Origin of the sequence: Pseudodesulfovibrio karagichevae (assembly GCF_041414475.1) — a bacterium.
In the GTDB taxonomy this organism is placed as follows: domain Bacteria; phylum Desulfobacterota; class Desulfovibrionia; order Desulfovibrionales; family Desulfovibrionaceae; genus Pseudodesulfovibrio; species Pseudodesulfovibrio karagichevae.
Genome location: NZ_JBGLYH010000031.1, coordinates 1 through 45,306 on the forward strand (window position 1 = coordinate 1; position 45,306 = coordinate 45,306).

The window sequence follows — 45,306 nt, forward strand, 5'->3', positions numbered from 1 at the left end:
AGCTCCCTGGCGGTCACAGAAATTTATACGCATGTGAGCTTGTCGGCTCAGAGGGAAGCGCTAGGCCGGAAGCATCCGAGGGGAGGGCTGAAGATGGAGGGACGTCATCGATAACTAAGAATTATGAAGGACTTTTGCGAATTGATACCTGGGGCAGTCTGGTTATCGAATTTAGAACCAATAGTAGAAATCCAAAACAGCTTACAAAAAATTCAGTATTTTCGCTCTGATGATTTCGGGAGGGTTCTTGTAATTAACGGTGAAGTACAACATGTTGAATATTGGTCACCGTTTTACCATGAAACTATTACCCATCTGCCATGCAGCTTCATAGAAAGGCCAAGAAATGCGCTAATTATTGGTGGTGGTAGCCTTTTTGCAGCTGAGGAGTTATTAAAATACAATTCAATAACGGCGATAGATTTAGTTGATCACGATATGAATGTCATTGAGACAACCATGTCTGTGTATCCTGAGCGACAATTCATTGTTGAAGACAAGAGATTGAATATAGTCGAGAAAAAATATGAAGAGTATTTACCTTATTGCGATCGCGAGTATGACCTTATAGTAAACGACTGTTTTGATCTGTTCTCCGTATCAGAATCAACAGGAATAGATTATTATAATATATTCGAGAATTTGCTTTCACCAGTGGGAATATGCTCAGATTTGATTTATAGAAATATATATGATGATTATGTTATTAATGGTGCAATCAAGCGAATCCCTGGACATCTAACAAAAGCGGCCTCTATGGTCACAGTTCCAGAGTATCCTGGCGCATTTCATATATTAACAATGTGGGGCAAAAACAAAGAGCTATCTCAATGTCATGATAAGATTTGTAATCTTGATCAATTCACTATGAGTAGCAATGGTGAATTCAAAATATACAATCCAAATTTCATTAATTTCTATTTGTATTTGCCGCCATACTTGAAAAAATTTATCAAATGAATATTTTGGAAAAGGCGACCTCAGCCGAGTCTGCGGTCATTTCATCAAAATACACTTTCGTCCTATTCCATTGTGGTCTTGATCTAAGTCTATCGGTGCAAAACCTTAGTTCGCTTTGGTCATTAAAGTGACCATACTCAAGTAGATATTGTTCTTCCTGGCTATCGGTTAATGACCACTGCGAGTCAAGGAGGCTACAGGTTGCTTCATGGGGCTTTCTACGTAGCGCAATCGAATTTACCTGCAAGTAGAAAAGATCCCTATATTTGGTGGTGTCGATCTTAACGCCAGCCTGTGCTGCAATGCCTTGTAAAATATAACCATGTTGAGTTGGACAGCGCGATATCCTGCCACCAACCCGAGCAACTCGCCCAAAAAAATCTCGGTGGAAGAAGTCCGGGAGTACCTTTCTTAAGTACGTTGTTGAAACCACTCCAAGTAATCCCTCGCCAATATATCCGTATCTAGCAAAGAGACCGACAAGACTCTCTCCATTTAGACTTTTCAGTCTTAATGAAGAGTCACTCCCGTTCAAGAATTCCATTGCTTGGTATTTTTCGTTATCAATCTTACCTTCGAACTCATAAACGTTTCTCCACTTCTTAGCGTTTCCGAAAGGATTCCCTGGAAACAATTGGATATATGGGGACAAGAGTCCATCAATATAGACTTGGTCTCCTTCTGCGGCTCCTCCTTGCTGAATGCCTCGCATCCAAAAATCTAGAGGTCCTTGGTATAAATTTTTACGCAGAGCTGCCTCCAAAGCTTTTGAAAAGGCATACCCTCCGATAGCACCGACAATTGTTTGTGCGGATGCTTCCAACAATGGTTTCCAGAGAAGTGTGTCGAAGCTCATAATTCTTAGTTATCGATGACGTCCCTCCATCTTCAGCCCTCCCCTCGGATGCTTCCGGCCTAGCGCTTCCCTCTGAGCCGACAAGCTCACATGCGTATAAATTTCTGTGACCGCCAGGGAGCTGTGACCCAGCAACGTCTGGATGTTTCTGATGTCCACTCCGTTCTCCAACAAAAGAGTGGCTATGGTGTGCCGGAACATGTGCGGGGTCGCGTTCTCGGGGATGCATGCCTTCTTCTGATATTTCTTGATGATCAGCCGTACGGACTGGTCAGAAAGCGGCCGCATGCCCCTGTTCAGGAAAAATGCCGACTCCGGCATCACATGCATGGCGTAACAGTCCCGATAGCATTTTAACGCCTGCAAGATCGCCTGATTGCATATGGGGATGATCCGCTCCCGCTTCCCCTTTCCCATCACGAGAATATGGCGGTGTATGAGATCCACGTCGGCCCCTCGCAACTTGCAGAGTTCCGATACCCGGACACCGGTCGAAAAGAGTGTTTCCAGGACCGCGATATCTCTGGTGGCCTCCAGAAAGGCCCCGGAGTCGCGTGGTGCCCGGTCTCGCTCCGTGTACGCACTTTGAAGAAGCTTGGAGACAGAGGATGCGGATAACGTGCGCGGCAGGCTTTTAGCGCGCTCAAGCCTGAGGCGAAGCTTTCGGAACGGAGACGCCTCAATGAACTCCTCTTGCTCAAGAAACGTGAAAAAGGATTTCAGCGTTGCGAGCTTCCGCTTTATACTGCGAGGTTTATAATTTTCATCCAGCCAGCTTAAATATTCACGGATGGACTGCTTATCTATGTCCTCAACCCCCTCCGCCTTCCCCTGCTGCTCTTCCTGAAACTGTTTCAAATCGAGTTGGTAGGCTGTCATGGTCAACGCAGACAACCCTCTTTCAAGACGGCAATGACGCAAAAAAACATGGATAGCATCAGACAGAATCATGAAGTCCTCACACCTTGGGTTATAAAAATCCGAAGGATGCAAGAAAAACTCTTTGATGTCACATAGATACAACAACAAAACATAACATGGGCTATATCACAGAGCAAATGGCGATTGAAGCAGATTCAAACAATCTATTCAGTAGAATGCCGTTTCAATGACTCCGGCACGTCCAAAGCCACGGCAAACTCCTTCTCCGATAGCTCTGTGAGAATAGGCGGGGCTTTCGTTAGAGTTCAAATCTCTTCGTCTCCACCAAGAAAACGAAAAGTCCCGCCGTGTAGTGCACGGCGGGGCTTCTTTTTTGTTCTTCGGCCTTCACGTCTATGGCGTGAAATTTCGTTCCATGATCTTCTGGTAGACGCCGTTTTCCTTGAGGGAGTCGAGGGCGTGCTGCCATTTTTGGATGGTTTCGTCCGGGACGTCCAGGGAGAAGGCGAGCCAGGCGGCGGAGTCGCCGAACTTGCAGTCCGTGCGCTCGAACTCCGCGGGGTCGAGGCCGGCCTTCTTGACCATATAGTAATAGGTGCGCTCGCCCATGAGCACGAGGTCCACGCGGTCCTCGACCAGCTTACGGTAGCTGGACTCGTAGGTCGGCCCCACGTCGAGGTTGGTGAACCCCCGGGCGGCCAGGGCCTGGTGGGTGTAGCCGTCCTTGCGCACGGCGATGCGCTCCACCCGGCGCGCTTCGTCCAGGTTTTCGACCCGCAGGGGCGATCCCCGGTGTTTGAAGAAATAGTCCCCTTCGCCGAAGATCGGGCCAACCCATTTGAAGAGCCTTTCCCGCTCCGGAATGCGGACAATGGCGAACAGGGCCTGCCGGGGCTGCTTCTGTGCCTGCTCGTAGCCGCGCAGCCAGGGCGTCTCCCTCAACGGGCTGCCGTCGCCCACGATTTTCTGGATCTCGAGGACCATCTCGGGAGCCACACCCCACAGCCTGCCCTGATCGGCATAGACCAAAGGGGGGTAGACAATGGCTTGCATGTTGAAATCGCCGCCAAAGGCCACCACCGGCAGAAACAGCGTCAGACACACGCCCAGTACGAGGATTCTCTGCACGAACTCTCCCAAGTTGTTGCTGAATAGGCGCTCACCATATACGAGGCGTTAGGCAGTGTCCATTATTGACTGGGCTGTCCCAATTTCCCCAAGCCCCCCTCGCCCCCCTGTCCGGAGCGGCCGCAAAGGACGTCGGCGAATCGGGTCCAATCCCTCAACTTTTTTATTAAAATCAAACATATCAAGCGCAAGCGACCGTGACTTTTTGATGACTTCCCACAGGGAATGCGCTAAACCCGAAAATAAGATTCATTGTTGCATCAAAACCGGCAGGAGAGCGGCGTGCCCGAGACCAACCCCGTGGATATCCCCTTTCATTCCATCCTGAACCGACTGGACGTCGCGGCCCTGGCCGCCGACACGTCCGGGCTCATCGCCTACGCCACGCCCTGCGCGGAGCAGACCTTCGGATTCGGGCCGGGACGCATGCACGGCCTGCCCGTGGTCCAGGTGCTGCCCGGCGAGTTCGTCAGCGGCGATGCGCAGCCGGAAGAGGCGGACACGCGCGTTGAGCTACCCGACGGCACCGTGAACACGGTGTCTCGCAGCCCCATCGTCATAAACGGCGAGAACGTGGGCAGCCTGCTCACCCTCCATCCCGAACCGGGCCCGGACCAGGTGGTCCGGACCGCCACCTACCGCACCCTGGCCGAACACATGGAGGCGGTCTTCAACGCGTCCAGCGACGGCATCTGGCTGACCGACGGCAACGGCGTGGTCCTGAACATCAACACCGCCTCGGAGAGCCTCAACTCCATCTCGGCGGACGAGGTCATCGGCAAGCCCGTGGCCGCCCTGGTGGACAACGGGACCATCGACCAGTCCGCCACCCTGGAAGTGCTGCGCAAGAAACGCCGCGTTTCGGTCCTGCAGAAGGTCACGCGCACCGGGCGGCAGCTCATCGTCACCGGCACGCCGACCTTCGACGACGACGGCCGCATCCGGCTGGTGGTCCTGAACGAGCGGGACATCACCGACCTGAACGAACTGCGCACCACCCTGGCCCAGACCCGCAAGGCCAAGGAAAAGGCCGAGGCAGAGTTGACCGGCATGTCCCTCATGGAGCTCAAGAAGAGCCGCGTGGTGGCCGAGAGCCCGGCCATGCGCAAAGCCATGGCCACGGCCCAGAAGCTGGCCCAGTTCGAGACCTCGGAGATCCTGCTCATGGGCGACTCCGGCACGGGCAAGGGGCTGCTGGCCAAGTTCATCCACGACACCAGCCCCCGGCGCGGCAAGCCGTTCATCCAGGTGAACTGCGCCACCCTGCCCGAGACCCTGTTCGAGGCCGAGCTGTTCGGCTACGAGAAAGGGGCCTTCACCGGCGCGTCCGAACAGGGCAAGTCCGGCCTGTTCGAGCTGGCCTCGGGCGGCACCTTCTTCCTGGACGAGGTCGGCGAAATCCCGCTGGACATGCAGGCCAAACTGCTCAACTGCCTGGACGACCACATGTACTACCCGCTGGGGGCGAGCAAGCCCAAGCGCATGGACTGCATCATCGTGGCCGCCACCAACCGCGACCTGGAGGCCCAGGTGAACAAGCAGGCCTTCCGCCGCGACCTGCTCTACCGGCTGAACACCTTCACCGTGCGCATCCCGCCGCTCAAGAAGCGGCCCGAGGACGTGTTCGAGCTGATCAACCACTATCTCAAGCAATTCAACGCAGCCTTCCGGACAAACAAGCGCATCGGCCCGGCGGGCATGAAGCGGCTCCAGTCGTATCCCTTCCCCGGCAACGTCCGCGAGCTCATCGGTATCATCAAGAAGGCCGTGGTCATCTGCGAGGACGACCTGCTCGACGACTACCTGCGGGACCTCTTCGATCACACGGAAGACGCCGTGATGGAAAACGGCACCCTGCCCGAGGAAGTGGCCCGGCTGGAGCGCCGCATGCTCCGCCAGGCCATGGAAGCCTGCGCCAACACCCGCGAGATGGCCGGATTCCTCGGCGTCAGCCAGCCCACCGTGGTGCGCAAGATGCAACGGTACAAGCTGAACAATTCTTGATTCATATTTGAATCGGCCTTTCTCTCAATATAACAATTTTACCAATATTGTCATTTTACCCGCTGATTATCGGGAGGTGAAGACGGTGTCTGACTTTTTTGCAACGAGAAGGTCATTTTTCGTCCGGTTGAGTCCTAAGTGCAAAAATCCAGTGACATTATTGTTAAAATTTCATTTGATTTAATTTTGAATCAAACTTTTATTTTATATTTTCAACATGTTGTCGGTTTTGAGTGATGCAATTTTGAATCATCGGAAAACCGAGCATTCGCCGCAACTTATGCATAACACATCGTAATCATTAATTTACCACAACACGGATCGGCCTTTGCTTTAAGAGATTCGGTTTTCGACTTCAACTCTTACAATATATTTGGTGGATACATCATGACCAACAAGGAACTGCAACAGAGAAGAGAGGCGGCCGTCCCCAGAGGGGTTTCCAATGCCGGTCCCATTTTCGCCGCGAGCGCCAAAGGCGCGACCGTCACCGACGTGGAAGGCAGGGAATTCATCGATTTCGCGGGCGGCATCGGCGTGAACAACGTGGGCCACTGCCATCCCAAAGTGGTCGAGGCCGTGCGCGAGCAGGCGGGCAAACTCCTGCACTCCTGCTACCACGTCTTCCAGTACGAAGGGTACGTGGCCCTGGCCGAGAAGCTCAACGCCCTGACCCCCGGCGACCACGCCAAGAAGACCGTGCTGGTCAACTCCGGGGCCGAAGCCGTGGAGAACGCGGTCAAGGTCGCCCGCCGGGCCACCGGCCGCCAGGCCATCGTGGCCTCCGCCTCCGGCTTCCACGGCCGCACCCTGCTGGCCTCCACCCTGACCGCCAAGGTCATGCCCTACAAGGCCGGGTTCGGGCCTTACGCCCCGGAGGTCTACCACATCCCCTACGCCTACTGTTACCGCTGCCCCGTGGGCCGCTCCTACCCCGGCTGCAAGATGGAATGCGCCGAGCTGCTGAAGAAGAGCTTCGTGGACATGGTCAACCCCGAGGGCGTGGCCGCCGTGATCCTGGAGCCCGTGGCCGGCGAAGGCGGCTTCGTGGTCCCGCCCAAGGAATATTTCCCGCGCATCAAGGAGATCTGCGACGAGTTCGGCATCCTGCTGATCATCGACGAGGTCCAGTCCGGCATCTGCCGCACCGGCAGCCTGTTCGCCATCGAGCAGTGGGACGTCATCCCGGACCTGCTGACCTCGGCCAAGTCCCTGGGCGGCGGCACGGTCATCTCGGCCTGCACCGGCCGCGCCGAGCTCATGGACGCGCCCCAGGTGGGCGGCCTGGGCGGCACCTACGGCGGCAACCCGGTGAGCTGCGCCGCGGCCCTGGCCGTGCTCGACGTGGTCGAGAGCGAGAACCTGGTCGCCAAGTCGCAGGCCCTGGGCGCCAAGGTCCGCGCCGCCTTCGAGGATCTGGCCAGGCAGTACGACTGCATCGGCGACGTGCGCGGCCTGGGCTCCATGCTGGCCATGGAGCTGGTCCACGACAAGGCGGCCAAGACCCCGGCCCCGGACATCGCCAAGGCGCTGGTAGCCAAGTGCCGCGAAAACGGGTTGATCATCCTGTCCTGCGGCCACTCCGGCAACGTCATCCGCACGCTCATGCCGCTGGTCATCAGCGACGCCGAGCTGGAAAAGGGCTTGTCCGTCCTGGAAGCGGCCTTCGCCGAAGTGACCAAGGGGTAGCAGACGGTGCACGGCATTCACGGACGCATACTCTTCATCGACGTCTCCGAACGGACCTTTTCCATAGAGCCGCTCGGAGACGCCGGCCTGCCCCTGCCCGGGGGCAAGGCGTTGGGTACGCGCCTGCTCCTTCAACACAACCCGGCCGGGGTGGACCCGCTCGCCCCGGACAACCGGTTCGTCATCGCCACGGGCCCGTGCTGCGGCACGTCGGCCTGGGGCGCCAGCCGCTACGGCGTCTTCTCCAAGTCGCCGCAGACCGGCTTCTACGCGGAATCCTACTCCGGGGGCAAAACCCCGGAGGCCATCGACCGGGCCGGTTTCGACGCCATCGTCGTGACCGGCGCGGCCGACGCGCTGACCGTCCTGGCCATCCACCCGGACGGTTGCGATTTTCACGAGACCCCGCACCTCAGGGGGCTGGAGACCTACGCCGCCGAGGACGCCCTGATCCAGGACTACGCCCCCAGGGGCGCGGGGTACGGCCGCCCGGGCGCCATGGTCATCGGTCCGGCGGGCGAGAACCTGGTGGCCTTCTCGGTCATCGAGAACGACTACTGGCGCAGCGCCGGACGATGCGGCCTGGGCGCGGTGCTCGGCGCGAAGAGAATCAAGGGACTGGTCTTCGCCGGGGACCGCAAGCGCGAGGTGGCCGACCCCGAGGGGTTGAAGGCCTTTGCCAGGGAATTCCGGGAGGCCCACGGCGACTCCCCGGCGGTCAAGGCGTACCGGGCGCGGGGCACCACCCAGATGGTCGCCCTGATGAACACCGTGGGCGCGTTCCCCAGCCGCTACTGGTCGGCCGGGACCTGCGACCACTGGGAGCGCATCAGCGGCGACGTCTTCCACGAGCAGCACGAGGTCACGCCCCACGCCTGCCTCAAGTGCTTCATGGCCTGCGGCCGCAAGGCGCGCATCAAGAGCGGCCCGCACAAGGGGCTGACCATAGAGGGCCCGGAGTACGAGACCATCTACGCCTTCGGCGGGCTGTGCATGGTCCGCAACATCGACGAGATCGCCCACCTCAACGACCTGTGCGACCGCCTCGGCCTGGACACCATCTCGGCGGGCAACCTCTGCGCCATGGTCGCGGAGGCCTCCAGCCAAGGCCGCCTGGACGCGCCCCTGACCTACGGGGACGCGGACTCCATCTCCGCCCTGCTGGAACAGATAGCGGGCCGCGAGGGGCTGGGCGACATCCTGGCCGACGGCATCGTCAAGGGCGCGGCCCGGCTCGGCTTGTCCGACATGGCCGTGCACGTCAAGGGACTGGAGCCCGCCGGGTACGACCCCCGCGTGCTCAAGGGCATGGGGCTGACCTACGGGACCTCCCCGCGCGGGGCCTGCCACCTGCGGACCACCTTCTACAAGGCCGAGCTGTCCGGGATGATTTCCTCTGACGCCGTGGAGGGCAAGGCCGACCTGCTCATAGATTTCGAGGACCGGCTGGTCGTGTTCGACTGCCTGATCCTGTGCCGCTTCTACCGCGACATGTACGACTGGGCCACTCTGGTCCGGTTGCTGACCCTGGTCACCGGGACTTCCTGGGACGAACCCTCCCTGCGCCGGGCCGCGGCCCGCGTGGTGGACGACACCCGCCGGTTCAACATCCGCGAGGGGCTGACCCCCGACGACGATCAACTTCCCAGGAAGCTCCACGAGGCCCTGCCCACCGGGCAGGTCATAACCCGGGAGGAGTACGCGCTCCTCCTCAATGAATACTATCGCCTGCGCGGCTGGGATGAATCGGGCGTACCGCCCGTCCCGGCCGCCCAATAGGAGGAAAGATATGACCCTTGAAGCGTATGCCGTCCACAAGAGCTACGGGGATGTACAAGCCCTGAGGAACGTCGACCTGACCGTCCAGAAGGGTGAGCTGTTCACCCTGCTCGGCCCGTCCGGCTGCGGCAAGACCACCCTGCTGCGGATCATCGCCGGACTGGAACAGGCGGACTCGGGTTCGGTCTTCCTCAACGGCCTGCCCATCACCCAGAAGCCCGCCAACGAACGTCCGGTGAACACGGTCTTCCAGAGCTACGCCCTGTTCCCGCACATGAACAACGCGGACAACGTGGCCTTCGGCCTGCGCTCCCAGAAGGTTCCGGAGGGCGAAATCCGGACCCGGGTGAACAACATCCTCGAAATGCTCGAACTGACCAACTTCAAGGACCGCTACCCGGACCAGCTGTCCGGCGGCCAGCGGCAGCGCGTGGCCATGGCCCGCGCCCTGGTCTGCGAGCCCGAGTTGCTCCTGCTGGACGAGCCCATGTCCGCCCTGGACGCCAAGCTGCGCACCCAGTTGCAGATCCAGCTTCGGCGGTTGCAGCAGCAGTTGAACAAGACCTTCATCCTGGTCACCCACGACCAGGACGAGGCCCTGACCGTGTCCGACCGCATCGCGGTCATGAAGGACGGCGAGGTGCTGCAGCACGGCTCGCCCCAACAGATCTACGACCGCCCCAACTGCCGCTTCGTGGCCGAGTTCATCGGCACGGCCAACATCCTCGAGGCCGAGCGGCGCAACGACCTGATCGTCACCCACGCGGGCAGGCTGACCGTACCCTCCCCGCCCCAGTGGAAACGCGGCGCCCTGGTCATCCGGCCCGAGGGCATCATACTGCGCGACCAGGAGCCCGAGACCAACGGCGTCCTGGCCACGGTCACCGAGACCTTCTACCGGGGCAACTTCCTGGACATCACCCTGGACCCGGCCGGGCTGCGCATGCGCTGCGCCCCGCACAAGAAGCTCCAGGTGGGCGACAAAGTCTGGGTCGAACTGCTCAAGGACGCGCTGGTGGCCATCGATGACTAGCGACCAGCAACAACACGACACCCAAATCTGGTACGGCGAGCTGACCACCCGCTCGGCGCTGCGGCGGCGCGGCCTGCTCCAGGTCACGCCCGGCCTGTTCTGGATCCTCATCTTCCTGACCGTGCCCGCGCTCGCGCTCATCGCGCTGTCCTTCGCCACGCGCGGCGGCTACGGCGAGATCGAGTGGGTCTTCACCTTCGAGAATTTCTCCCGGCTGGCCGGGTACGGCATGTTCGGCTGGAGCCCGGACTACCTGATCATCCTGGCCCGCTCCCTGTGGGTGGCCTTCGTGACCACCACCATCTGCACGGCGCTGGCCTTCCCACTGGCCTTCTACATCGCACGCAAGCCCAAGACCTCCCGGTACGTCTGGCTGACCCTGGTGATCATCCCGTTCTGGACCAACCTGGTCATCCGCACCTACGCCTGGCAGCTGGTTCTCTCCCCGGACCTGCCCGTGGCCAAGCTCGCGGCCGCCCTCGGGCTGATCCCGGCGGGCAACCCGCTCTACCCGTCCGAGTTCGCCGTGTACCTGGGCATGATCTCTGCCTTCCTGCCCTTCGTGGTCCTGCCGCTCTATTCCAGCGTGGAAAAGCTCGACTGGTCCCTGGTGGAGGCGGCCTACGACCTCTACTCCAACCGGCGCCGCGTGTTCATGCAGGCCATCCTGCCCCAGACCCTGCCCGGCCTGTCCGTGGGGGCCATCCTGACCTTCGTCCCGGCCATGGGCATGTTCCTCATCCCGGACTTCCTGGGCGGGGCCAAGTACATGCTGGTCGGCAACCTGATCCAGCAGCAGTTCGGCAAGAGCCGCGACTGGCCCTTCGGCGCGGCGGTTTCCCTGGCCCTGATGCTTCTGACCCTCGTCGGCCTGTTCGTCTTCCGCCGCAAGGGCGAAAAAATGGAGGTGGTCTAGGATGCAGCACCAACGCAAGCCGATCCTGATCCCGGCCGTGGCCCTGGGCACCCTGGCCTTCCTGTACATCCCGCTCATGGCCGTGGCCTCGTTCTCGGTGAACAACTCCCGCTTCGGCCTGACCTGGCACGGATTCACCTGGAAATGGTACCTGGAGCTCTTCCAGAACGAGCAGATTCTCGAGGCCGTGGGCAACACCCTGTTCCTGGGGCTGGTCTCCACGGTCATCGCCACTGTGGTGGGCACGGCCCTGGCCATCGGCATGAGCCGGTTCCCGTGGTCCAAGAAGACCTCGGCCTTCTTCGAATTCAACCTGTACATGCCGGTCATCACCCCGGAGATCGTGTTCGCGGGCGCGCTGGTCATCGCGTTTGCCTCCCTGCGCTACGTCTCCTCGGCCTTCGAGCCCGGCATGCTGAACATGATCATCGGCCACGTGACCTTCCAGGTGGCCTTCGTGGCCCTGGTGGTCCGCTCCCGCCTGGCGGCCTTCAACAACGAGATCGAGGAGGCCTCCCACGACCTCTACGCGTCCAACTGGTACACCCTGCGCAAGGTCATCCTGCCCATGCTCACGCCGGGCATCGTGTCCGGGGCCATGCTCGCCTTCACCCTGTCGCTCGACGACTTCATCATCAGCTTCTTCACGGCCGGGCCCACCTCGGTGACCCTGCCGCTCTACATATATGCGGAAGTGCATCGCGGCATCACGCCGAAGATCCACGCCCTGTCCACGGTCGGTTTGCTGGTGACCATCATACTGGTGATCGCTTCGCAAAAAATTTCCAACAGTTTCAATGAAAAGGAGAGAGATGATGCGTAAACTGCTGCTGGCCATCCTGATGGTCATGGTCATGGTGCCGTCCGCCTTCGCGGCGGAGGAAATGCGCCTGCTCATCTGGAGCGAGTACATGCCCGAAGATTTTCTGACGGATTTCGAACACGACACGGGCATCAAGGTGCGCGTGGAATACTACGAATCCATGGAAGAGATGGTCGCCAAGCTCCAGGCGGGCGGCAAGAACCAGTATGACGTGGTCGTCCCGTCCGACTACATCATCCCGGCCATGATCAAGCTGGACCTCCTCAAGGAGCTCGACCACTCCAAGCTGCCCAACCTGAAGAACCTCGAAGCGACCTTCATCAACCCCGCCTGGGACGACGGCAACAAGTACACCGTGGCCTACCAGTGGGGCACGCTCGGCATGATGTACCGCAAGGACAAGCTCAAGGACTTCGACGGCTCCTGGTCGGTCATGTTCGACCCGGCCAAGCGCCAGGGCCCGTTCATTTTCGTCGACTCCATCCGCGAGATGCTCGGCTGCGCCCAGTGCGCCATGGGCATGGATGTGAACACCACCAACAAGGCGGACCTCAAGAAGCTCCTCGACAAGATGCTTGAGGCCAAGAAATCCGACTACTTCGCCGGGTTCGACGTGGGCACCGGCGGCCGCTCCAAGGTCGTGGCCGGCACCGCCGTGGCCGCCATCGTCTACAACGGCGACGCCCTGCGCGCCGTGGCCGACAACCCGGACACCTGCGCCTTCGTGAACCCCAAGGAAGGGACCATCGGCTGGGTGGACAACATGTCCATCCCCATCGGCGCCCCGCACCCCGACCTGGCCTACAAGTTCATCAACTGGGTGCTCGAGCCCAAGGTCGGCGCCAAGCTGTCCAACTGGACCCAGTACGCCACCCCGAACGAGGCGGCCTACCCGTACATCACCCCCGAGGACTTCAAGAACCCGGCCATCTACCCGGAGAAGTCCTATATGCCCAAGATCCAGTTCATCAAGGACCTGGGCACCGACAACAAGATGTACGACCAGATCTGGACCATGGTAAAGACCCGTTAATCATCCAACCCGGCGGCCGGGGGACCGTACCCCGGCCGCCCTACTCATCATGCTAGATCATTATTTGCTGACAAACGGAAACGTCATCACCATGGACGGCCGGGAATCCCGGGCCCAAGCCATGGCCGTGGAAAACGGCCGCATCCTTCGGGTCGGCGCAAACAGCGACATGGCCGACCTCGTCGAGGCGGGCTGGCCCGTCACCGACCTCGAAGGCCGGACCGTGCTGCCCGGCTTCATCGACACCCACCAGCACCTCGGCCTGACCGGCCAGGTCCTGAACGGCATCGACTTCCAGGGAACAAAGACCCTCAAAACCGTGCTCGACAAGGTCGGGGAGGCGGCGAAAACCGCCAAGCCCGGCGCCTGGGTCCTCGGCTACACCCTCAACGACTTCTCCCTGAAGGAAAAGCGGATGCCGCTCAAGGAGGAACTGGACGCGACCTGCGCCGACCATCCGGTCATGATCGTGCATTCCTCCTGGCACATGTGCTCACTGAATTCCCTGGCGCTCGAGATCTTGTCCCCCCCCGCCGACCTGCCGGGCATGGACCTCAAGCCGAACGGCGAGCCCACCGGCGTGGTCCGCGACCCCGGCGCGCCCGATTTCATCTTCCCGGCCGTGTCCTCGCGCACCCCGGTGGAGGTCAAGCTCGAAAGCTTCCGCAAGGCGTGCGAGGCGGCGTTGAAACAGGGCATCACCACCCTGCACTGCCTGGAGGGCGGCGGCTTCGGCCCCGGCGACACCCGCATCGTCCTCGACAACCTCGACAAGCTCCCGGTCAACGTGGTCCTCTGGAACCAAGTCATGGACGTGGACGAGACCGTGGGCATGGGGCTTACCCGCATCGGCGGCTGCATCTGCGCGGACGGGGCCATCGACGCCTACACCGCCGCCCTGTTCGAGCCCTACTGCGACCGGCCCGGCAACTGCGGCACCCTGAACTACACCCAGGAGGAGATGGACGCCTTCGTCCTCGCCTCCCACAAGGCCGGGCTCCAGGTGGCCGTGCACTGCGAGACCGACAAGGCCATCGAACAGGTCCTGTCCGCCATGGAAAAGGCCATCGCGGCCTTCCCGCGCGGCGACCACCGCCACCGCATCGAGCACTGCGAGATTCCGACCGTGGACCAGGTGGAGCGCATGGGGCGTGCGGGCATCCTGGCGGGCATGCAGCCCGCGTTCATCCACTACTTGGTGGACATGGAAGACTACGAGAAACGTTTCGGCTGGGACAGGCTGCGCTGGATGCACCCCTACCGGACCATGCTCGACAACGGCGTGATCATGACCGGCGGCTCGGACTGCCCGGTCACCCCGCACGGCCCGCTCGTCGGCATCCAGACCGCCGTGCTCCATCCCATTGAGGAGGAGCGCCTGACCCCCATGGAAGCCATCCGCATGTTTACCACCGACGCCGCCTTCAGCTCCTTTGACGAGGCCGAACGCGGCAGCATCGAACCGGGCAAGATCGCCGACCTGGTGATTCTGAGCGCCGACCCGACTGAAGTTCCCCCCGAGTCCATCCGCGAGATCAAGATCGTCAAGACCGTCGTGGAGGGCCAACTCCTGGAGGATCCCCGGGACGGTCCCGCGGCCTAGCCGCCCCTCACCCCCTGACCGAAATCCCGAAGCATCACCAGAAACCGGAGAGGAATCATGACCCGTAACATCGACGAAGCGTTTAAAGAAGCAACCGAATTCATTGATATTATTATGAAGCCCGTAGGCACAGTCTCCCTGGAGGAGCGGCGCCAGATCGCCACCGAGACCGTGGAGAACTTCCGCGACTACATCAACAAGGGATTTTTGGAGTACCGCAAGTCCGTGACCGAGGCGGGCGAGTTCGCCGTGACCGAATGGATGGGCCAGGGGTCCATCCTCAAGGACGCCCTGGACCGCGAGTTCATCGACATCCTCGGCGGGTTCGGCCTGTACAGCTACGGCATCCGCCATCCCAAGATCGTGGAGGCGGTCAAGGCCCAGCTCGACCGTTCGCCCCAGTACTCCCAGGAGATGCTCGACCCCCTGCGCGCCAAGCTCGCCCGGGTCATCGCCAAGCTGACCCCCGGCGACATCCAGTACGGCTTCTTCGCCAACTCCGGCACCGAGGCCGTGGAAGGGGCCATGAAGCTGGCCAAGTTCTACACCGGCAAGAAGGGGTTCATCTCCATGCTCAAGGGGTTCCACGGCAAGACCCTGGGCTCCCTGTCCCTGATGGGCAAGAACGACTACCGCGCCCCGCTGCTGCCCCTGCTCGAGGGCATGCGCCACGTGCCCTTCGGCGACGTCGAGGCCGTGGAGCACGAACTGAAGTATGCGGCCGCCGTGGGCGACGACATCGCCGCCGTGGTGGCCGAGCCCATCCAGGGCGAGGCCGGGGCCATCGTGCCGCCGGACGACTTCTGGCCCGGCCTGCGCGAGGTCTGCGACAAGTACGAGGTGCTGCTCATCGCGGACGAGGTCCAGACCGGCTTCGGCCGCACGGGCAAGATCTTCGGCGTGGACCACTGGGACGTGCAGCCCGACATCATGTGTTTCGGCAAGGCGCTGGGCGGCGGCGTAGTGCCCATGTCCGGCTTCTTCTCCACCCCCAAGATATGGGAGGTCATGGAGCCCAACCCGTTCATGCACACGACCACCACGGGCGGCAACCCCATCGCCTGCGCCTCGGCCCTGGCCGCCATCACGGTCATGCACGAGGAGAACCTGCCCGCCCAGGCCGCCCAGAAGGGCGAATACGTGAAAAAACGTCTGCAGGAGCTGTCCGAACGGCACCCCGGCATCCTGGACAAGGTCACCGGCATGGGGTTGCTCATCGGCATGCACTTCGTGGACGACGAGATCGGCTACCATGTGGCGTCGGGCCTGTTCGCGCGCGGCGTGATCACCGCCGGAACCCTGACCAACGCCCGGTGCATCCGCTTCGAGCCCGCCCTGAACATCCCCATGGATCTGCTTGACGAGGCCCTGAACAAAATGGAAGACGTCTTTAAATCGCTGACTGTCAGCTAAGGAGGATTCCCATGAACGCGACAGAGATGAAGCTTTGGATCAACGGCCAGTGGACCGACGCTGCCGACGGCGCTCGGGTGGAAGTGGAGAATCCGGCGACCGGCGAAACCATCGCCACCGTGGCCAAGGCCGGGGAAAAGGACGTGCTCAAGGCCGTGGCCGCGGCCAAAACCGCCTTTGACGACGGCCGCTGGTCCGGCCTGACCCCGTCCCAACGGGCCAAATGCCTCTGGACGCTGGCCGACCTTCTGGAGAGCCGCAAGGAGGAATTCGCCCGCATCGAGTCCGAGGACACGGGCAAGCCCTACGAGTTCCTCAGCCTCGGCGCCGACCTGCCGTTCTGCATCGACAACCTGCGCTTCTTCGCCGCCGCCGCCCGCGACACGGGCGGCCACCACGCGGGCGAGTTCGCCCCGGGCTACACCTCCATCTACCGCCGTGACCCGGTGGGCCCGGTGGGCCAGATCGCCCCCTGGAACTACCCCCTGCTCATGGGCGTGTGGAAGCTCGGCCCGTCCCTGGCCGCGGGCTGCACCGCCGTGCTCAAGCCCGCCAGCCTGACCCCGCGCACCTCGCTCATGCTCGGCGAGATGACCGCCGAGGCGGGCATCCCCGACGGCGTGGTCAACGTAGTCGCGGGCTCGGTCGGGCACATCCTGACCAGCCACCCGGACATCCGCATGGTCTCCCTGACCGGCGCCACCGAGACCGGCAAGTCGGTCATGAAGAGCTGCGCCGACACGGTCAAGCGTGTGCACCTGGAGCTGGGCGGCAAGGCCCCGTGCCTGGTCTTCAGCGACGCGGACATCGACCTGGTGGCCGAGAAACTGTCCGTGGCCGCCTTCTGCAACTCCGGCCAGGACTGCACCGCCGCGACCCGCATCATCTGCCACAAATCCATCGAGAAGCAGGTCTGCAACGTCATGGCCGAGGCCATGAAGAAGGTCGTGGTCGGCGATCCCTTCGATTCCAGGACCATGATGGGCTCCATGATCTCCGCCCGCCACCTGGAGATGGTCTCCGGCTTCGTGGATCACGCCAGGGCCGACGGGGCCACCGTGCTCTGCGGCGGCCAGAAGATCGACCGGCCCGGCCACTTCTACACGCCCACGGTCATCACCGACGTGCGCCAGGATTCCGAGATCGTCCAGCAGGAGGTCTTCGGCCCGGTCATCACCATCCAGACCTTCGACGACGAGGCCCAGGCCATAGCCATGGGCAACGACGTGGTCTTCGGCCTGGCGTCGTCCGTGTTCACCAAGGACGTGGCCCGGACCATGCGCGTGTCCAAGGCGCTGGAATTCGGCACCGTGTGGGTCAACGACCACCTGCCCCTGGCCTCCGAGACCCCGCACGGCGGGTTCAAACAGTCCGGTTTCGGCAAGGACCTGTCCGCCGAGGCCGTGGGCGACTACCTGGTGACCAAACACGTTATGATCAACACCGGTGCCTAGCGTCGGCAACCGAACCTTCAACCGCCTGCCTTTCGGCAGACTGAGAGAGAAATGGCGAACACTCCCGTTACCCCCATCCGCGTCCCGGTCCGCGCACCGGCCTGCGACGGGCTGTTCATGCCCGGAGAATGGGCCGAGCACGAGGCCTCCTGGATGATCTGGCCGTGCAAGCCGTCGGCCTGGCCCTTCGGCATGGACAAGCCCCGGCAGGCCTATGCCGAGGTCGCCAAGGCCATCAGCCGGTTCGAGCCGGTCTACATGATGTGCCGTCCCGAGCTCATGGATCAGGCGAAAGCCCTGTGCGGCGACGCCGTGACCCTGGTGCCCATGGACACCCGCGATTCCTGGTCGCGCGACTCGGCCCCGACCTTCGTCGTCGACGGCAAGGGCGGCGTGGCCGGTGTGGACTGGGTCTTCAATGACTGGGGCCACATCGCCCGCTACGAGGGCAAATACGACGAGCCCATGGCCCAGGCCGTGCTCGAGCACCTGTCCATGCGCCGCTATGCCGCGCCCTGCATCATAGAGGGCGGCGGCATCCACTCGGACGGCGAGGGAACCCTGCTGACCACCGAACAGGTCCAGTTCGACCCCCGGCGCAACGCGGGCTTCTCGAAAAAGGACTTCGAGGACCTCTTCGCCGCCTACCTGGGCACCGAGAAGGTCATCTGGCTCGGCGACGGGCTGGAGGACGACGAGACCAACGGCCACGTGGACATCCTGGCCTGCTTCGCCAGGCCCGGCGTGGTCATGGTCCACGACTGCACCGATCCGGAAGACGGCAATTACAAGGTCTCGCAGGACGCCATCAAGCGGCTCGAAGCCGCCACGGACGCGCGCGGCCGGTCCTTCGAGATCATCCGCATGCCCCAGCCCGCGCCGCGCTACAACGGCGACTGGCGCATGGACCTCTCCTACATCAACTTCTACATCGCCAACCGGGGCATCGTCATGTCCTCCTTCGACGACCCCATGGACGCGGTGGCCTACAAGCTGATGTGCGAGGCCTTCCCCGCTCACGAGGTGATCCAGCTTCCGTGCCTGGACATCTTCGCCGGGGGCGGCGGCATCCACTGCATCACCCAGCAGCAGCCCAAGGGTGCTCCGCTGCCGGTTTTTTAGGAGCAAGCCATGACCAAGACCACCCTGGCCGTCACCCAGATGGCCTGTACCGACGACCTCGCCGCCAACGTGGACCGGGCCGAATCCCTGGTCCGCGAGGCCGCCGGACTCGGCGCGAACATCATCCTCTTGCAGGAGCTGTTCGAGGGGCCGTACTTCTGCAAGAAGCAGAAGTTCGAGTACTTCTCCCTGGCCCACGAGGCGCGCCTCGACGACCCGCTGCTGGCCCGGTTCTCCGGCCTGGCCAAAGAGCTCGGCGTGGTCCTGCCCGTGTCCTTCTTCGAGCGCGCGGGCAAGGCGTTCTACAACTCCATGGCCATGATGGACGCGGACGGAAAGACGCTCGGCCTGTACCGCAAGACCCACATCCCGCAGGGGCCGGGCTACGAGGAGAAGTACTACTTCAACCCCGGCGACACCGGCTTCAAGGTCTGGGAAACGGCCTTCGGCAAGGTCGGCGTGGGCATCTGCTGGGACCAGTGGTATCCCGAGACGGCCCGGTCCATGGCCCTCATGGACGCCGACGTGCTCATGTTTCCCACGGCCATCGGCTCTGAGCCGACCATGCCGGACTGGGACTCCATGCCGCATTGGCGGCGCACCCAGCAGGGCCACGCGGCCGCCAACATCCTGCCGGTCTGCGCGTCCAACCGCATCGGCACCGAAACCGACGAGGACGTGACCATGACCTTCTACGGCTCGTCGTTCATCACCGACCCCATGGGCGAACTCCTTGCCGACGCCGACCGGACCACTCAGGGCGTGTTCACCGCCGAAGTGGACTTCGACGAGATCCGCAACTTCCGCACCGGCTGGGGCTTCTACCGCGACCGGCGGCCCAAACACTACCACACCCTCCTGACCCTCGACGGCCACACCCCCGCCGACTAGGGGAGAAAATTCCGTAAACAAAAAGGGCGCCCGGTTTGACCGGGCGCCCTTTTTGTCGAAAATCAGTTTTTGAAAGCCGCTTCGCGGCGATAGTCGGGTGACTTCGCCTCCGGCGGGCAGGGGTTCGCACCCCTGCACCCCATACGTTGGGTTGAATCGTCCCCGTTATTGCCTGCTCAGCTTTCTCACAGCAAACACTGCAACCCGCCCATGCACCACAGGCAGTGGCCGCAGGGGATGGTCGCGCCCAGGCAGTCGCAGTCGAAGGGAAACGGCGCGCCCTTGATGTCGTCGCACGGCACGAACGGGCAGTTGGAGCAATAGGGGTATTCGTATTCCAGCACCTGGCGGCGAAAATCCGTGTAGGCGGCGCTCTGCCAGATGTCCACAAGGTCGTGCTCGCGGACGTTGCCGAAGAGCCACGGACGGACCATCTTCCGGCCGCCGTCCAGGTGGCAGGCGTACTGGTGCCACAGGAACTGGCACGGGCTGACGTCGCCCTTGGAGGTAACGAAGGCCGTGCCGTCCTCCACGAAATGGCAGCGCCGCTCGTCGCAGGCCTGGAGCGGGGGAAGGCGCAGCTCCATCCCGGTGCGCCCGGCGACATCCCCGGCCTGCCGGAACAGGTGGGCCAGGTTCCGCTCGGCCCCTTCCCGGTTGCGCAGGTCCCACTCGAGCAGGTGAGGCAGGTGGACCCACACGCCCGATTCCTCGGCCTCGCCGAGCAGCCCCTTGACCAATTCGTGCAGCCGCTTCTCCCGGTCGGACTTGACAAACTTCCAGGCCACGCCGTGCTGGTCGTGCAGGTCCAGGCCTTCGCGGAGCGCCCGGGCCTGCCACTTCTCGAACAGGGCCGTGGCTGCGGGAGTATTGGGGTTGAAGAGGGACTGGGCCTGCATGGCCGGATCGTACGGCAGGACGTGGGAGACGATGGCGAACCCCAGGCCGAGCTCCCCGGCCCAGCGAACCACCAGGGGCAGTTGCGCGGCGGTGTCGCGCATGAGCACGAACTCCACGCCGAGCCGCAGCCTGCGGCCGTGCCGCTCCCCGGCCTCGTGCAGCAGGTGGAAGGCGCGCTCCAGACGGGCCGCGCCGGTCCCGCCGTGCAGCTCGCCGTCGCCGCAGGGTTGCCCGTGGCCACCCATCTCCAGGGTGTCCACCGAGACGCAGAAGGTGTCCACGCCCGCTTCGACCAGCCGGTCGGCCAGGGGTTCGGTGACAAGCAGCCCGTTGGTCTGGAAGCCGATCCAGCCGGATTCGGGCATGGTCTTGCGGGCCAGGGCGGCCATGTCCGCCAGGTCCGGATTGAGCAGCGGCTCGCCGATGCCGTTCAGGACCAGCGCCTCGCAACGGGCCAGGGCCGGGGTGAGCCGCCGGAAGGCCTCGAGGTCGAGGTCGGTCTCGGGGATATCGCTGTCCGGGGCGGACTTGACGCACATGGCGCAACGCATGTTGCAGCGCGTGGTCACCTCCACCTGGAGCCTGGCCGGAAACGACGGCTCCGGCCCTGGGGCGGCGGGAGTCGGATGCGGATGAAGGCGGTTCATGGTCGGCGGTTCCATCGGGTTGGGTCGGGGGAACCGCCTGTATACGGCAAACCGGCGGTGCCGTCGAGGTCCGGTTTGCGGGGGAAGCGGCCGGGCTAGGACCGGACGGAGTCCGACAGCCCCGTCACTGCGGCGTCGATGAACTCGTCCAGGGTCGCGCCGTCCGACTCGCCGATGAGCCGGTTGACCTCGCGGCCGTCGTGGAACAGCAGGAAGGTGGGCGTTCCCTTGACCGCGAAACGGTCGGTGGCCGTGTCCAGATAATCCGCGTTGTACAGGAAGCAGCGGACGGACTCGCCGTGCGTCCTGCACGCCGCCTCCAACACCGCCACCTGGCCGGAATATTTCTCGTTCCGTTTGAGGAAGGCGACCAGAAGAGGCCCTTCCCCGCTCTGCAATTCTATATCTATGGCTTGTGGCTCGATGGTCTTGATCGTGCGCATGCTTTCGCTCCTCGCCGGACCACCGACGCGAGGGTCCGCAGTCCGGGCTTGCCTTGGAACATAGCAGGGAGCGGGCCGTGTTGCATCACATCAACACGTTAGTATGGTTATAAATTCACCTTGGCGGCGGGCGGCTGCGGCCAGGCAGGGAAGTCGGGATCAGCCGTCCAGGCCCCAGGCCTTGAGCTTGCGGTACAGGGTGGCCCGGTGGATGCCCAGCCTGCGGGCGGCCTGGACCTTGTTGCCCGCGCACTCGCGGAGCACGGCCAGGATGTCCTCCCTGCCGGGCCGGTGCGGCATGACGAACGACGCCGGGACGCCCGGCTCCGGGGTCGACGCCGGTTCCGGGATGCCGCTCCGGATCTGGTCCACCAGGTCCTTGCGGATATGCTTGAGCTCGATGATCTTGCCCGGCGACAGGATGCAGGCGTGCTCCAGGGCGTGCTTGAGTTCGCGCACGTTGCCCGGCCAGGAATAGGTCAGGAGCAGGTCCATGACCTCCTCGGACACCCCATCGAAATGCTTGCCGAAATTCTCCGCGAACATGGCCAGGAAGTGGTCCGTGAGCATGGGGATGTCCGACTGCCGGTCCCTGAGCGGCGGCAGAGTCACGGGCATGACGTTGAGCCGGTAGTACAGGTCCTCGCGGAAGGAGCCCCGGCGCACGGCCTCGCGCAGGTCCGCGTTGGTGGCGGCGATGATGCGCACGTCCGCTGTGCAGGTCTTGGACTCGCCCACCCGCTCGTACTCCCTGCTCTCCAGAAAGCGCAGGAGCTTGAGCTGGAGCATGGGGGAGATGTCGCCGATCTCGTCCAGGAACAGGGAGCCGCCCTGGGCCGCCTGGATGCGCCCGACCTTGTCCCGGACCGCGCCGGTGAAGGCCCCGCGCACGTGCCCGAACAGCTCGCTTTCGAGCAGGCTCTCGGACAGGGCCGAACAGTTGACCTTGATCAGCGGCTTGCCCGCGCGCACGCCGCCGTAGTGCAGGGCCTCAGCGGCCAGCTCCTTGCCCGTGCCCGACTCGCCCAGGATGAGCACGATGGAGTCCAGCGACGAAAGCTGCTCCAGGAGCTGGTAGATGTCCTGCATGGGGCCGCTGCGGCCCACGATCCCCCGGAACCCGTGGCGCTGCTGCAACTGCTTTTCCAGGTCCGCGATGTGGGAGATGTCGCGGACGATGAGCACCGCCCCCGCGTGCCTTCGGTCCTTGTCCACCAGGGGCGAACAGTTGATCTCGACCATGCGGTCGCCCATGGCCGGAGTCTTCAGCTCGATCTCGTAGCCGCGCACCGGTTTGTCCGTCTTGAGGACCTGGCGCAGCACCTGGACGCACGGGTTGGTCTCGTCCCGGACCACGTCCTGGAGCCGGAGCCCCCTGGAGCGCTCCTCCGCGAACCCGAACAGGCTCTTGGCCGCGCTGTTGGTGGCGATGACCGACAGGCCGGAGTCCACGGTCAGGATGGCGTCCGGGATGGAGGCGAAGGTGGCCTCCAGGTTCAGCCGGTACTGCTCCTTCTCCTGGGTGGCCTGGGCCAGGGCGCTCTCGGCGGCCTTGTGCTCGGTGACGTCGCGGCCCACGGCCTGGATCTCGACCACCGATTTGCGGTCGTTGAGCACGGCCCGGTGGGTCCACGAGATCCAGCGCTCCTCGCCGTCCGAGCGGACCTGCCGGACCTCGCGGTCGAACACGGGCCGCGACGGGTCGAAGTGGTCCAGCCACTCGGTCAGGACTCTGCGGTCCATGGACCCCATGGAGGCGAAGAAATCCCTGCCCAGGACATCCTCCTCGTCCTGGCCCACGAACCGCTCGAAGGCGTTGTTGACGAACGTCAGCTTGCCGTCCGGCCCGTAACGGCAGATCAGTTCGGTCTGGTCCTCGACCACGGCCCGGTACAGGCGCGCGCCCTCGCGCAGCGCCTCCTCCACGATCCTGCGCCGCGAGATGTCCTGGGCGTAGAGGATGCAGACGTCCCGGCCCGCGTTGGTGAAATAGCTCATGGCCAGCTCCACCGGAAGGGAAGAGCCGTTCTTGCGCTTGAGGTAGTCGTAGGACACCCGCTTGCCGCCCTGGGTCATGGCCGCCAGAAACTGCTCCGGGTGGGCCACCAGGTCCTGGATGTCCACGCCGCGTATCTCGGCCTGGTCGTAGCCCAGGGCGCGGCAGGCCGCGTCGTTGCACTCCATGACCGTGCCCCGCTCCCGGTCCACCAGGAGGATGGCGTCCGAGGCCCCGGCGAAAACGCTGCGGTACTGTTTCTCGCTCTCGGCCAGCCCGACCTCGCCGCGCCGCCTGGCGGTGATGTCCCTGAGCGAGACCACGAACCCGGACAGGGTGTTCCCCTGCAACGCGGGCCGCACGCGGGTCTCCAGGACCATGCCGCCCCGGTGCTCCTCGAGCCGGGCCGTCTCGCGGGTGGTCCGAGCCTTGGCGATGGCCCCCTCGTGCAGGTTGGCCACGGCGTCTGAAAACAACGACGGATAGGATTGCCCGGCGCACTCGCCCACCTCCCGGCCCAGCAGGCTCTCCACCGGGCCGCTGCACTCGAGGACCAAGGCGTCCTCGTCCAGGAGGAAAATGACCCCTTCGTCGGCGTTGAGCATGGACTTGAGAAATGCGTGGGCCGAGGACAGGCGGGCCTCCTGCAGCGTGGCCGTGGACCGCAGCTCGTTCTCGGCCAGGCCGAGGCGGACGAGCATTTCCAGCTGGGAGCGGACCACGGGCTTTTGCAGGTAGGCCATGGCCCCGCAGTCGCGGGCCAGGCGGCCGGGGTTGTCAACGGCGGCCGAGATGAGCAGGATGACCGGGGTGACCAGGCCGAGCCGGGCCGCCTCGTGCACCAGGGAGCCGCCGTCGTCCTCCTCGCCGTGGGCGGCCAGGACCAGGGCCGGGCCGCGCCGGGCCATGAGGGCGGCCGCCGAGGCCGGGCTGGAGGCGGTCTCCACCCGGTAGCCTCTGGCTTCGAGGATGTCCTTGATCAGCGCGCGTATGGAAGCGTCGCCGTCGGCGACGAGAATGGTCGAGCTCACCGGCATATCTCCTGGAATGACCCATACATCACTTGCCCGTCGAAAACCAGCCCCACGCCGCTTCCATCCCTTTTGGGCTGTTCATTTTGCTTTTCGCGGTGTATAGGCCAATCCATGGTGGAGTCTTTTCCATAACTCAGGAGGATAGTATGTCATCTTTTACCGAAGCCGATCTGCCCGTAGATGTCCATCATGGAGAAATGGTCACTCTTGCGGACGGGACCACGGTCAGGTTCGAATCCAACGGGGAGGCCAAGGACATCATGATCAATGATGGTTTCCTGGCCGCCTGCACTCTGTTCCCGGGCAACGATTTCGTCGTCGAGACCAGCGGCGGAAACTACAAGGTCACCTGTGAGTTCGGTGACGTCATGCACATCGAGAAGGCCTGATTTCCCGGCCGCGCCCGCTCCGGCGAGCGCGGCCCCCCCTGTCCTCCCTCTTTCCGCCCCATGGCGGCCTCCATCTCTTTTTTCGCGCAGGAGCACATCTAACGCCGGTGACATGCAGGCCTTTGTCTGTTATCCATTGCTTCTTAGCGTCCACCAAAGCCGAATGTCGCACCAACAGGAGGGGAAGTCGGCCATGGCCAAGATACTGATTGCCGAGGATGACCGCATATCCCAGAGACTCGCCGTCAAGATCGTCGAGGAATTGGGCCACATCGCCTTTGTCAGCCCGCACGGGAAGCACGCCTATGAAACGCTCATGGCCAACAACGACTTCGACCTGCTGCTGACCGACATCATGATGCCCGAGATGGACGGCCAGCAGTTGATCAAGACCCTGCGCGGCGACCAGCAGTTCAACGACCTGCCGATCATCATCATGTCCGCCGTGGTCGGCATCAGCGACATCTCCAACCTGCTCAAGCTCGGGGCCACCCTGTTCCTGGCCAAGCCGTTGGAGCGCGAGGAGCTCCAGGACTACATCACCCGCTGCCTCGGCGACAGCGGCAGGCACCTGCAAAACTGACCCGGCCGGGCGGGCGCGAAAACCGTCTCCCGCGGCTTCCATTCCCCGGCGAAAATCGCTACACCCGTGTGGGGCGCGGCCCTTGGGACCGCGCCGTCCAGACCCAAACACAACCCACGGGAGCGATATGAAAATCCTGCTGCAATCCCTCTTCGCCTGCGCCCTTCTGGTGCTGCTGGCCTGTCCGGCCGCCCAGGCCCAGGACCCGGAAAACACCCTGTACATGGACCTGGCCGACGGCCGGGTGGTCATTGAAATGCGCCCGGACCTGGCCCCCAAGCACGTGGCCCGGATCAAGGAGCTCGTGCGCATGAAGTTCTATGACGGCATCGTCTTTCACCGGGTCATCGACGGCTTCATGGCCCAGACCGGCGATCCCACCGGCACCGGCCGGGGCGGCTCCGGACAGAATCTGCCCGCCGAATTCAGCAACGCCCCGTTCCAGCGCGGCACCGTGGGCATGGCCCGCGCCTCGGACCCGGACAGCGCGGACAGCCAGTTCTTCATCTGCTTCGCTCCCGCCCCGTTCCTCGACGGCCAATACACCGTCTGGGGCCAGGTCACCTCGGGCATGGAGTTCGTGGACAAGATCAAGAAGGGGGCCGGCCAGAGCGGCTCGGTCACCGACCCCGACAAGATCATCCGCCTGCGCGTCGCCGCCGACGTGAAGTAAACAGATTCCTCCGGGGGAGGGAAGACCCTTCAAGCGTGGTTCTCTCCTCCCCCCTCTCCTCCGCCTCTTATCCGCCCTCCCCTCCTTCCGCCGCGTTTCGCTCCCGTTTTGCGGGGCCGCCTCCGCTTCCGGCGAAAACCGACACCTATCATTTGTGAATGGACATCGCCGATATTTTTTGCTTTGATGGGTATACTCGGAAGGGTCCGTTTTCCCACATCATGGAACGATACCGTATCCGGCCTGGGGCATTATGATTGCAGACAGAGAGACTCGCCACCCTCGGACCGGCGTTCAGCCCCGGCGCAACGCCCCCGAGCCCCGCATGGGGCGGTGCCGCGCACGGCTTTTGCCGCTGCTCCTGCTCTTCTGCGTCCTGCTGGGGGCCCTGCCCGCCTCGGCCGCCGCTCCCGATCCGGCGCTGGGCCTGACTCCCGAGGAAACCGCCTGGCTCGAGGCGAACAGGGACACCCTCCGTTACGGGCCCAATCCTTCCTGGCCGCCAGGCGACTACATGGAGGACGGGAAACACAAGGGCATCGTCTCCGACTACGTCAAGATCTTCGAGGAAAAGCTCGGCATCCGTTTCCAGCGCGTCTATTTCAACAACTGGGAACAATTCTACCACGCCATGATGACCGGCGGGTTCGATCTGGTCGGAGCGGCCCAGAAGACCGCGGAGCGCGAGAAGGAACTCGTCTTCACCCAGCCCTTCCTGAAGACGAGGCTGGTCATCCTGACCCGGAGCAAGACGCCGCGCATGAAGTCCCTGGACGCGCTCAATTCGATGACCATCGCTGGAATCGAGGGCTATTCCAGCCTGGACTACGTGAAGAAGCACTACCCGGGCGTCAGGATCGTCAACTGCGGCGACGACCTGACCGTGCTGCTGAAGGTGTCGGCGGGCGCGGCCCAGGGGGCGGTCGTGGACTACATGATAGCCAGCTACCTGATCGAGAAATACGGCATCACCAATCTCCAGTACGACGCGGAACTCGACTTTCACTGGGACCTGCGGTTCGCCGTGAACAAGTCCAAGGCCCCGCTCGCGCCGATCCTGGACAAGGTCCTCAACACCATCGGCGAGAAGCAGCGGCAGGCCATTTACAACAAGTGGGTCACGCTCAGCCTGGAACGCAAGCCGAGCTTCTTCGAACGCAACCTGAAGGTCATCGCTGCCGTGTTCCTGGCGGTCCTGCTCCTGCTGGTCGCGGTGATCATCTTCAACCGCTCACTGCAACGGCAGGTCGCCGCCCGGACCAGGGAGCTCCGGCACAACGAAAAGGTCCTGAAGGACGCCAAGGAAGCGGCCGAAGCCGCCAACGAGGCCAAGTCCGCGTTTCTGGCCAACATGAGCCACGAAATCCGTACGCCGCTCAACGGCATCGTGGGCATGCTCCAGCTCATGGAGATGACCTCGCTGACCGGGGAGCAGGAGGAGTTCGTCGAGACCGCCATCCAGTCCAGCAACCGGCTGACCCGGCTGCTCTCCGACATCCTCGATCTCTCCAGGGTGGAGGCGGGCCAGGTCGAGATCGTCCGCGAGCCCTTCGACCTGCGGGACGCCATGGAGGCCATCAGCCAGCTCTTCGGTCCGAGCGCCAGGGAAAAGGGCCTGGACTTCCGGGTGCGCGTGCACCCCGGCGTTCCCGACGAACTGCTCGGCGACGCCCCCCGCCTGCAACAGGTGCTCAGCAACATCGTGGGCAACGCCGTCAAGTTCACCGACCGGGGGGCCATCGAGGTGGATGTCCTGCCCTTGCCGCGGGCAAGGCTGCACGAGTGCCGCGTGCTGTTCACGGTCGCGGACACCGGGATCGGCATCGGCGACCGGGCCTTGGACACCCTGTTCGCCCCGTTCACCCAGATCGACTCCAGCCTCTCCCGCCAGTACCAGGGGGCCGGGCTGGGGCTGGCCATCACCAAGCGCCTGACCGCGCTCATGGACGGGGCGCTTGCCGTGGAAAGCAACGAGGGACTGGGATCGACGTTCTACATCAGCATTCCGTTCGGCCTGAATGACGAGGGCCCGGCCCATGCGCCCGAACCGGTCAAGGCCGCCGGGGACGCGAAAACGAGGGCCCCGCTGCGGGTGCTGGTCGTCGAGGACGACCCCACCAATCTCATCACCGCCAACACGATCGTCAAGCGGCTGGGGCACGAGGCTGTGGCCGCCATCGACGGACGAAAGGCCCTGGACGCCCTGCGCGAACGGTCTTTCGACCTCGTTCTGATGGATGTGCAAATGCCGGTGATGGACGGCGTGGAAACCACGAAACGCATCCGCAACGGCGAGGCGGGCGAGGGGAACCGGCGCATCCCCATCATCGCGATGACGGCGTACGCCATGCTGGGCGACAGGGAGAAGTTCCTGGCTGCGGGCATGGACTACTACCTGGCCAAGCCCGTGGACATCGAAAGCTTCCGGACGGCGCTGGCCAGGACGGCCGGGACGTCGACCTAGCGCACCCCCCGGCGCGCGCCAAACGCCGCCCCACGCTACTGATCGGTATACAGAAACCGCTTGATCTTCTGGGTGGGCGTCTTCTCGAAGGGCTCGGTCTGCTCGACCACGCGGTTGAGCCGGGCGAAGGAGGAGACCTTGGAATTGACCTCCCGGTGGATGTCGTCGAGGATCTTGCGCACGCGATCGCGGACCTCGGACTCGATCAGCTTCTTGACGCCGAACTGCTCGTCCAGGGCCTCGTAGTTGAGGTGGATGCGGGCCACCAGCCTGCCGCCGGACTCGAGCACCAGGGATTCCTGGACGTAGTCGTTGGCGTTGATGATGGACTCCACCTCTTCGGGATAAATATTCTCGCCGCTGGGCCCGATGATGACGTTCTTGAGCCGCCCCTTGAGGTAGAGGTAGCCGTCCTCGAACTTGCCCAGGTCGCCGGTCCGGAGCCAGCCGTCCTCGGTGAAGGTCGCCTCGGTGTCGTTGGGGGCCTTGTAGTACTCGCGCATGATGTTCGGCCCCTTGGCCAGGACCTCGCCCTCGCCCGTCTCCAGGTCGGGTTCGTCGATCTTGAGCTCCACGCCGGGGATGGCCGGACCGATGGCCTTGAAGCGCTGTTCTTCCGGGCTGATCCCGGCCAGCAGCGGGGCGGATTCGGTCATGCCGTACCCCTTGGCGTAGGGCACCTTGGCGTCGAGCAGGAACAGCTCCACCTCGGGGGCCAGGGGCGCGCCGCCGATGCACAGGCAACGCAGGTCGCCGCCGAAGGCCTCGATGAGCTTTTTGCCCGCCACCTGGGAGAGCTTGCGCCGGGTCACGCCGATTTTCATCAGCCCGCGCGTCACGCCCGAACCGGTCAGCTTCTTCTTGATCCGGCTCTTGTAGATTTTCTCGATGATCAGCGGGACCACGTTCATGATCGTGGGTTTGACCTTCTGCATGGCGGGCAGCAGGGTCTTGGGGGTCGGCGGCTTTTGCAGGTAGAAGACCGAACTGCCGGAATAGAGCGGGATGACCAGCCCCACGGTGCACTCGTAGGTGTGGGCCATGGGCAGCACGGACAGGAAGCGGTCGGTCTCGAGGACCGGAATGGTCTTGATCCCGGAAATACAGTTCTGGACCAGGTTGCGGTGGGTCAGGACCACGCCCTTGGAGTGGCCGGTGGTGCCCGAGGTGTACAGGATGGCGGCCACGTGGTCCCCGGTCAGCTCGAAGGGCTTGCCGGTCTTCCAGTCGATGAACCGGCGGGCCGAGGCGCTGAACCACTCCACGGTCTGGTTGTAGGAGTCGGAGAACTTCCCCATGGTCTCCCGCGCGCTGTCGCTGAACTTGTTCATGCGCTCCCGGGCGGTCTCGGACAGCTTTTCCCGGGCCACTTCGCCCAGGTGCTCCACCCGGTCGCGGGCCGCCTCGGCGAACTGCTCGATGCGCTCGCCCGCGTTTTCCAGGGCCTCGCGGTAGGTCGTCCGGGTGCCCTCCTCGTCCTCCATGGAAAAGTCGTCCATGACCATGATGGTCTCGAGGTTGGGGAAATTCTCGCCCTCGACCTTGTCCATGTAGCGGCGCGAGGCGACGACCATCTTGGCCTCGGAGTGGCGCAGGATGTGCTGCACCGCGCTGGGGTGGAACTCCTGCAGGATGGGCACCACGATGGCCCCCATGGTGGTCACGGCGAAGTAGGCGATGGCCCAGTTGGGCATGTTCTCGCCGATGAGGGCGATCTTGTCCTCGGGCTTGATGCCGAGGCCGCGCAGCACGGTCTGCAGTTCTTCCACGTGCTCGCCGAACCGACCATAGGTCATGGGTTCGCCGTCCACGAACGACAGCGCGGTCCGCTCGGCGTACCGCTCCACGGAACGGTTCAGCAAATCCTTCAAGGTCATGTCGACAGTCTCGCTCACACACCCTCCCCGATGAACATGAGACAAAAGCGGGCCCTCGCGGCGCGCCAACATGGCATATCACGTTACGGGAGCGCGTCAAGCGCGGGATGGGGACAATGGGCGGACCGGGCGCCCGGAGATCAGCCGAGAGCCGCCTCCACCGCCTTTTCGGCGTGGATGCGGCAGGTGTCCAGGGTGGGCACCCTGGTGTCGCCGGGCCGGACCAACAGGCCGATCTCGGTGCAGCCGAGGATGACCGCCTCGGCCCCGCGCGCGGCAAGGGAATCAATGATGCGCACGAACTCGGCGCGGGACGGGTCCAGGAACAGCCCCCTGCACATCTCGTCGAAGATGACCCGGTCCACCAGCTTGCGGTCCCCGGCCTCGGGCACCAGGACCTCGAAGCCGTGCTCCTTGAGGCGGCCCACGTAGAAGTCGTCCTCCATGGTGAAGACGGTCCCGAGCAGGCCCACCCGGGAGAAGCCGCCCGCGCGGGCGGCCTTGGCCGTGGCGTCGGCGATGTGGATGAGCGGCACGGAAACCGCCGCCCCCACCTCGGGGGCCACCTTGTGCATGGTGTTGGTGCCGATGACCATAAGGTCGGCTCCGGCGTACTCCAGGGTGCGGGCCGCGTCGGCCAGAGCGTTGCCCACGGCCGCCCAGTCGCCCGCGCACATGAGCTCGCGCAGGGGGGCGAAGTCCACGGAGTTCATGAGGATGCGAGCCGAATGCAGGCCGCCCAGCCGGGTCTTCACGGCCTCGTTCATGACCCGGTAGTACTCCAGGGAGGATTCCCAGCTCATGCCGCCGATGAGTCCGATGGTCTTCATGCTCCGCTCCTATCCGATGAAGTAGCGCCCCGCCGCCACCAGGATCATGCCCAGGGCCACGGTGCCGAAAAAGGACCTGGTCCGCCAGGCCAGGATGAAGGCCGGGACGGCCGCCCACAGGAAGTAGTTGTCCGGGGTCAGGTCCACGCCGCCGTCCCTGAGCACCAGGGCCGGGAAGAGCATGGACGAAAGCACGGCGGCCGGGACGTAGGACAGCCAGCGGACCACGGATTCGGGCAGGGTCCGGGAGGCCAGGGCCACCAGCGGGACCATGCGCGGGATGTAGGTCACGGCGAGCATGCCGACGATGGTCAGGAAGACTATTTTCTGGTCCATGATTCCACTCCCGCGCCAAAGGTTGCGCCGATGACCGTGGCCAGGATGACCGACCACTGGGCCGCTCCGGCCTGATTCAGGACAAGGGCGAGCAGGCCGCTGAACCCGGCCACCAGGATGTGCAGGACGTTCTTCATCTGCATGACCAGGAGCGCGATGAACATGGCGGGCAGGGCGTAGTCGATGCCCAGCGGCTCCACGCTCGGGATGGACGCCCCGGCGAAATAGCCCGCGAACGAGGCCAGCACCCAGGATATCTGGGCCAGCCCGTTGATGCCGAAACAGGTGGTCTTGTTCAGGTCGCCGCGCGCAAAACGCACCGAGTGCACGGCGAACGACTCGTCCGTGACCTCGTAGGCGAACAAGGCCAGCTCCCACTTGTTCCAGCTCTTGAGGTTCGGGGCCAGCGACGCGCTCATGAGCAGGTGGCGCAGGTTGACCACGAAGGTGGTGGCGATGATCGAGACCGGATTCAGGCCCGCCGCGAACATGGCCACGGCGATGAGCTGGGCGGACCCGGCGTAGACCAGGACCGACATGAGCACGGTGTTGAGCAGGGACAGCCCGGCCTGCTGGGCCAGGACGCCGTAGGCCGCGCCCACGGGCAGGTAGCCCATGACAATGGGCGCCACCTGTCGGGCGGCGGACATCATGGGTGAACCGGTCTGTTCCCCGGCAAGGGTTTGGGTGGTCATGACGAACTTCTCTCTGAGCGTTTTTCGGGCCATGGCCCGGTTAATCTGCTGTATCCATGTCTTGCAGTAAAGCCGAATTTCTGTAATCGGTACAGATACAGTTCAAACAAAATTCATACGAAACAGATTCAGGTGAACCATGGAGACATACCGATACCGGACCGTGGAGAAGAACGTCATGTCCATGATCGACGCGGGCGCGCTCGGGCTGGGCGACAAGCTGCCCTCCCTGCGCTCCCTGAGCACCAAGCTCGGCGTGTCCGTGTCCACGGTCAACCAGGCGTACCTGGAGCTGGAACGCAAGGGGGTCATCGAGGCCCGCGCCCGGTCCGGGTTCTTCGTGCGCCGCAAGTCCAAGCGCCTGCCGCGCACCGAGACCGCGCCCACGCCCATGGCCCAACCCAGGCCGGTGACCCGCATCGGGCTGATACAAAGCGTGCTCGAATCCGTGGGCGCGGCGGACCGCGTGGCGCTCGACGTCATCGCGCCCGGTCCCCAGCGCATGCCCCTGCGCGAACTCGGCCGGATAACCGCGGCCATGGTCCGGGCCGAGCCCGAGCGGGCCATGGGCTACGCGCCCATCCCCGGCGACCCGAAACTCATCCGCCAGATCGCCTACCGGTCCATGGAGTTCGGCATCCCGGCCGAGCCCGACGATCCGCTGATCACCGCCGGGTGCATGGAGGCCCTGTACCTCTCCCTGCGCTCGGTCTGCCGCCGGGGCGACACCGTGCTCATCCAGTCGCCGACCTACTATTGTTTCCTGCAACTGCTCGAAACCCTGGGGCTGCGCGCCATCGAGGTGCCGTCCGACCCGGAGCACGGGGTCTCGCCCGCCGAACTGGCCCGCGCGCTCAAGACATTCGACATCGCGGCCTGCGTGCTAGCGCCCAACTTCAACAACCCGGACTCCAGCCTGACCCCGGACGAGGCCAAGCGGGAGATCGTCGACATGCTGGCCAGGCGCGACATCCCCCTGGTGGAGGACGACGTGTACACGGACCTGCACTTCGGCCCCAAGCGGCCCGGCACCTTCAAGCAGTTCGACAGGAAGGGGCTGGTCCTGCTCTGCTCGTCCTTTTCCAAGACCATCGCGCCCGGCTTCCGGGTGGGCTGGATGCTGCCCGGCCGGTACCGCCAGAAGGCGCTGGAGATCAAGGCCACCACCAACGTGTCCAGCTCGGCCCCGGCCCAGATGGCCATCGCCGAATACCTGCGCCAGGGCCGCCTTGAACGCCACCTGAAAAAGCTGCGCACGGACCTGGAGCGGCAGATGGATACCATGCAGCTCCACCTGGGCCGCCATTTCCCGGCCGGGACCAGGGTGACGCACCCCGTGGGCGGCGCGGTCCTCTGGCTGGAACTGCCCAAGTCCGTGGACTCGGTGGAGCTGTTCTTCCAGGCCCGGGCCGAGGGCGTGGGCATCGCGCCCGGAGCCATCTTCTCCACCCAGGACAAGTTCGCCAACTACATCCGGTTGAGCTGCGGCTGCCCGTGGACCGACGAGCTGGAACAGGGAGTACGTACCCTGAGCAGGCTGGCCGGGTCCATGTGCCGTTCCTGATCGGGGGCATCGCCTTTTCCGACTTTACCCGGCACGCGTCCACGGGTATCTTCTCGCTCCGATACCCCGAGAGAGAACCCCATGCGCAACATCGACCCCAAGCAGACATCCTACGGCTTCGCCGCCGCCCTGGCCGCCTTCTTCGGCTGGGGGCTCCTGCCCGTGTACTGGAAGTCCCTGATCACCGTGAATCCCTTCGAGATTCTCTGCCACCGGGTGGTCTGGTCCCTGCTCTTCATCGCCGTCATCCTGACCCTGCGCCGGGGATGGAGCGACACCTTCGCCCCGCTGAAATCCAGACGCGACCTGCTCATCCTGACTGGAAGCTCGCTGATGATCGGCTGCAACTGGCTGCTGTACATCTGGGCCGTGAACAACGACCACGTCCTGGACACGAGCCTGGGCTACTACATCAACCCCCTGGTCAACGTCCTGCTCGGCTTCGTCTTCTTCCGCGAGCGGCTGCGGCCCCTGCAGATGGTCGCCATCGGCCTGGCCGCCCTGGGCGTGGCCAACTCGGTGATCGCCCACGGCCAGCTGCCGTGGATATCCCTGGCCCTGGCGGTCAGCTTCGGCCTGTACGGGCTGCTGCGCAAGATCGCCTCGGTGGAGTCCCTGCCCGGCCTGTTCCTCGAAACCCTGGTCCTGGGCCCGTTCGCCCTGGCCTACATCCTCTGGCTCCAGGCCCACGGCACGTCCGCCCTGTTCCACCAGGGACTCAACGTGGACCTGCTGCTCATGGGCGCGGGCGTGGTCACGGCCTCGCCGCTCATCGGCTTCGCCTACGGCGCCCGGCGGCTCCAGCTGACCACCCTGGGCCTGCTCCAGTACCTGTCCCCGTCCATCGCCTTCCTGCTCGGCGTGTTCGTCTACAGGGAGCCGTTCAACGCCGGCCACCTGCTGACCTTCGCCCTGATCTGGTCCGGCCTGACCGTGTACACTGTGGAATCGGTCATGGCCATGCGCGCCCAGCGACGGCTGGCCGGGACCCGGCCGGCGGTCTAGCACGCCGGTCCGCGCCGTTGACAACCGGGCGCATATCGCTTATCGTCGATTAACGATAAATGAACCACGGAGACGCCATGTTCTTCAACCCGCCCATGCACAGCGACGACGAGGCCTTTCTGGCCAACGTCTGCAAGGGGCTGGCCCATCCCGCCCGCATCCGCATCCTCAGGCAGTTGATGACTGAACATAGCTGTACCTGCGGGCACCTGGTCGAGGGGCTGCCCCTGGCCCAGTCCACGGTCAGCCAGCACCTCAAGATTCTCAAGGAATCCGGCCTGGTGCGCGGCGAGGTGGAAGGCCCCCGGACCTGCTACTGCGTGGACCGGGAGACCGTGAACCGGTTCGCCCCGCTCATCCGGGCGCTCCTGGCGATCACCCCGGAGGCGTCATGAAACCCCTCGACTGCAAGCCCGCCGACGGATCCGGCCTCGAACCCCTGGGCCTGATGGCGCCCCTTGACGCCCGCCCTTCCAATGCCTGCGCCCCCGCTCCCTGCGCGCCCGACGCGTCGCATGGCGACGCCCCCTGTTGAGGACCCAAGCCCGACCCCCGTGCCGGGGTCTTTGAAAAGCCGGGATACGCCATCGAGCCGTTCGTGGACGGATTCCTGGAAACGCCCGCCGGGCCGGTCCCGCGCGTGCGCACGGACATGCTGCCGTCCGACCGGCTGGGCACGGCCCTGGCGAGGCTGGGGGCGATCCGCAGCAATTACAAAGTGGTTCCCGGCCTGTACGGCCTGGGCGACCCCACCCCGGACTCCCCGGTCCTGGTCACGGCCAACTACAAGCTGACCTTCGACGCGGTGCGCCGCGAGCTTCCGGGCGTCGACGCCTGGTTGCTGGTGGCGGACACGCGCGGCATCAACGTGTGGTGCGCGGCGGGCAAGGGACTGTTCTCCACCGACGAGATCATCTTCAGCGTGGACCGGGCGAAGCTCGACCAGGTGGTGGCCCACCGCGAACTGATCCTGCCCCAGCTCGGGGCCACGGGCGTGTCCGCACGCGAGGTCAGGAAGGCGTGCGGCTTCAAGGTGACGTGGGGACCGGTTCGGGCCGAGGACCTGCCCGAATTTCTCGCGGGCGGCAACCGCGCGGACCAGGCCATGCGCATGGTCGCCTTCCCTCTGAAGGAACGGGCCGTGCTCATCCCGGTGGAACTGTTCCTGCTCTGGAAACCGCTGGCCTGGGCCCTGCCCGCGCTCTTCCTGCTGTCGGGCGTCGGCCCTGACATCTTTTCGCTGTCCGCCCTATGGCAACGGGGGCTCGCCGCCGTGCTGGCCACCGTGTTCGGCATGCTGGCGGGCTGCGTCGCGGTGCCCCTGCTGCTCGACCAGCTGCCGTGGCGCATGTTCTGGCCCAAGGGCGCGCTGACCGGCGCGACGGCAGGGCTGCTCGCCCTATGGCTGCTGCCCCTGCGCGGGGGGCTCGAACCGGCCGCCGTCCTGTTGTGGGTTACGGCCGTGTCGTCCTACCTGGCCATGAACTTCACCGGCTCCACTCCGTTCACCTCGCCCTCGGGCGTGGAAAAGGAGATGCGCCGGGGCATCCCGTTCCAGGCCCTGGCCGGGGTCGCGGCCCTGGTCCTGTGGCTGGCCGCGCCGTTCATCAACTAAAGGAGCCCGCGATGAAACATTTCCGCTACCTGGACGGCGTGGCCACCCTGGCCCTGAACTCGGACACCTGCATCGGCTGCGGGGCCTGCGTGGAGGTCTGCCCCCACCGCATCCTCGAACTGCGTGGGAAAAAGGCGGTCATCCTCGACCCGGACGCCTGCATGGAATGCGGGGCCTGCGCGACCAACTGCCCGGTCCGGGCGGTCACGGTCACGCCCGGCGTGGGCTGCGCCTCCTACCTCATCTCGGTCTGGCTGCACCGCCTCACCGGGCGCAAGGTCGATTCCGCCTGCTGCTAGTCCAGGAACCGTGACGGCAGTTCATCCACGGTCATGACCGGGCCGTAGGCCGCCTGCAGGGCGGCCAGGAACGCGCCGTGCACCTGGGCAGCGGGAATGACCCGGCCGTTGAACTCCAGGTCGCGGGTGGCCGACGCGTCGGACAGGACCGCGCACTCGAAGCCGAGGTCCACGGCCGCGCGCACCCCGGCGTCCAGGCACATGTGGGTCATCATCCCGGCCACGGCCAGGCGGGTCGCGCCCGCCGCGCGCAGCCGGTCGAGGAGGTCCGTCTCCCGGAAGCTGTTGGGGTAGTGCTTGGTAACCACCTGCTCGCCGTCCACGGGCGGGACCGAGGCGTGGATGTCCGCCCCCGCCGTGCCGGGCAGGAAAAAGGTCGCGCCCTGCTTGAGCGCCTCGTGGCGCACGTGGAACACGGGCAGGCCGCGCTTCCGGAACAGCCTGAGGGCCTGCGCCGCACGGGCCGAGGCGGCCTCGGAACCGACGAGTTCCATGCGCCCGCCGGGAAAGTAATCGTTTTGCAGATCGATGAGCAACAGGGCCGTTTTCATGGGCACCTCCGTTTTGATCCCAGCATACCCGGCCCTACGGAACGCGGTCCAATCGGTTTCGCCGATGCGCCCATCAAAATATCCAATATTCATCAGCTGAATACTTGCCCAGAAAACCACACTGGGCTATGTATACGATGATCACACTTTTAACCGGTACGAAACGTGCCGCCCGCAGGCCTGAAAATGAATACTACGCCCGCACGCGACGCCCTGTGCATCGTCTGGAGTTCCCCCGATCCCGAAGTGGCCGACAACCTGGCCTTCATGTACGCGCAAAACGCACTGAACAAGAGCTGGTGGAAACAGGTCCGGCTGATCATCTGGGGGCCCTCGGCGGCCCTCGCGGCCCGGGACGAGCACATCCGCACGCGGCTCGAGGAGATGATGGCCGACGGCGTGGAGGTCTGGGCCTGCCGGGCCTGCGCCGAGAATTACAGTGTGGTCGGGAAGCTCGAAAGTCTCGGCGCGAACGTACTCTATGTCGGCGAACCCTTTACCGAAATGCTCAAAAGCGGGTGGATGCAGTTGACTTTCTGAGCAGGCACGCCCACACAGGACAGGAACCGGACAACAGGGGGACGAGAGTGAACGACATGCAGCCCGCCAGGGACGACGGGACGGACAAGCCCGTGCACATCCTTATCGCCGAGGACTCGGAGAGCAACCAGATGCTCCTCTCCCTGTACTTCTCCGATTCCGGCTACACCCTGGACTTCGCCGAGAACGGCCGCGAGGCCGTGGCCCGGTTCAAAAACGGCTCCTACGAACTGGTGCTCATGGACATCTTCATGCCGATCATGGACGGGCTCGACGCCACCCGTGAAATCCGCAACTTCGAAAAGGAGCACGGTCTGCGCCCCGTGCCCATCGTGGCCGTATCCGCCAACGCCTTTGCCGAGGACCGGCAGCGCTCCATGAAGGCCGGATGCTCGGACTTCATGGCCAAGCCGATCCGCAAGGTTCCGCTGCTCAAATTCATCGCCCGCACCCTGGGGGAGACACCCCGGCCATGATCCACGCCGACCTCCTCCGCAACATCCTCGCACTGCAGGAACCGGAAGCCGCCCTGGCCTGCCGGACGGAGGGGGGCAACCCGAGCGAAGCGCGCATCATCGAAGCCAACCGGGCCGCCTGCGCCCTGCTCGGCCTGACCCGCGAGGAGCTCCTGAACCGGACGCCCGGCGAGGTCATCACCAATTTCGCGGCCCTGGCCGAAGGGGAACCCGTGTTCGAGACCGGCTCCCGGCGCATCGAGCACACCCTGTGCGGGCCGGGCCGGGCCACGCCCGTGGAAATCCGCTCCCACGCGCTCGAACTCGACGGCGACGCCCTGTTCGTGATCATCCTGCGGGACATCACCGTGCGGCGTCGGCGCGAGATGAAGTCCGATCTGGACGAACAACGGTTCAAGACCCTGTACACCCTCTCGCGGATGATCGACCGCACCGAGGAGGAAATCCTCGACTACGCCCTGGTCCAGAGCGTGTACATGACCGACAGCCGCATGGGGTACATCGGCTTCCTGGACGAATCCGAGTCCATCCTGTCCCTTCGCCCCTGGGCGGTCCCGGACCTGGGCGAATGCACGGTGCGCGACAAGTCCCGGATATTCAGGATCGAGGGTGCCGGGCTGTGGGCCGACGCCGTCCGGCAGCGCAGGACGATCATCACCAACGACTACGCCAGATCCTCCGGCAGGCGGGGCACCCCCGAGGGGCACGTGCCCCTCGTCCGGCACATGAACGTGCCGGTCATGGAAAAGAACCGCATCCGCATGCTGGTCGGGGTGGCCAACAAGGACGAGGAGTACACCGAGTCCGACGCGGTTCAGCTCTCCCTGATCATGGAAGGGGTCTGGCACATCATCCAGCGCAAGCGCATGAAAACGGACCTGGTCCGGGCCATGCGCGAGGCCCGACAGGCCGACCGGGCCAAGAGCCAATTCCTGGCCAACATGAGCCACGAGCTGCGCACGCCCCTGAACGGCATCATGGGCATGACCCAGCTGCTGCTCGGCACCAAGGGGCTGACGGACGAACAAAAGGAATACCTGACCCTGAGCCTGGAATCGAGCATCCAGCTGTCCGGGCTGCTCTCCTCCCTGCTCGATCTTTCCCACATCGAATCCGGGGGCACCGGGCTGAACCGCGTGGACTTCGACCTGCCCGGCATCATCCATGCGGCCGTCGACCCCCTGCTTTCCCAGGCCGAAACCAAGGGGCTTCGCCTGCGTTGCAGCCTGGACCAGGGGCTTCCGGCCACGGTCCACGGCGACGCGGAAAAACTCCGCCAGATCCTCGTCAACCTGGTGCACAACGCCGTGAAATTCACCGAAAACGGCTCCGTCACGGTCACGGCGCACTGCGAGCCGATCGCGGACGTGCCGGACCGGGTCAGCCTGTGCGTGGCGGTGACCGACACCGGCGTGGGCATCCCCGAGAACAAACTGGAATCCGTGTTCGAGAGCTTCATGCTCGGCGAGGAGTACATGACCAAGCGCTACAGCGGCGCGGGGCTGGGATTGACCATCTCCCGCAAGCTGGCCGAGATCATGGACGGGAGCATCGACCTCCAGAGCCGCCCGGGCGAAGGCTCGGTCTTCACCCTGACCGTGCCCCTGCTGCACCGGCCGGAACGGGCCGACGCCTGCTCGGCCGAGGAGAAGGCAGGCCTGCGCCTGAACATCCTCGTGGCCGAGGACGAGGAAGTCAACGCCCTGGTCACCTCGAAACTGCTCCGGAAGCACGGGCACGACACCACCGTGGTGGACAACGGCCAGCGCGCCATCGACGCCCTGATGCGCGGCGGCTTCGACCTGGTGCTCATGGACGTGCAGATGCCGGTCATCAACGGCATGGAGGTCACGGAGATCATCCGCTCGGGCGCGGCCGAGGGCATCGACGCCCATATCCCGATCATCGGCCTGACCGCCTTCGCAGGCGACGAGGACCGCCAGCGATTCCTCGTGGCGGGCATGAACGGCGTGGTGACCAAGCCCTTCGACGCCGAGGAGCTCCTGGACGCCGTATGCACGGCGGCGGTTTCCGCCCGGGCTATTTGACCAGCGGCAATCCCTGCCCCTGCCAGTCCCGTATGCCCCGCGACATATGCAGGACCCGGCTGAAGCCGAGCCGCCCGAAGACCTTCATGGCCCGGGCGCTGCGGTTGCCCGACCGGCAATAGACGAGATATTTCGCGTCCCGGTCGAGCCGCCCCAGCCGCTCGGCGAAATCCGCGCTCAGGAAGTCGAGATTCAGCGCCCCCCGGATGTGCCCTTCGGCGTATTCGGCCGGGGTGCGGATGTCGAGGACGCGGATGTCCGGGTCGGCGGCCAGGTCGGCCTGGGCCTGAACCGCGCTCACGGCGGTGACACCCTCGGGCTCGGCCTGCCCGAATTGCCGGTAGACGAAAAAGGCCACTGACAGCGCGGCCAGGATGAGAACGATATATCTGGGATTCACGAGGGTCCTCCGAAGCGTTCACAGGAAAAAAGGCCGCACCCGAAACAGGTGCGGCCTCCACTATCATCTATTCGCCCGGATCAGCCGAGCAGTTCGTTGACCTTCTTCATGATGGCGAAGGCGTCGCCCACGTAGAGCACGTCGCACTTGCCCTGGGCCCAGCCGCAACCGGCGTCCAGGTTGATGGCCCTGCGCTCCTTGATGAAGCGCCAGCCGACCACGTGCGGTTCCTCGCCGTGGCAGCAGGTGGACAATCCCTTGGGATGGCGCGGGGTCGCGCCGGTCTGCCCGACCTGGTGCATGTGCGTCAGAAACGAGATGACCGCGCCGCCCTCGCCCGAGATGTCCACCAGGGACTTGGACGAGCCGAGCGACGACTTGGTGGCGTCCAGGAAGACGCGGATGGTCTCCTCGGCCTCGGGCACGTGCGTGGCCCCGTCGGCCTGCTTCTTGGTCCAGCCCGCGCCCGCCACGAAGAGCAGGGCCGCGTCCGGCCGGATGGTCTGCTGGTCCTCGGAGGCGCACTCCATGCCCGCCACCTTGGTCCGCGAGGCCACGTCCACGGTCAACGCATCCACGTCCGCCGCGCCCGCACCCGCAAAGGGCTCGGCGCAGCCGGAATCGAGCGTCAGCACCCAGGGCCGCTCGTCGCGGGTCAGGGTGCCCTCCATGCGCTGGCGGTAGAACCAGCGCTTGGCCACGGGCTTGCCGTCCTCGGCCGACAGGCCGGACAGGTGGGTGTCCACCCGGCCGCCCAGACGGATGGCCAGGCCGGGCAGGGCCCGGCTGAAGCGGGACGTGGCCGGCGCCACCACCACTTCGGGCGAGCACGCCTTGGCGATGGCCTCGGCGGCCACCAGGTCGGAGGCATAGCGTCCGTCCGCGAACTCGGGACCGGACACCGCGTAGAATTTCGCGCCGCAACCGCCGATGGTTCCGGCGGCCTCGGCCACGTCCGCGCCGATGAGCCCGACCACCAGGTCGGAACCCATGCCGTCGGCCAGCGCCTTGGCGGCGGTCAGCGCCTCAAGGGCGGATTTGTGCAGGGAATTGTCGCATTCGGTGTGTGCAAGATACAAAACAGTCATGGCGATACCCCCTAGCCCTTGATCCATTCGACGATTTCTTTGGCCATGTCATCCACCGGCATGTCCTTGACGATGCGGGTCTCGCGGCGCTGCTGGGGCAGCTCCACCGAGGTGAACTTCAGGCTCGTGCCGGACAGGTCGGCGGGCTTGGCCTGCATCAGCGCGGGCATGTTCTTCTGCATGTTCTGCATGCCCACCTGCGGGTTGTTCGGCGGCTCGGGCAGTTCGCCCGTGGCCCAGCCGAACGCGGCCGGAGCGCCGTCCACCACGGACTTCTGGTAAGCTCCGCCCTCCACGCGCTCGAGCACCTCCAGGGAACCGTCACCGTTCACGGTGAGCCGGTCCACGCCCTGGAACTGTTCGGTCACGCCGAGCAGTTCGCCGACCATCTGGATAACCGCGCCGGAGCCGCGCGAAGCGGACTGCCAGCCGCCGAAGAGCAGCAGCTTGGACTTGTCCAGGCCGCCGATGCCCTCGATGGCCCCGGCCAGAACCTTGGCGGTCTCGCAAGCGTCGGTGAAGCCGGAGGCCGAGCCGTCGGCCACGACCAGCTGGAAGGGGGCCTTCTGGGAAACGGACATCATGACCTGCTGCAGCTTGGCCTTGGGGCCGAGGCTGACCAGCCAGACCTGGCTGCCCGGATTCTTGGCCGCAAGGTTCGCGGCCTCGAACAGGGCGTGCCCGGCCCACGGGTCGAGCACGGCGGGAAGCATCATTTCGTTCTTCAGGGACGGCCCGGCAGGCCCGTCCTGGGGCGCGAGGGTCTGGAGCGGGTCCGGAACGATGGAGCCGCAGACCACGATGTGGAATTCACTACCCATTCAATGTTCTCCTTGATTAGCGGCGGCAATCGCATTTCTCATGCCGTCCATTCGATGCCGTCGGCCACCGCTGCGCGGGGATGCCTCCGGCGGCTTAAGAACCTTTTGAAAAAGGTTCTTAAGAATCTCCAAAACTTTTTGTCGCCGCTTCGCGGGGTGCTTCCGCGCGAGTACGGCTCTCTTCTTTTAATGAACAACTTCGCCGAAAGCGACAACGGGATTCCAAAGGGCTCGCCCTTTGGCCGCCGGAGGCGAAATCATCCGTCCAATTCGCCGCAGGCGATTCGACTCCTTCCCCTCGCCGGGGGGCGTCTCCGACGGCTTAAGAACCTTTTGAAAAAGGTTCTTAAGAATCTCCAAAACTTTATGTCGCCGCTTCGCGGGGTGCTTCCGCGCGAGTACGGCTCTCTTCTTTTAATGAACAACTTCGCCGAAGGCGACAACGGGGTTCCAAGGGGTCATAACCCCTTGGCCGCCGGAGGCGAAATCATCCGTCAATTCGCCGCAGGCGATTCGATCCTGTCTTACCCTAATTCTCCACTGAATGCAGCCCGCCGGACCCGGCCATGAACTTGACGTTGGTCCTCTCGGGATCGTCGGGGTTGGACTTGCTGCAGTTCCACATGCACGCCCCGCAGTGGACGCATTTTTCGCGGTCGAACAGCGGCGCGCCGCCCTCGGGATTGGTGTAGATGGCCTGGCCCGAGCAGGCCTCGATGCAGACCTGTTCGCGACACTTGGCGCACAGGGCCGTGTCCGCGAAGCGCACGTGGTCTCCGTAGCCGGGGTTGGCCTGGACCTTGCCGCCCATGAGCAGGGCATCCTGGTGGGAGACCAGCAGCTGGCCGTCCAGGGGGATTTCGGGCCAGCCTGCGCGGTCCATGAGCGCGTCGTGCAGGCTCGCGCCCTTCTTGGCGCACTCGGCGCGGATGGCCGCGATCTCGCCCGCCGGGATGACGTCGCGGTAATAGTCCTCCACGGACGGGATGCGGTCCTGGGGCTTGATCGCCTTGCCCGGCATGTTCAGGAGGCCGTTGGTCAGGCCGGTCAGGCCCATGCCGAGGAAGCCGGAGACCACGGACTTGGTGAAGCCGTCGCGGGACTTTTTGGCCACCTCGGCCTCCTGTTCGACCCAGGAGGCGCGGCGGCGCGAAACATAGGTGTTTTCCAGGTTCTCCTTGGTGAAGGCGCGCCCGGACTTGAGCAGTTCGAGCACGGCCTCGCCGAGCTGCACGCCCGTGGCCCAGGCCTCGTCCACGCCCGAGCCGGTGAGCACGTTGGTCGAGCCGGAGCCCTCGCCGATGCGCGCGAACCCGTCGCCGCACAGGATTGGCTCGCCGTGCTTTCCCGACTCGTTCAGGGACTTGGCCCCCCAGGAACGCAGGGTCCCGCCCTGGAGCCGCTTCCACAGGTACGGATGGAACATCCAGTGCTGCATGTAGCGGTAGGCGGTGCGCACCGGGTTGTCGAACCAGGACGGCACAAAGATGCCCAAAGAGGCGACGTTGCCGGGGTAGACGTACAGGAAGCCGAAAATCTCGGGCTCGGGGTAGCCGATGGTGTGCAGCACGGTGCCCGGCTGCCAGTCGCAGCCCTCGGGCAGGTCGACCACGCACTTCATGCCCACGGCCCACTCGCGCTGGTGGTTGCCCTCGGGCATGCCCAGCTTGCGGTTGAGTTTCTGGCCCACCGGACCCACCGGGCCGTCGGCCACCACGGTCAGGGCGGCCTTCATGTCCATGCCGGGCATGTAGCCCGCGTTCGGGGTGCCGTCCTTGTCCACGCCCTGGTCGGCCATGCGCACGCCCTTGACGGCCGTGCCCTCCACGAGCGGTTCGGCCACCGGGCTGGACGGCCAGATCTGGGCCATGCCCGTGCCCATCAGATTCGCGCCCACCCACTGGTTGAGCTGGCCGATGGAGAACAGCATGCCCGGATGTTTTTCCAGAAATTTGGGGATGTACGGCAGCTCGTACGCGCCGTCCTTCATGAACCCGCCCAGGACCTTGTCGGCCAGCTTGAACAGGCCCGGCCTGCGGCTCGCGCCCACCGGGTCGGTCAGGAACAGGACCTTCTCCTCCCTGACCTCGCAGGCCATGGGAATCTGGGACAGGTCCAGGTCCGGGAACGTGGCCCGGATGGCGCGGCCCTTGGTGACCACGCCCGACACGCCGAAGCCGATGTCGTCGGCGCGCTCGTAGCAGATGACCTGGGGCGGCATGCCCGGCATGACCTTGGACTCGGCCGCGAACGTGCCGTCCTCGTTCATCAGCCCGCGCGTCAGGGTCGTCAGAAACCCGCCCGCGGCAGGGCCGAAGCCCACGCATACAATGTCCGTTTCCATCTCGACACGCGGCGTCTCGTCGCTCATGGGGTGCCTCCGGCGGCCGGGGGAAGGGGAGAGGGAACCCTTTGAAAAGGGCTTCCCTCTCCCCTTCCCCCGGAC

The 45,306-nt window shown here is 64.3% G+C and carries 41 protein-coding genes; 26 read left to right on the forward strand and 15 right to left on the reverse strand.

Features of this window, described 5'->3' with window-relative positions; genetic code table 11:
- The first annotated feature begins 123 nt into the window (after positions 1-123).
- Positions 124-960 carry a spermine/spermidine synthase domain-containing protein gene (locus AB6M95_RS11455; RefSeq protein ID WP_371386886.1) on the forward strand — a complete coding sequence of 279 codons (837 nt, stop codon included), beginning with the start codon at positions 124-126 and terminating at the stop codon, positions 958-960.
- On the opposite strand, the gene AB6M95_RS11460 is transcribed toward AB6M95_RS11455, so the two are convergent.
- The 3 genes from AB6M95_RS11460 to AB6M95_RS11470 all read right to left on the reverse strand — a co-directional run bounded on the left by AB6M95_RS11460 (position 953) and on the right by AB6M95_RS11470 (position 3,826).
- Positions 953-1,816, reverse strand: coding sequence for a hypothetical protein (locus AB6M95_RS11460; protein ID WP_371386887.1), 864 nt, complete (start codon positions 1,814-1,816; stop codon positions 953-955). The genes AB6M95_RS11455 and AB6M95_RS11460 overlap by 8 nt on opposite strands.
- Before the next feature lie 9 nt (positions 1,817-1,825).
- On the reverse strand, positions 1,826-2,767 hold the full coding sequence (locus tag AB6M95_RS11465; RefSeq protein ID WP_371386888.1) for a tyrosine-type recombinase/integrase: 942 nt from the start codon (positions 2,765-2,767) through the stop codon (positions 1,826-1,828).
- A 324-nt stretch (positions 2,768-3,091) separates the two neighbouring features.
- The gene (locus AB6M95_RS11470) at positions 3,092-3,826 is read right to left on the reverse strand and encodes a substrate-binding periplasmic protein (protein ID WP_371386889.1); all 735 of its coding nucleotides are present in this window, start codon (positions 3,824-3,826) and stop codon (positions 3,092-3,094) included.
- A 282-nt stretch (positions 3,827-4,108) separates the two neighbouring features.
- On the opposite strand from AB6M95_RS11470, the gene AB6M95_RS11475 reads away from it, so the two are divergent.
- From AB6M95_RS11475 to aguB, 12 genes are all read left to right on the forward strand, one after another.
- Positions 4,109-5,830 (forward strand): sigma 54-interacting transcriptional regulator, encoded by a 1,722-nt coding sequence (locus AB6M95_RS11475; protein WP_371386890.1) that lies wholly within the window; start codon positions 4,109-4,111, stop codon positions 5,828-5,830.
- A 387-nt stretch (positions 5,831-6,217) separates the two neighbouring features.
- Entirely contained in the window at positions 6,218-7,519 is a 1,302-nt protein-coding gene (gabT, locus tag AB6M95_RS11480) for a 4-aminobutyrate--2-oxoglutarate transaminase (protein ID WP_371386891.1), read from the forward strand.
- A 6-nt stretch (positions 7,520-7,525) separates the two neighbouring features.
- On the forward strand, positions 7,526-9,298 hold the full coding sequence (locus AB6M95_RS11485; protein ID WP_371386892.1) for an aldehyde ferredoxin oxidoreductase family protein: 1,773 nt from the start codon (positions 7,526-7,528) through the stop codon (positions 9,296-9,298).
- 10 nt (positions 9,299-9,308) lie between these two features.
- The gene (locus tag AB6M95_RS11490) at positions 9,309-10,331 is read left to right on the forward strand and encodes an ABC transporter ATP-binding protein (protein WP_371386893.1); all 1,023 of its coding nucleotides are present in this window, start codon (positions 9,309-9,311) and stop codon (positions 10,329-10,331) included.
- Complete coding sequence (locus AB6M95_RS11495; protein WP_371386894.1) at positions 10,324-11,247, forward strand: ABC transporter permease; 924 nt, start codon at positions 10,324-10,326, stop codon at positions 11,245-11,247. The genes AB6M95_RS11490 and AB6M95_RS11495 overlap by 8 nt, the downstream gene beginning before the upstream one ends.
- Position 11,248: 1 nt before the next feature.
- Positions 11,249-12,070: an ABC transporter permease gene (locus tag AB6M95_RS11500; protein ID WP_371386895.1), complete on the forward strand. Its 822-nt coding sequence runs from the start codon at positions 11,249-11,251 to the stop codon at positions 12,068-12,070.
- Positions 12,063-13,103, forward strand: coding sequence for a polyamine ABC transporter substrate-binding protein (locus AB6M95_RS11505; RefSeq protein ID WP_371386896.1), 1,041 nt, complete (start codon positions 12,063-12,065; stop codon positions 13,101-13,103). Before AB6M95_RS11500 ends, AB6M95_RS11505 begins: the two co-directional genes overlap by 8 nt.
- A 64-nt stretch (positions 13,104-13,167) precedes the next feature.
- A complete protein-coding gene (locus AB6M95_RS11510; RefSeq protein ID WP_371386897.1) occupies positions 13,168-14,706 on the forward strand; it encodes an amidohydrolase in 1,539 nt (512 codons plus the stop codon).
- A 57-nt stretch (positions 14,707-14,763) separates the two neighbouring features.
- A complete protein-coding gene (locus AB6M95_RS11515) occupies positions 14,764-16,119 on the forward strand; it encodes a putrescine aminotransferase (protein ID WP_371386898.1) in 1,356 nt (451 codons plus the stop codon).
- Positions 16,120-16,130: 11 nt separating this feature from the next.
- The gene (locus tag AB6M95_RS11520) at positions 16,131-17,573 is read left to right on the forward strand and encodes an aminobutyraldehyde dehydrogenase (RefSeq protein WP_371386899.1); all 1,443 of its coding nucleotides are present in this window, start codon (positions 16,131-16,133) and stop codon (positions 17,571-17,573) included.
- 51 nt (positions 17,574-17,624) lie between these two features.
- Positions 17,625-18,695 carry an agmatine deiminase family protein gene (locus AB6M95_RS11525; RefSeq protein WP_371386900.1) on the forward strand — a complete coding sequence of 357 codons (1,071 nt, stop codon included), beginning with the start codon at positions 17,625-17,627 and terminating at the stop codon, positions 18,693-18,695.
- Between the two features lie 9 nt (positions 18,696-18,704).
- Positions 18,705-19,586: an N-carbamoylputrescine amidase gene (gene aguB / locus AB6M95_RS11530; protein WP_371386901.1), complete on the forward strand. Its 882-nt coding sequence runs from the start codon at positions 18,705-18,707 to the stop codon at positions 19,584-19,586.
- 185 nt (positions 19,587-19,771) lie between these two features.
- Here the strand turns inward: aguB and AB6M95_RS11535 are convergent, their stop codons facing one another.
- The 3 genes from AB6M95_RS11535 to AB6M95_RS11545 form a co-directional block, all read right to left on the reverse strand.
- Positions 19,772-21,133 (reverse strand): radical SAM/SPASM family putative metalloenzyme maturase, encoded by a 1,362-nt coding sequence (locus AB6M95_RS11535; RefSeq protein ID WP_371386902.1) that lies wholly within the window; start codon positions 21,131-21,133, stop codon positions 19,772-19,774.
- Positions 21,134-21,228: 95 nt separating this feature from the next.
- Positions 21,229-21,576 (reverse strand): thioredoxin family protein, encoded by a 348-nt coding sequence (locus tag AB6M95_RS11540; protein WP_371386903.1) that lies wholly within the window; start codon positions 21,574-21,576, stop codon positions 21,229-21,231.
- A 159-nt stretch (positions 21,577-21,735) separates the two neighbouring features.
- Positions 21,736-24,609 (reverse strand): sigma 54-interacting transcriptional regulator, encoded by a 2,874-nt coding sequence (locus AB6M95_RS11545; RefSeq protein WP_371386904.1) that lies wholly within the window; start codon positions 24,607-24,609, stop codon positions 21,736-21,738.
- A gap of 143 nt (positions 24,610-24,752) precedes the next feature.
- Between AB6M95_RS11545 and AB6M95_RS11550 the strand changes: the two genes are divergently transcribed.
- From AB6M95_RS11550 to AB6M95_RS11565, 4 genes are all read left to right on the forward strand, one after another.
- Positions 24,753-24,995 carry a hypothetical protein gene (locus tag AB6M95_RS11550; protein WP_371386905.1) on the forward strand — a complete coding sequence of 81 codons (243 nt, stop codon included), beginning with the start codon at positions 24,753-24,755 and terminating at the stop codon, positions 24,993-24,995.
- A gap of 193 nt (positions 24,996-25,188) precedes the next feature.
- Positions 25,189-25,578 carry a response regulator gene (locus AB6M95_RS11555; RefSeq protein ID WP_371386906.1) on the forward strand — a complete coding sequence of 130 codons (390 nt, stop codon included), beginning with the start codon at positions 25,189-25,191 and terminating at the stop codon, positions 25,576-25,578.
- Positions 25,579-25,705: 127 nt separating this feature from the next.
- A complete protein-coding gene (locus AB6M95_RS11560; protein WP_371386907.1) occupies positions 25,706-26,251 on the forward strand; it encodes a peptidylprolyl isomerase in 546 nt (181 codons plus the stop codon).
- 325 nt (positions 26,252-26,576) lie between these two features.
- Positions 26,577-28,715, forward strand: coding sequence for a response regulator (locus AB6M95_RS11565; protein ID WP_371386908.1), 2,139 nt, complete (start codon positions 26,577-26,579; stop codon positions 28,713-28,715).
- A gap of 35 nt (positions 28,716-28,750) precedes the next feature.
- Here the strand turns inward: AB6M95_RS11565 and AB6M95_RS11570 are convergent, their stop codons facing one another.
- The 4 genes from AB6M95_RS11570 to AB6M95_RS11585 all read right to left on the reverse strand — a co-directional run bounded on the left by AB6M95_RS11570 (position 28,751) and on the right by AB6M95_RS11585 (position 32,453).
- Positions 28,751-30,610, reverse strand: coding sequence for an AMP-binding protein (locus tag AB6M95_RS11570; RefSeq protein WP_371386909.1), 1,860 nt, complete (start codon positions 30,608-30,610; stop codon positions 28,751-28,753).
- A 122-nt stretch (positions 30,611-30,732) separates the two neighbouring features.
- Complete coding sequence (locus AB6M95_RS11575) at positions 30,733-31,422, reverse strand: aspartate/glutamate racemase family protein (protein WP_371386910.1); 690 nt, start codon at positions 31,420-31,422, stop codon at positions 30,733-30,735.
- 9 nt (positions 31,423-31,431) lie between these two features.
- A complete protein-coding gene (locus AB6M95_RS11580) occupies positions 31,432-31,758 on the reverse strand; it encodes an AzlD domain-containing protein (RefSeq protein WP_371386911.1) in 327 nt (108 codons plus the stop codon).
- Complete coding sequence (locus AB6M95_RS11585; RefSeq protein WP_371386912.1) at positions 31,743-32,453, reverse strand: AzlC family ABC transporter permease; 711 nt, start codon at positions 32,451-32,453, stop codon at positions 31,743-31,745. Before AB6M95_RS11585 ends, AB6M95_RS11580 begins: the two co-directional genes overlap by 16 nt.
- A 139-nt stretch (positions 32,454-32,592) precedes the next feature.
- Between AB6M95_RS11585 and AB6M95_RS11590 the strand changes: the two genes are divergently transcribed.
- The 5 genes from AB6M95_RS11590 to hgcB all read left to right on the forward strand — a co-directional run bounded on the left by AB6M95_RS11590 (position 32,593) and on the right by hgcB (position 36,936).
- Entirely contained in the window at positions 32,593-34,017 is a 1,425-nt protein-coding gene (locus AB6M95_RS11590; protein WP_371386913.1) for an aminotransferase-like domain-containing protein, read from the forward strand.
- A gap of 81 nt (positions 34,018-34,098) precedes the next feature.
- A complete protein-coding gene (gene rarD / locus AB6M95_RS11595) occupies positions 34,099-35,022 on the forward strand; it encodes an EamA family transporter RarD (protein ID WP_371386914.1) in 924 nt (307 codons plus the stop codon).
- Between the two features lie 77 nt (positions 35,023-35,099).
- The gene (locus AB6M95_RS11600) at positions 35,100-35,417 is read left to right on the forward strand and encodes an ArsR/SmtB family transcription factor (RefSeq protein WP_371386915.1); all 318 of its coding nucleotides are present in this window, start codon (positions 35,100-35,102) and stop codon (positions 35,415-35,417) included.
- Positions 35,414-36,637 (forward strand): mercury methylation corrinoid protein HgcA, encoded by a 1,224-nt coding sequence (gene hgcA, locus AB6M95_RS11605; protein WP_371386916.1) that lies wholly within the window; start codon positions 35,414-35,416, stop codon positions 36,635-36,637. The genes AB6M95_RS11600 and hgcA overlap by 4 nt, the downstream gene beginning before the upstream one ends.
- An 11-nt stretch (positions 36,638-36,648) precedes the next feature.
- On the forward strand, positions 36,649-36,936 hold the full coding sequence (gene hgcB / locus AB6M95_RS11610; protein WP_371386917.1) for a mercury methylation ferredoxin HgcB: 288 nt from the start codon (positions 36,649-36,651) through the stop codon (positions 36,934-36,936).
- On the opposite strand, the gene AB6M95_RS11615 is transcribed toward hgcB, so the two are convergent.
- Positions 36,933-37,487, reverse strand: coding sequence for a cysteine hydrolase family protein (locus AB6M95_RS11615; RefSeq protein ID WP_371386918.1), 555 nt, complete (start codon positions 37,485-37,487; stop codon positions 36,933-36,935). The two genes, hgcB and AB6M95_RS11615, sit on opposite strands and share 4 nt — an antisense overlap.
- 186 nt (positions 37,488-37,673) lie before the next feature.
- Between AB6M95_RS11615 and AB6M95_RS11620 the strand changes: the two genes are divergently transcribed.
- Genes AB6M95_RS11620 through AB6M95_RS11630 form a run of 3 tightly spaced genes read left to right on the forward strand, consistent with a single transcriptional unit; the run spans position 37,674 to position 40,551 of the window.
- Positions 37,674-38,027, forward strand: a complete 354-nt coding sequence (locus AB6M95_RS11620) for a DsrE family protein (protein WP_371386919.1) — start codon at positions 37,674-37,676, stop codon at positions 38,025-38,027.
- Positions 38,028-38,083: 56 nt separating this feature from the next.
- Positions 38,084-38,503, forward strand: a complete 420-nt coding sequence (locus tag AB6M95_RS11625) for a response regulator (protein WP_371386926.1) — start codon at positions 38,084-38,086, stop codon at positions 38,501-38,503.
- A complete protein-coding gene (locus AB6M95_RS11630) occupies positions 38,500-40,551 on the forward strand; it encodes an ATP-binding protein (RefSeq protein ID WP_371386920.1) in 2,052 nt (683 codons plus the stop codon). The genes AB6M95_RS11625 and AB6M95_RS11630 overlap by 4 nt, the downstream gene beginning before the upstream one ends.
- Here AB6M95_RS11630 and AB6M95_RS11635 read toward each other — a convergent pair.
- From AB6M95_RS11635 to AB6M95_RS11645, 3 genes are all read right to left on the reverse strand, one after another.
- Complete coding sequence (locus AB6M95_RS11635; RefSeq protein ID WP_371386921.1) at positions 40,544-40,951, reverse strand: rhodanese-like domain-containing protein; 408 nt, start codon at positions 40,949-40,951, stop codon at positions 40,544-40,546. The genes AB6M95_RS11630 and AB6M95_RS11635 overlap by 8 nt on opposite strands.
- An 80-nt stretch (positions 40,952-41,031) precedes the next feature.
- Positions 41,032-42,039: an electron transfer flavoprotein subunit alpha/FixB family protein gene (locus AB6M95_RS11640; RefSeq protein WP_371386922.1), complete on the reverse strand. Its 1,008-nt coding sequence runs from the start codon at positions 42,037-42,039 to the stop codon at positions 41,032-41,034.
- A gap of 11 nt (positions 42,040-42,050) precedes the next feature.
- Positions 42,051-42,860, reverse strand: a complete 810-nt coding sequence (locus tag AB6M95_RS11645) for an electron transfer flavoprotein subunit beta/FixA family protein (protein ID WP_371386923.1) — start codon at positions 42,858-42,860, stop codon at positions 42,051-42,053.
- Between AB6M95_RS11645 and AB6M95_RS11650 the strand changes: the two genes are divergently transcribed.
- Positions 42,843-43,430: a hypothetical protein gene (locus tag AB6M95_RS11650; RefSeq protein WP_371386924.1), complete on the forward strand. Its 588-nt coding sequence runs from the start codon at positions 42,843-42,845 to the stop codon at positions 43,428-43,430. The genes AB6M95_RS11645 and AB6M95_RS11650 overlap by 18 nt on opposite strands.
- Here AB6M95_RS11650 and AB6M95_RS11655 read toward each other — a convergent pair.
- On the reverse strand, positions 43,390-45,231 hold the full coding sequence (locus AB6M95_RS11655) for a 4Fe-4S ferredoxin (protein ID WP_371386925.1): 1,842 nt from the start codon (positions 45,229-45,231) through the stop codon (positions 43,390-43,392). The two genes, AB6M95_RS11650 and AB6M95_RS11655, sit on opposite strands and share 41 nt — an antisense overlap.
- Between the last annotated feature and the right edge of the window lie 75 nt (positions 45,232-45,306).

Coding starts and splice junctions, on each gene's coding strand:
- AB6M95_RS11545 (WP_371386904.1), bottom strand. CDS start 24,609: ATGCCGGTGAGCTCGACCATTCTCGTCGCCGACGGCGACGCTTCCATA.
- AB6M95_RS11640 (WP_371386922.1), bottom strand. CDS start 42,039: ATGACTGTTTTGTATCTTGCACACACCGAATGCGACAATTCCCTGCAC.
- hgcB (WP_371386917.1), top strand. CDS start 36,649: ATGAAACATTTCCGCTACCTGGACGGCGTGGCCACCCTGGCCCTGAAC.
- AB6M95_RS11490 (WP_371386893.1), top strand. CDS start 9,309: ATGACCCTTGAAGCGTATGCCGTCCACAAGAGCTACGGGGATGTACAA.
- AB6M95_RS11600 (WP_371386915.1), top strand. CDS start 35,100: ATGTTCTTCAACCCGCCCATGCACAGCGACGACGAGGCCTTTCTGGCC.
- AB6M95_RS11465 (WP_371386888.1), bottom strand. CDS start 2,767: ATGATTCTGTCTGATGCTATCCATGTTTTTTTGCGTCATTGCCGTCTT.
- AB6M95_RS11615 (WP_371386918.1), bottom strand. CDS start 37,487: ATGAAAACGGCCCTGTTGCTCATCGATCTGCAAAACGATTACTTTCCC.
- AB6M95_RS11500 (WP_371386895.1), top strand. CDS start 11,249: ATGCAGCACCAACGCAAGCCGATCCTGATCCCGGCCGTGGCCCTGGGC.
- AB6M95_RS11520 (WP_371386899.1), top strand. CDS start 16,131: ATGAACGCGACAGAGATGAAGCTTTGGATCAACGGCCAGTGGACCGAC.
- AB6M95_RS11555 (WP_371386906.1), top strand. CDS start 25,189: ATGGCCAAGATACTGATTGCCGAGGATGACCGCATATCCCAGAGACTC.
- gabT (WP_371386891.1), top strand. CDS start 6,218: ATGACCAACAAGGAACTGCAACAGAGAAGAGAGGCGGCCGTCCCCAGA.
- AB6M95_RS11630 (WP_371386920.1), top strand. CDS start 38,500: ATGATCCACGCCGACCTCCTCCGCAACATCCTCGCACTGCAGGAACCG.
- AB6M95_RS11565 (WP_371386908.1), top strand. CDS start 26,577: ATGGGGCGGTGCCGCGCACGGCTTTTGCCGCTGCTCCTGCTCTTCTGC.
- AB6M95_RS11645 (WP_371386923.1), bottom strand. CDS start 42,860: ATGGGTAGTGAATTCCACATCGTGGTCTGCGGCTCCATCGTTCCGGAC.
- AB6M95_RS11590 (WP_371386913.1), top strand. CDS start 32,593: ATGGAGACATACCGATACCGGACCGTGGAGAAGAACGTCATGTCCATG.
- AB6M95_RS11585 (WP_371386912.1), bottom strand. CDS start 32,453: ATGACCACCCAAACCCTTGCCGGGGAACAGACCGGTTCACCCATGATG.
- AB6M95_RS11655 (WP_371386925.1), bottom strand. CDS start 45,231: ATGAGCGACGAGACGCCGCGTGTCGAGATGGAAACGGACATTGTATGC.
- AB6M95_RS11505 (WP_371386896.1), top strand. CDS start 12,063: ATGCGTAAACTGCTGCTGGCCATCCTGATGGTCATGGTCATGGTGCCG.
- AB6M95_RS11495 (WP_371386894.1), top strand. CDS start 10,324: ATGACTAGCGACCAGCAACAACACGACACCCAAATCTGGTACGGCGAG.
- AB6M95_RS11525 (WP_371386900.1), top strand. CDS start 17,625: ATGGCGAACACTCCCGTTACCCCCATCCGCGTCCCGGTCCGCGCACCG.
- AB6M95_RS11575 (WP_371386910.1), bottom strand. CDS start 31,422: ATGAAGACCATCGGACTCATCGGCGGCATGAGCTGGGAATCCTCCCTG.
- aguB (WP_371386901.1), top strand. CDS start 18,705: ATGACCAAGACCACCCTGGCCGTCACCCAGATGGCCTGTACCGACGAC.
- AB6M95_RS11515 (WP_371386898.1), top strand. CDS start 14,764: ATGACCCGTAACATCGACGAAGCGTTTAAAGAAGCAACCGAATTCATT.
- AB6M95_RS11560 (WP_371386907.1), top strand. CDS start 25,706: ATGAAAATCCTGCTGCAATCCCTCTTCGCCTGCGCCCTTCTGGTGCTG.
- rarD (WP_371386914.1), top strand. CDS start 34,099: ATGCGCAACATCGACCCCAAGCAGACATCCTACGGCTTCGCCGCCGCC.
- AB6M95_RS11625 (WP_371386926.1), top strand. CDS start 38,084: ATGCAGCCCGCCAGGGACGACGGGACGGACAAGCCCGTGCACATCCTT.
- AB6M95_RS11460 (WP_371386887.1), bottom strand. CDS start 1,816: ATGAGCTTCGACACACTTCTCTGGAAACCATTGTTGGAAGCATCCGCA.
- AB6M95_RS11455 (WP_371386886.1), top strand. CDS start 124: ATGAAGGACTTTTGCGAATTGATACCTGGGGCAGTCTGGTTATCGAAT.
- AB6M95_RS11535 (WP_371386902.1), bottom strand. CDS start 21,133: ATGAACCGCCTTCATCCGCATCCGACTCCCGCCGCCCCAGGGCCGGAG.
- AB6M95_RS11620 (WP_371386919.1), top strand. CDS start 37,674: ATGAATACTACGCCCGCACGCGACGCCCTGTGCATCGTCTGGAGTTCC.
- AB6M95_RS11540 (WP_371386903.1), bottom strand. CDS start 21,576: ATGCGCACGATCAAGACCATCGAGCCACAAGCCATAGATATAGAATTG.
- AB6M95_RS11550 (WP_371386905.1), top strand. CDS start 24,753: ATGTCATCTTTTACCGAAGCCGATCTGCCCGTAGATGTCCATCATGGA.
- AB6M95_RS11580 (WP_371386911.1), bottom strand. CDS start 31,758: ATGGACCAGAAAATAGTCTTCCTGACCATCGTCGGCATGCTCGCCGTG.